This is a genomic window from Rhizobium leguminosarum (assembly GCF_004123835.1).
Lineage (GTDB): Bacteria > Pseudomonadota > Alphaproteobacteria > Rhizobiales > Rhizobiaceae > Rhizobium > Rhizobium leguminosarum_M.
Window position 1 is genome coordinate 114,167 of the sequence record NZ_MZMU01000011.1, and the last position, 55,668, is coordinate 169,834.

General features: G+C 62.2%; 57 protein-coding genes and 2 pseudogenes (2 of these 59 only partly in view). 34 read left to right on the plus strand and 25 right to left on the minus strand.

Going from position 1 to position 55,668, the window contains the following annotated elements; all coding sequences use genetic code 11:
• Window positions 1-99: the final stretch of a class I fructose-bisphosphate aldolase gene (locus tag B5P46_RS16285; protein ID WP_129419557.1), read on the plus strand. 927 nt of this gene lie to the left of the window's left edge; the window shows 99 of its 1,026 coding nt (coding positions 928-1,026); its start codon lies off the left edge, out of view; it ends in the stop codon at window positions 97-99.
• Between the two features lie 409 nt (window positions 100-508).
• Complete coding sequence (locus B5P46_RS16290; protein ID WP_129419558.1) at window positions 509-1,432, plus strand: PhzF family phenazine biosynthesis protein; 924 nt, start codon at window positions 509-511, stop codon at window positions 1,430-1,432.
• A 22-nt stretch (window positions 1,433-1,454) separates the two neighbouring features.
• Here B5P46_RS16290 and B5P46_RS34445 read toward each other — a convergent pair whose 3' ends face one another.
• Window positions 1,455-1,619, minus strand: coding sequence for a hypothetical protein (locus B5P46_RS34445; protein WP_164986502.1), 165 nt, complete (start codon window positions 1,617-1,619; stop codon window positions 1,455-1,457).
• 171 nt (window positions 1,620-1,790) lie between these two features.
• Here B5P46_RS34445 and B5P46_RS16295 point away from each other — a divergent pair, with 171 nt between their 5' ends.
• The 3 genes from B5P46_RS16295 (at window position 1,791) to B5P46_RS16305 (ending at window position 4,209) form a co-directional block, all read left to right on the plus strand.
• The gene (locus tag B5P46_RS16295) at window positions 1,791-3,089 is read left to right on the plus strand and encodes an MFS transporter (RefSeq protein ID WP_129419559.1); all 1,299 of its coding nucleotides are present in this window, start codon (window positions 1,791-1,793) and stop codon (window positions 3,087-3,089) included.
• Window positions 3,090-3,110: 21 nt separating this feature from the next.
• A complete protein-coding gene (locus B5P46_RS16300; protein WP_129419560.1) occupies window positions 3,111-3,302 on the plus strand; it encodes a DUF1192 domain-containing protein in 192 nt (63 codons plus the stop codon).
• 391 nt (window positions 3,303-3,693) lie between these two features.
• A complete protein-coding gene (locus B5P46_RS16305; RefSeq protein ID WP_003542804.1) occupies window positions 3,694-4,209 on the plus strand; it encodes a DUF1465 family protein in 516 nt (171 codons plus the stop codon).
• 190 nt (window positions 4,210-4,399) lie between these two features.
• Here B5P46_RS16305 and rpmE read toward each other — a convergent pair whose 3' ends face one another.
• The gene (rpmE, locus tag B5P46_RS16310; protein WP_003542805.1) at window positions 4,400-4,621 is read right to left on the minus strand and encodes a 50S ribosomal protein L31; all 222 of its coding nucleotides are present in this window, start codon (window positions 4,619-4,621) and stop codon (window positions 4,400-4,402) included.
• 192 nt (window positions 4,622-4,813) lie between these two features.
• Between rpmE and B5P46_RS16315 the strand changes: the two genes are divergently transcribed.
• From B5P46_RS16315 to B5P46_RS16340, 5 genes are all read left to right on the plus strand, one after another.
• On the plus strand, window positions 4,814-6,616 hold the full coding sequence (locus tag B5P46_RS16315) for an ABC transporter transmembrane domain-containing protein (RefSeq protein WP_129419561.1): 1,803 nt from the start codon (window positions 4,814-4,816) through the stop codon (window positions 6,614-6,616).
• 143 nt (window positions 6,617-6,759) lie between these two features.
• Window positions 6,760-7,752, plus strand: a complete 993-nt coding sequence (locus B5P46_RS16320; RefSeq protein ID WP_129419562.1) for a Bug family tripartite tricarboxylate transporter substrate binding protein — start codon at window positions 6,760-6,762, stop codon at window positions 7,750-7,752.
• A 264-nt stretch (window positions 7,753-8,016) separates the two neighbouring features.
• Window positions 8,017-8,205: a YegP family protein gene (locus B5P46_RS16330; protein ID WP_064651210.1), complete on the plus strand. Its 189-nt coding sequence runs from the start codon at window positions 8,017-8,019 to the stop codon at window positions 8,203-8,205.
• Window positions 8,206-8,470: 265 nt separating this feature from the next.
• Window positions 8,471-8,809: a YciI family protein gene (locus tag B5P46_RS16335; protein WP_129419563.1), complete on the plus strand. Its 339-nt coding sequence runs from the start codon at window positions 8,471-8,473 to the stop codon at window positions 8,807-8,809.
• 7 nt (window positions 8,810-8,816) lie between these two features.
• Window positions 8,817-10,067, plus strand: a complete 1,251-nt coding sequence (locus B5P46_RS16340) for an RNA polymerase sigma factor (protein ID WP_129419564.1) — start codon at window positions 8,817-8,819, stop codon at window positions 10,065-10,067.
• Here the strand turns inward: B5P46_RS16340 and B5P46_RS16345 are convergent, their stop codons facing one another.
• From B5P46_RS16345 to B5P46_RS16355, 3 genes are all read right to left on the minus strand, one after another.
• The gene (locus B5P46_RS16345; RefSeq protein WP_129419565.1) at window positions 10,068-11,099 is read right to left on the minus strand and encodes a peptidoglycan -binding protein; all 1,032 of its coding nucleotides are present in this window, start codon (window positions 11,097-11,099) and stop codon (window positions 10,068-10,070) included.
• A gap of 3 nt (window positions 11,100-11,102) precedes the next feature.
• Entirely contained in the window at window positions 11,103-12,206 is a 1,104-nt protein-coding gene (locus B5P46_RS16350; RefSeq protein WP_129419566.1) for a MotA/TolQ/ExbB proton channel family protein, read from the minus strand.
• Window positions 12,207-12,318: 112 nt separating this feature from the next.
• On the minus strand, window positions 12,319-13,119 hold the full coding sequence (locus tag B5P46_RS16355) for an inositol monophosphatase family protein (RefSeq protein WP_129419567.1): 801 nt from the start codon (window positions 13,117-13,119) through the stop codon (window positions 12,319-12,321).
• Between the two features lie 218 nt (window positions 13,120-13,337).
• Between B5P46_RS16355 and B5P46_RS16360 the strand changes: the two genes are divergently transcribed.
• Complete coding sequence (locus B5P46_RS16360) at window positions 13,338-13,916, plus strand: TetR/AcrR family transcriptional regulator (RefSeq protein WP_129419568.1); 579 nt, start codon at window positions 13,338-13,340, stop codon at window positions 13,914-13,916.
• 73 nt (window positions 13,917-13,989) lie between these two features.
• Window positions 13,990-14,730 (plus strand): 3-oxoacyl-ACP reductase family protein, encoded by a 741-nt coding sequence (locus B5P46_RS16365; RefSeq protein WP_129419569.1) that lies wholly within the window; start codon window positions 13,990-13,992, stop codon window positions 14,728-14,730.
• An 83-nt stretch (window positions 14,731-14,813) separates the two neighbouring features.
• Here B5P46_RS16365 and B5P46_RS16370 read toward each other — a convergent pair whose 3' ends face one another.
• The 10 genes from B5P46_RS16370 to B5P46_RS16415 all read right to left on the minus strand — a co-directional run bounded on the left by B5P46_RS16370 (window position 14,814) and on the right by B5P46_RS16415 (window position 26,217).
• Complete coding sequence (locus tag B5P46_RS16370; RefSeq protein WP_129419570.1) at window positions 14,814-15,911, minus strand: protein-glutamate methylesterase/protein-glutamine glutaminase; 1,098 nt, start codon at window positions 15,909-15,911, stop codon at window positions 14,814-14,816.
• Between the two features lie 61 nt (window positions 15,912-15,972).
• On the minus strand, window positions 15,973-16,830 hold the full coding sequence (locus B5P46_RS16375) for a CheR family methyltransferase (RefSeq protein WP_129419571.1): 858 nt from the start codon (window positions 16,828-16,830) through the stop codon (window positions 15,973-15,975).
• Between the two features lie 30 nt (window positions 16,831-16,860).
• A complete protein-coding gene (locus B5P46_RS16380) occupies window positions 16,861-17,343 on the minus strand; it encodes a chemotaxis protein CheW (RefSeq protein ID WP_018072866.1) in 483 nt (160 codons plus the stop codon).
• The gene (locus B5P46_RS16385; protein ID WP_129419572.1) at window positions 17,340-19,154 is read right to left on the minus strand and encodes a methyl-accepting chemotaxis protein; all 1,815 of its coding nucleotides are present in this window, start codon (window positions 19,152-19,154) and stop codon (window positions 17,340-17,342) included. Before B5P46_RS16385 ends, B5P46_RS16380 begins: the two co-directional genes overlap by 4 nt.
• Before the next feature lie 170 nt (window positions 19,155-19,324).
• Window positions 19,325-20,956, minus strand: a complete 1,632-nt coding sequence (locus B5P46_RS16390) for a methyl-accepting chemotaxis protein (protein WP_129419573.1) — start codon at window positions 20,954-20,956, stop codon at window positions 19,325-19,327.
• A gap of 265 nt (window positions 20,957-21,221) precedes the next feature.
• The gene (locus tag B5P46_RS16395; protein WP_129419574.1) at window positions 21,222-22,931 is read right to left on the minus strand and encodes a methyl-accepting chemotaxis protein; all 1,710 of its coding nucleotides are present in this window, start codon (window positions 22,929-22,931) and stop codon (window positions 21,222-21,224) included.
• A 31-nt stretch (window positions 22,932-22,962) separates the two neighbouring features.
• On the minus strand, window positions 22,963-23,472 hold the full coding sequence (locus tag B5P46_RS16400) for a chemotaxis protein CheW (protein WP_129419575.1): 510 nt from the start codon (window positions 23,470-23,472) through the stop codon (window positions 22,963-22,965).
• A complete protein-coding gene (locus B5P46_RS16405; protein ID WP_129419576.1) occupies window positions 23,469-25,526 on the minus strand; it encodes a chemotaxis protein CheA in 2,058 nt (685 codons plus the stop codon). The genes B5P46_RS16400 and B5P46_RS16405 overlap by 4 nt, the downstream gene beginning before the upstream one ends.
• A complete protein-coding gene (locus B5P46_RS16410) occupies window positions 25,523-25,891 on the minus strand; it encodes a response regulator (protein WP_129419577.1) in 369 nt (122 codons plus the stop codon). Before B5P46_RS16410 ends, B5P46_RS16405 begins: the two co-directional genes overlap by 4 nt.
• Window positions 25,888-26,217: an STAS domain-containing protein gene (locus tag B5P46_RS16415; RefSeq protein ID WP_129419578.1), complete on the minus strand. Its 330-nt coding sequence runs from the start codon at window positions 26,215-26,217 to the stop codon at window positions 25,888-25,890. Before B5P46_RS16415 ends, B5P46_RS16410 begins: the two co-directional genes overlap by 4 nt.
• Before the next feature lie 340 nt (window positions 26,218-26,557).
• Between B5P46_RS16415 and B5P46_RS16420 the strand changes: the two genes are divergently transcribed.
• On the plus strand, window positions 26,558-28,300 hold the full coding sequence (locus B5P46_RS16420) for a chemotaxis protein (protein ID WP_129419579.1): 1,743 nt from the start codon (window positions 26,558-26,560) through the stop codon (window positions 28,298-28,300).
• Between the two features lie 135 nt (window positions 28,301-28,435).
• On the opposite strand, the gene B5P46_RS16425 is transcribed toward B5P46_RS16420, so the two are convergent.
• Window positions 28,436-29,518 (minus strand): tetratricopeptide repeat protein, encoded by a 1,083-nt coding sequence (locus tag B5P46_RS16425; protein WP_129419580.1) that lies wholly within the window; start codon window positions 29,516-29,518, stop codon window positions 28,436-28,438.
• Between the two features lie 10 nt (window positions 29,519-29,528).
• Window positions 29,529-30,182 (minus strand): thiamine phosphate synthase, encoded by a 654-nt coding sequence (locus B5P46_RS16430; RefSeq protein WP_129419581.1) that lies wholly within the window; start codon window positions 30,180-30,182, stop codon window positions 29,529-29,531.
• A 107-nt stretch (window positions 30,183-30,289) separates the two neighbouring features.
• On the opposite strand from B5P46_RS16430, the gene B5P46_RS16435 reads away from it, so the two are divergent.
• Window positions 30,290-31,054, plus strand: a complete 765-nt coding sequence (locus B5P46_RS16435) for a sulfite exporter TauE/SafE family protein (RefSeq protein WP_129419582.1) — start codon at window positions 30,290-30,292, stop codon at window positions 31,052-31,054.
• Window positions 31,055-31,132: 78 nt separating this feature from the next.
• Window positions 31,133-31,393, plus strand: coding sequence for an ArsR/SmtB family transcription factor (locus B5P46_RS16440; protein ID WP_003542830.1), 261 nt, complete (start codon window positions 31,133-31,135; stop codon window positions 31,391-31,393).
• Window positions 31,394-31,598: 205 nt separating this feature from the next.
• Here the strand turns inward: B5P46_RS16440 and B5P46_RS16445 are convergent, their stop codons facing one another.
• On the minus strand, window positions 31,599-31,772 hold the full coding sequence (locus B5P46_RS16445) for a YdcH family protein (protein WP_003542831.1): 174 nt from the start codon (window positions 31,770-31,772) through the stop codon (window positions 31,599-31,601).
• A gap of 228 nt (window positions 31,773-32,000) precedes the next feature.
• Here B5P46_RS16445 and B5P46_RS16450 point away from each other — a divergent pair, with 228 nt between their 5' ends.
• The 8 genes from B5P46_RS16450 (at window position 32,001) to B5P46_RS16485 (ending at window position 38,988) form a co-directional block, all read left to right on the plus strand.
• Window positions 32,001-32,204: a YdcH family protein gene (locus tag B5P46_RS16450; RefSeq protein WP_003542832.1), complete on the plus strand. Its 204-nt coding sequence runs from the start codon at window positions 32,001-32,003 to the stop codon at window positions 32,202-32,204.
• An 18-nt stretch (window positions 32,205-32,222) separates the two neighbouring features.
• The gene (gene purE, locus B5P46_RS16455) at window positions 32,223-32,717 is read left to right on the plus strand and encodes a 5-(carboxyamino)imidazole ribonucleotide mutase (RefSeq protein ID WP_017968169.1); all 495 of its coding nucleotides are present in this window, start codon (window positions 32,223-32,225) and stop codon (window positions 32,715-32,717) included.
• The gene (locus B5P46_RS16460) at window positions 32,714-33,790 is read left to right on the plus strand and encodes a 5-(carboxyamino)imidazole ribonucleotide synthase (RefSeq protein ID WP_129419583.1); all 1,077 of its coding nucleotides are present in this window, start codon (window positions 32,714-32,716) and stop codon (window positions 33,788-33,790) included. Before purE ends, B5P46_RS16460 begins: the two co-directional genes overlap by 4 nt.
• Before the next feature lie 164 nt (window positions 33,791-33,954).
• Window positions 33,955-34,080 carry a type B 50S ribosomal protein L36 gene (gene ykgO, locus B5P46_RS16465; RefSeq protein WP_003542835.1) on the plus strand — a complete coding sequence of 42 codons (126 nt, stop codon included), beginning with the start codon at window positions 33,955-33,957 and terminating at the stop codon, window positions 34,078-34,080.
• 112 nt (window positions 34,081-34,192) lie between these two features.
• On the plus strand, window positions 34,193-34,831 hold the full coding sequence (locus B5P46_RS16470) for a tetratricopeptide repeat protein (protein ID WP_129419584.1): 639 nt from the start codon (window positions 34,193-34,195) through the stop codon (window positions 34,829-34,831).
• A gap of 114 nt (window positions 34,832-34,945) precedes the next feature.
• The gene (locus B5P46_RS16475; protein ID WP_129419622.1) at window positions 34,946-36,001 is read left to right on the plus strand and encodes an alpha/beta fold hydrolase; all 1,056 of its coding nucleotides are present in this window, start codon (window positions 34,946-34,948) and stop codon (window positions 35,999-36,001) included.
• Window positions 36,002-36,141: 140 nt separating this feature from the next.
• A complete protein-coding gene (ggt, locus tag B5P46_RS16480) occupies window positions 36,142-37,878 on the plus strand; it encodes a gamma-glutamyltransferase (RefSeq protein WP_129419585.1) in 1,737 nt (578 codons plus the stop codon).
• 135 nt (window positions 37,879-38,013) lie between these two features.
• Entirely contained in the window at window positions 38,014-38,988 is a 975-nt protein-coding gene (locus tag B5P46_RS16485) for a threonine ammonia-lyase (protein ID WP_129419586.1), read from the plus strand.
• Between the two features lie 62 nt (window positions 38,989-39,050).
• Here B5P46_RS16485 and B5P46_RS16490 read toward each other — a convergent pair whose 3' ends face one another.
• Together B5P46_RS16490 and B5P46_RS16495 are read right to left on the minus strand one after the other, a co-directional pair.
• Complete coding sequence (locus B5P46_RS16490) at window positions 39,051-39,863, minus strand: phytanoyl-CoA dioxygenase family protein (protein WP_129419587.1); 813 nt, start codon at window positions 39,861-39,863, stop codon at window positions 39,051-39,053.
• Window positions 39,864-40,095: 232 nt separating this feature from the next.
• Window positions 40,096-40,992: a LysR substrate-binding domain-containing protein gene (locus B5P46_RS16495; protein ID WP_129419588.1), complete on the minus strand. Its 897-nt coding sequence runs from the start codon at window positions 40,990-40,992 to the stop codon at window positions 40,096-40,098.
• Between the two features lie 117 nt (window positions 40,993-41,109).
• Here B5P46_RS16495 and B5P46_RS16500 point away from each other — a divergent pair, with 117 nt between their 5' ends.
• Window positions 41,110-41,529, plus strand: a complete 420-nt coding sequence (locus tag B5P46_RS16500) for a tautomerase family protein (RefSeq protein WP_129419589.1) — start codon at window positions 41,110-41,112, stop codon at window positions 41,527-41,529.
• A 31-nt stretch (window positions 41,530-41,560) separates the two neighbouring features.
• Window positions 41,561-42,119, plus strand: a pseudogene (locus B5P46_RS16505) (DUF4865 family protein).
• Window positions 42,120-42,121: 2 nt separating this feature from the next.
• On the opposite strand, the gene B5P46_RS16510 reads toward B5P46_RS16505, so the two are convergent.
• The 3 genes from B5P46_RS16510 to B5P46_RS16520 form a co-directional block, all read right to left on the minus strand.
• Complete coding sequence (locus B5P46_RS16510; protein ID WP_129419590.1) at window positions 42,122-42,757, minus strand: LysE family translocator; 636 nt, start codon at window positions 42,755-42,757, stop codon at window positions 42,122-42,124.
• Between the two features lie 123 nt (window positions 42,758-42,880).
• Window positions 42,881-44,320, minus strand: a complete 1,440-nt coding sequence (gene pyk / locus B5P46_RS16515) for a pyruvate kinase (protein WP_129419591.1) — start codon at window positions 44,318-44,320, stop codon at window positions 42,881-42,883.
• Window positions 44,320-44,805 (minus strand): DUF1036 domain-containing protein, encoded by a 486-nt coding sequence (locus B5P46_RS16520; RefSeq protein WP_129419592.1) that lies wholly within the window; start codon window positions 44,803-44,805, stop codon window positions 44,320-44,322. Before B5P46_RS16520 ends, pyk begins: the two co-directional genes overlap by 1 nt.
• A gap of 200 nt (window positions 44,806-45,005) precedes the next feature.
• On the opposite strand from B5P46_RS16520, the gene B5P46_RS16525 reads away from it, so the two are divergent.
• From B5P46_RS16525 to B5P46_RS16535, 3 genes are all read left to right on the plus strand, one after another.
• Window positions 45,006-45,794 (plus strand): N-formylglutamate amidohydrolase, encoded by a 789-nt coding sequence (locus B5P46_RS16525; RefSeq protein ID WP_129419593.1) that lies wholly within the window; start codon window positions 45,006-45,008, stop codon window positions 45,792-45,794.
• Between the two features lie 29 nt (window positions 45,795-45,823).
• A complete protein-coding gene (locus B5P46_RS16530; RefSeq protein WP_129419594.1) occupies window positions 45,824-46,129 on the plus strand; it encodes a DUF1244 domain-containing protein in 306 nt (101 codons plus the stop codon).
• Window positions 46,130-46,220: 91 nt separating this feature from the next.
• On the plus strand, window positions 46,221-46,484 hold the full coding sequence (locus B5P46_RS16535; protein WP_003542853.1) for a DUF2312 domain-containing protein: 264 nt from the start codon (window positions 46,221-46,223) through the stop codon (window positions 46,482-46,484).
• A gap of 154 nt (window positions 46,485-46,638) precedes the next feature.
• Here the strand turns inward: B5P46_RS16535 and B5P46_RS16540 are convergent, their stop codons facing one another.
• Complete coding sequence (locus tag B5P46_RS16540) at window positions 46,639-48,489, minus strand: DUF882 domain-containing protein (protein WP_129419595.1); 1,851 nt, start codon at window positions 48,487-48,489, stop codon at window positions 46,639-46,641.
• 178 nt (window positions 48,490-48,667) lie between these two features.
• A complete protein-coding gene (locus B5P46_RS16545) occupies window positions 48,668-50,212 on the minus strand; it encodes a sigma-54-dependent transcriptional regulator (protein WP_129419596.1) in 1,545 nt (514 codons plus the stop codon).
• Between the two features lie 325 nt (window positions 50,213-50,537).
• Here B5P46_RS16545 and B5P46_RS16560 point away from each other — a divergent pair, with 325 nt between their 5' ends.
• The 6 genes and pseudogenes from B5P46_RS16560 to B5P46_RS16585 all read left to right on the plus strand — a co-directional run.
• Window positions 50,538-52,394, plus strand: a complete 1,857-nt coding sequence (locus B5P46_RS16560) for a M3 family oligoendopeptidase (RefSeq protein ID WP_129419597.1) — start codon at window positions 50,538-50,540, stop codon at window positions 52,392-52,394.
• A 298-nt stretch (window positions 52,395-52,692) separates the two neighbouring features.
• Window positions 52,693-53,799, plus strand: coding sequence for an aminodeoxychorismate synthase component I (locus B5P46_RS16565; RefSeq protein ID WP_245456184.1), 1,107 nt, complete (start codon window positions 52,693-52,695; stop codon window positions 53,797-53,799).
• Window positions 53,796-54,425 (plus strand): aminotransferase class IV family protein, encoded by a 630-nt coding sequence (locus tag B5P46_RS16570; protein WP_129419599.1) that lies wholly within the window; start codon window positions 53,796-53,798, stop codon window positions 54,423-54,425. Before B5P46_RS16565 ends, B5P46_RS16570 begins: the two co-directional genes overlap by 4 nt.
• A gap of 2 nt (window positions 54,426-54,427) precedes the next feature.
• Window positions 54,428-54,712, plus strand: coding sequence for a YciI family protein (locus B5P46_RS16575; RefSeq protein ID WP_129419600.1), 285 nt, complete (start codon window positions 54,428-54,430; stop codon window positions 54,710-54,712).
• A gap of 17 nt (window positions 54,713-54,729) precedes the next feature.
• Window positions 54,730-55,093 (plus strand): annotated as a pseudogene (locus B5P46_RS34925) (DUF4440 domain-containing protein).
• A gap of 196 nt (window positions 55,094-55,289) precedes the next feature.
• On the plus strand, window positions 55,290-55,668 hold the start of the coding sequence (locus B5P46_RS16585) for a homospermidine synthase (protein ID WP_129419601.1). Its footprint extends 1,073 nt past the window's final position; the window shows 379 of its 1,452 coding nt (coding positions 1-379); the start codon lies at window positions 55,290-55,292; its stop codon lies off the right edge, out of view.

Below are 55,668 nucleotides of genomic sequence, written 5' to 3' on the forward strand. Positions count from 1 at the left end.
AACGTCGCTGCCGGCCAACGCGAATTCACCCACCGCGCCGAGATGAACAGCCTTGCCGCCAAGGGCAACTGGAAGAAAGACCTGGAAAAGGCCGCCTGAGTTTTTTGGAGCTTGGGATTCCGGGCGGAGCGGCAACCACAACGTTGCCGCTCCTGTCCGATCCCCTTCGCCTCCCCCACCTGTGCCTGTCACATTGGGGGAGAAGCGCAGCGCCGCCACATACCCCTTCCCCCAGCGGGGAGAAGATGCCGGCAGGCAGATGAGGGGGTGAGCAGCAAAGCTGCGAATGCGCTGAGCGTCAGCGAAGGGCAATAACGAATCACGCGCCGTGTGGCCCCTTATCCGACCCTTCGGGCCACCTTCTCCCCGCTGGGGAGAAGAGCGAGCAAGAAAACCAACCCAGCGCCCAATCACACACATCCCTCATCATTGTCACGGCGACAAGAAACCGCTTCGTCCCGTCAAAGTCCGTGATTATTCATAGCGGCCCGCCACAACAGGAGCCGCGATGAACACCATCTCCTACGTCACCGTCGATGTCTTCACCTCCACCCGCTTCGAGGGCAATCCGCTTGCCGTTATCTCCGATGCCCGCGGTCTGAGCGATGCGGCGATGCAAAAGATCGCCACCGAGTTCAATTATTCCGAAGTCACCTTCGTCCTGCCGCCGGAAGACGTTCAAAATTCCGCTCGCGTGCGCATCTTCACCCCGACGATGGAAATACCCTTTGCCGGCCATCCGAACGTCGGCACAGCCTATGTGCTTGGCCAGCAGGCGGAGATTTTCGGCAAGCCGGTCGGCGATACGCTGCGTTTCGAGGAAAAGGCCGGCATCGTCGAAGTCAGCCTGAAACGCAGCGGCGGAAAGGTTGCTGCTGCCGCCATCCGCGCGCCGCAGCCGCTGACGATCGGCGACACCATAGCCGCGCAAACCATCGCCGGCTGCGTCTCGCTCGACCCCAGCGTCATCGTCGACACCACCCATGCCCCGCTCTTTGCCTCGGTCGGCCTGAACTTCGCCATCGCACAGCTGAACGGGCTCGAAGCGCTGGCCGCCGCCCGCCCGAACCTTGCCGGGTTCCAGGCAGCTGCCGGCCGCCAGACGACCAGCGGCCACGACTTCTCGCTCTTCCTTTATGTGAGGACAGCCGAAAATCCGTGGAATATTCGCGCCCGCATGTTTGCGCCCCTCGATAACGTGCCCGAAGATCCGGCAACGGGCAGCGCTTCGGCGGCACTCGGCGCCTATCTCGTCTCGCTTGCGCCGGAGGCCGATATGAACGTCCGCATCACCATTGAACAGGGCGTCGAAATGGGCCGCCGCAGCGTCATCACCCTTGATGTCGTGAAATCCAACGGCATCGTCACCGATGTCGTCATCTCGGGAGGCTGCGTTTCCGTCATGCGCGGAGAAATTAGCTTGCAAGATTGACGGTCGCAGCCCGGACCGGGGGCTACATCAGGAAATCGCGCGAAAGCAGAGCCACTGCCCAGACGGCGAAAGCGATCAGCGCGAGCTTCCAGAAATCCATTCGCCGCCTGAGGCCGGGAAGCCCGAGCGGCTTGATCAGCTGTATCGCCATGGCAAGGATGAGCAGCAAGGCTATCAGCTTTGTCATGCTTTATTTTTTCCGTTTTTCGGAATGTCACAGGACGGACATTTTTCCGCGCGAACACAGGATCTCGACACGCCGTAAAGACATTCCGGGGCACAATCAATCATCTTGAGGCTGGGCTGACGCAGGTCCTGCCTTATGTCATTGCAAATCGCTAAGACCGAGTCTGGGGAAATGAAGAGAAATCTGCTGTCCGTCGCCGCGCTGCTCTTTGGCACGCTCTTCCTTTTCATGGGCAACGGCCTGCAGGGCATCCTGCTTCCCGTGCGCGGCAATCTCGAAGGCTACGCGACGACGACGCTCGGCCTGCTCGGAACCTCGTGGGCGGGAGGCTTCGTCATTGGCTGCCTGGTTGCGCCGAAGATCGTCCGTCGCGTCGGCCATGTGCGTGCCTTTTCCGGCTTTATCTCGGTCATCGCCATCATCGCGCTGGTCAGCGGTATCATCATCGATCCGGTCTGGTGGGTGGTCCTGCGCGCCGTCACCGGCTTCTCCACCGCCGGCACGTCGATGATCATTGAAAGCTGGCTGAACGAGCGCGCCAGCAACGAGAGCCGCGGCATGATCTTCTCACTCTATATCGGCATCACACTCATCGGCGTCGTCGGCGGCCAGATGATGATCCCGCTCGAGGATGTGCGCACGCCGGTGCTGTTCATGATCTGCGGCATTTTCTATTGCATCGCCATGCTGCCGACGACGCTGTCGACCGCCGCTTCGCCGCAACCGCTGAAGGCGGTGCGCCTCGATCTGCCGGCGCTCTATCGCAACTCGCCGGTCTCCTGCCTCGGCATCCTGCTCGTCGGCATCGCCAACGGTGCCTACGGCACGCTCGCCCCTGTATTCGGCGCCGGCGCCGGCCTCTCCGACGCCAGCATCGCCGTCATGATGAGCGCCACCATCTTCGCCGGGGCGGTGATGCAGCTGCCGGCCGGCCGGCTTTCCGATCGCATCGACCGGCGTTACGTGCTCGCCGCCATGTCGGGGATCGCCGCCCTTGCCGGCCTGCTGATCTTCCTGCTCCACCCGACGTCGCCCGCTTTGCTGATCGGGCTCGTCGTCCTTTACGGCGCCGTGGCGAATACGCTCTATCCGATCGCCGTCGCCCACGCGAACGACTTCGCGGCGTCGGAGGATTTCGTCAAGGTCTCGGGCGGCTTGCTGCTGCTCTATGGCATCGGTACGGTGATCGGCCCGACGCTCAGCGGTCCCGTCATGTCGGCGATCACTCCGCATGCGCTTTTCCTCGTCACCGCCATCGCCCATGTGCTGATCACCGTTTATGCCATCATCAGGAGCCGCATCCGGGCCGCGGTCCCCGCCAGCGACCGAGACGCCTACACCACGATCCCGACCGGCACCTCGGCGATCCTGACACCGCAAAGCATGTCGCTTGCCGATCGCGGCGCCGGCAAACCTCCCGAAACCGGAAAGTCTCCCGAAAGCGACGATCCTGCTGTAAAGTTTGGTTAGGCAGCGAACGGAGGACGAACCATGAGCTTCATCGATGATGACCGGCCGCAGAAGAAAGTCGCCCATGAGATCGGCACCGATCTCTCCATGCTTTCGGTCGACGAATTGAAGGCGCGGGTGGAATTGCTGAAGACGGAGATCGCCCGTCTCGAGGCCGAGGCCGCCCGCAAAGCCTCCGGGCGGCAGGCGGCGGAAAGCTTCTTCCGCTCGTGATCCGATAAAAACCCCGAAAAACAAGGCTATAGGCGGATAAAATAGCCCGCCTCAAGTCTTAATCCGGCACAATGTTAATAAAATATTAAGCTTTATAAGGTATTACTGTATTCATCCGGATTTCCTCTGGATCTCAGACAGTTTTCCAAGCGGTGAATTGGTCTGATTTTTCTCCCTGTTTTACCTTGAGAGCCGCGTTTGCGGCTCTTCTTTTTCCTATGGCCGGCGCACTTCCACGAAACTGTGGAGATTAACCCTTTCTTAAGAAACGGCTTGCGCATTTGGGCTAATGATACCATCTTAAAGTCATAAAGACCGGGCCTGGAAACTTTTCCATCGGCGCCGGCGTTACCTGAATATATGTAGCTGCGTGCGAACAGGGACTATTGCGATGTCGGAAGTTGGATTGAACACGATCAGTTTTGCAGGCCGCGCCGCTGCATCCTCGCAGTTCAAGGCACTTTATGCGGAAGGCATGTCGCTGGTCGAAGAGACGGCCGCCTATCTCGACGGTCAGGGCCGCGCCGCCTCCAAGGTTCTGCCGCGGATGGCCTCGGTTCTCTACGCTGCGGAATCGATGCGTCTCACCACCCGCCTGATGCAGATGGCCTCCTGGCTGCTGTTGCAGCGCGCCGTCAACAATGGCGAAATGTCTCGTGACCAGGTGCTGGCCGAGAAGAACAAGGTTCGCCTCGACGGCTTCAACGTCGACCGCGCCGCACCCGGCTGGGGCGACCTGCCGGAATCCTTCCGCGACCTCGTCGAACGCTCGCTGCGTTTGCAGAACCGCATTGCGCTGCTCGACCGCGAGATCTACCGCCCGTCCGAAGCGGTGATCGTTCATGATAATCAGAACAGCGTCCAGGCCCAGCTTTCCCTGCTGCAGACCGCCTTCGGCAACAACTGACCGGATCCGCAAGAATTCGAATACAAACCGGCTGCGTCTTACGCGGCCGGTTTTTTATTTGCCGCTGAACGTAGGCATCCCTACAGCGTCCTTTGCGCGTCCGAAAAGGCGCGCGGCACTGTAAGCCGTTGCGAACGCAAAAAAGCCCGGTAAAACCGGGCTCTCTTCGAATTCCGTCGAGCAGAAGCGATTAGAGGCCGAGGCCGCCGAAACGCTTGTTGAACTTGGAGACGCGGCCACCGCGGTCCATGAGCTGCTGGTTGCCGCCGGTCCAGGCCGGATGCGACTTGGAATCGATTTCGAGGTTCATGACAGCGCCTTCCGAGCCCCAGGTCGAGCGGGTTTCGTACTCAGTGCCATCGGTCATGACCACCTTGATCATGTGATATTCGGGATGGATGCCTGCCTTCATAACAATCTTCCTGCGATACCGGAGTTCAATTTGCCGCATGCAGTTGCGGCCAACGAACCGATTGAATAAATGAAGCCGCAGTCGGATGGCTACGGCTTCCCATTAGGATGCGGTGCCTATACATGAAGGACGCCGGGATAACAAGAGCCAACAGGCCGCATTGCGCGGGCCCTGCGGGCGATCGGAGACGATTTGGCAGAGCAGGCACGGGCTGAGGAAAACAAGAAGCGATCGCTGCGACCGCTCGGCAGGCTGACGCCCTATGTCATGCGTTATCGTGGCCTGGTGGCCGGTGCGCTGATGTCGCTGGCGCTTGCCGCCATTACCTCGCTGGCGCTGCCGCTCGCCGTGCGGCGCATGATCGATCACGGCTTCACCCAGTCCGACGGCCGCTTCATCAACAGCTACTTCGCCATGCTGATGGTCATGGCCATCGTGCTCGCGGTCGCCAGCGCGCTGCGCTATTATTTCGTCATCACCATCGGCGAGCGCATCGTCGCCGATCTTCGCCGCGATGTCTTTTCCCATGTGACCAGGCTGTCGCCCTCCTTCTTCGACGTCAACCAATCCGGCGAGATCGTCTCGCGGCTGACCGCCGATACGACGCAGATCAAGTCCGCCGTCGGCGCCACCGCCTCGGTGGCGCTCAGGAACTTCATCCTCTGTATCGGCGCCATGGGCATGATGATCGTCACCTCGCCAAAGCTTTCGAGCCTCGTCATCGGAGCGATCCCGCTGATCGTCTTCCCGCTCGTCGCCTTCGGCCGCTCGGTGCGCAAGCGCTCACGCGCCGCCCAGGATACGCTGGCCGATGCCTCCGCCTTCGCCAACGAGACGATCGCCGCGACGCGCACCGTCCAGGCCTTCAACGGCGAGGATGCCGCAGCGACGCGTTACGGCACCGCCGTCGAATCCGCCTATGAGGCCGCCCGCGCCGCCATCCGCTCGCGCGCGCTGCTGACGGGGATCGCCATCACGCTGATCTTCGGCAGTGTCGTTGCCGTGCTCTGGGTCGGCGCCCACAGCGTGCTTGCCGGCACGCTTTCGGCCGGCACGCTCGGCCAGTTCCTGCTCTATGCCGTCATCTCCGCCGGTTCGCTGGGCGCGCTGTCGGAGGTCTGGGGTGAACTCTCGCAGGCTGCCGGTGCCGCAGACCGGCTGACCGAGCTTCTCGACGAGGTCTCGCCGATTACCGCTCCCGCCAGCCCTGAGCCGCTTCCTTCGCCCAGCCGCGGCCGCGTCGAATTCTCAGGCGTGCATTTTGCCTATCCCTCGCGCCCCGGCAGATCGGCGCTGCATGGCTTAAGCTTCGCGATCACGCCGGGTGAGACCGTCGCCATCGTCGGCCCTTCCGGTGCCGGCAAGAGCACCGTCTTTTCGCTGCTGCTACGCTTCTACGATCCCCAGCAGGGCAGCGTGAAGATCGATGGTGTCGATGCGCAGCTGACGACGCCCGACGAGTTGCGCCAGCGCATCGCCATCGTGCCGCAGGACGTCACCATCTTTGCCGCCTCGATCCATGACAACATCGCCTTCGGCCGTCCCGGCGCCTCGCGTGACGAGGTCCGCGCCGCAGCTCTTGCCGCGCAGGCCGACGAATTCATCGCCCGGCTGGACCAGGGTTATGAGACCGAGGTCGGCGAACGCGGCATCACGCTCTCCGGCGGCCAGCGACAGCGCATCGCCATTGCCCGCGCCATCCTGAAGAACGCGCCCGTGCTGCTGCTCGATGAGGCGACCTCTGCGCTTGACGCCGAAAGCGAGACGCTGGTTCAGAAGGCGCTCGACGGCCTGGTGGACGGCCGCACGACGCTCGTCATCGCCCATCGCCTGGCAACAGTGCTGAAGGCCGACCGCATTCTCGTCATGGATCAGGGCCGGGTCGTCGAAGAGGGCACGCATCAGAGCCTGATCCGTCACGGCGGCATCTATGCGCGGCTGGCGCGGCTGCAATTCGACGCCGCCAACGAGGATGTGCTCGCCGCCGCGAAATAGCCGGCGCGCACTTCTCCCGCCAACAGCGACTAAAGTCTGAACCCGCCGCGCTTCTCTGCGGTTGTCTTTCGCGCGTCCTGCCCTAACCTCTTCATTCCCCGGGGTGGGGATATTGCTGCTGAAATCCTTGGGAGGAGATAGGAATGGCGCTTTTCGATATGACGCGACGTACGGGCCTTGCGCTCGGTTTCGGTGCGCTTGCGGCCCTTGCCGTCGGCGCGTCTGCCACTGCTGCGGATTTTCCCGATCGCGCGATCACCATGGTCGTGCCCTTCGCGGCCGGCGGCTCGACCGATGTCGTCGCCCGCATCGTCGCGCAGAAGATGTCGGAGGATCTCGGCCAGCAGGTGATCGTCCAGAACGTCGCCGGTGCCGGCGGCAATCTCGGCGCCGGTAACGTCGCCCGCGCTGAACCGGACGGCTACACCATCCTGATGGGCACGGTCGCGACCCACGCCCTCAATCCGCTGATCCTGAAATCGACGCCATATGACGCCGAAAAGGATTTCGCACCGATCTCGCTGCTCGTCGTCGTGCCGAACGTGCTCGTCGTCAATCCGGAACTGCCGGCAAAGACCGTGCAGGAGCTGGTCGCGCTGCTGAAGGCCGAGCCCGACAAATACAGCTATGCCTCGTCGGGCAACGGCACGCCGTTGCATCTTTCCGGCGAACTCTTCAAGTCCATGGCGGGCGTCAGCATGCAGCACATTCCCTATAAGGGCGCCGGTCCGGCATTGAACGACGTCATCGGCAACCAGGTGCCGATCATGTTCGACAACCTGCCCTCCTCGTCGAGCCACATCAAGGCTGGCACTCTGCGGGCGCTGGCGGTGACCACGGCCGAGCGCGCGCCCTCCTTCCCCGACGTCCCGACCGTCGCCGAGTCAGGCATTCCAGGTTACGAGACCTACACCTGGAACGCCCTTTTCGCCCCGGCCAAGACGCCGAGCGAGGTGGTGATGCGCCTTAACGCCTCGGCCAAGAAAGCGCTCGCCGACCCTGCCGTGGCGGAACGGATGAAGGAATTCAGCGCCACCATCGTCGGCTCGACGCCGGAGGAACTCGCCGCCCATGTGAAGGCCGAACTCGCCAAATGGGGACCGGTCGTCAAGGGCGCAAACATCCAGATGGAGTGATGCCGAAAAGTGTGAGCGGATTCCGGATGACATCATGCTCTATTCTCTAATTGAGAACAGGATTCAGATGTTGGGCCGACCCGGCCTAAAATCATCCTGTTCTCGGGGCATAGCCGCCGGCGCCCTCATTCGCTTGCGTCCAATGGAAACGGTGACAATTGGACGCTAAGCAACCCAATCCTGATTAAGGCAGTGGAAAAGCTCGCCATTTTGATCTAGCCTCCCGATGCTGATGATTGCAATCCAGCGTTTCGGGAGACATCCATGTATAAATTCGAAGTTTATAAGGATAAGGCCGGCGAGTTCCGCTTCCGCTTCAAGGCATCGAACGGGGAAACCATGTTCCTGTCCGAAGGCTACAAGGCAAAGGCGTCCGCCGTGAGTGCCATCGAATCCATCAAGAAGAACACGCCAAGCGCCGAGGTCGTCGACCAGACGAAGGCCGAGTCTTGAGCAGACCGGCAGCGGCGGCGTGATTGCCGCCCTGCCCTTTCGCGCCCCTGAGCAGCGCCGGCGCCCTTGAGCCCGGCCCGCGTGCGATTTCGGCGCCATTTTTCTTTTTCGCATATTTTTTTTAAAACCATGTCGAAACGACCGGTGGCCGCGCCTCATTGTTTCGGAACGGCCGCGCCGCTCCGCCGGGCTTTACGGTTTTCGGGATCTCGATCCCCGCTATCGGCATGCCCGGATCAACGCAACAACGAGATCAGGAGTTTCCATGCAATATGCTCTCATCATTCGCGAAGCCGCCGAGGATTTCGCTCGCCGCAGCGATCCCGCCTATCGCGACGGCTGGGTCGCCTACAGCCAGGCGCTCGCCCAAGCAGGGATCATGACCGGTGGCGCCGGGCTGACCGGCCCGGAGACCGGCACGATCGTGCGCCGCAAAGGCGAGGAACACGATGTTCAGGACGGCCCCTATCCGGACGGCAAGGAACAGCTCGGCGGCTTCTATCTGATCGACGTCCCCGACATCGACACCGCGCTCGAATGGGCCACCCGCGTTCCGATCTCCGACAAGGGTTCGGTCGAGGTGCGCCCGCGCCTGCAGATGTGAGGCGGTCATGCCGCCCGATGCCGGACGCGCTGCCGAAAAGGTGGCGCGTCAGTCCTACGGCAAGCTGATCGCCTTCCTCGCTGCCCGCTCGCGCGACGTTCCGGCGGCAGAGGATGCATTGTCGGAAGCGCTGGCTTCGGCCCTTCGCGTCTGGCCGGAGCGCGGCATTCCCGGCAATCCGGAAGCCTGGCTGCTGGTGGCCGCCCGCCGCAACCTCATGCAGGCGGCCCGCCACCGCACCGTCGAGGTCAATGCGCAAACGACGATATCGGTCGCCTTCGAGGAGGCGGAGGAACGCATGAACGAGGCCGGCAGCGCCGTCTTTCCCGATGAGCGGCTCAAGCTGCTCTTCGCCTGCACCCATCCCGCCATCGACAGCTCCGTGCATACGGCGCTGATGCTGCAGACCGTTCTCGGCATCGAGGCAAAGACCATCGCCCGATCGTTCGTCGTCTCACCGGAGGCGATGAGCCAGCGGCTGGTGCGAGCCAAGGTGAAGATCCGCGATGCCGGCATTCCCTTCGCCGTTCCGCCTCGCACCGCCTTGCCCGGGCGGCTCGCGGCGGTGCTTTCGGCGATCTACGCGGCTTACGGTCTTGGCTGGGACGGTCTCGACGGCGAGGAAGAGCGCCATTCACTCGCCGGCGAGGCGATCTGGCTCGGCCGTGCGCTTCTGGCGGTGCTGCCGGACGAGCCGGAAGCGATCGGCCTGCTCTCGCTGATGCTCCACTGCGAAGCCCGCCGCAGCGCCCGGCGCGACGATAGCGGCCGATATGTGCCGCTGGACGAGCAGGACGCGGCCGCGTGGAACGCGATCATGATTGCCGAGGCGGATGCACTGCTGCGCAAAGCCGGCGGCTTCGACCGTTTCGGCCCCTTCCAGTGCCAGGCGGCGATCCAGTCGGTGCATGCGGCGCGCCGGCTGTCGGGAACGACCGACTGGCAGGCGCTGACGACACTCTACGCGGCGCTGGTGATGATGAAGCCGACGCTGGGTGCGCATGTCAGCCAGGCTGCGGTGATCGGCAGGGCCTTGAGCGCCGCTGCCGGCCTTGAGCGGCTCGACAAGCTCGATCCGCGCGACATCGCAAGCTACCAGCCCTACTGGGCGGTGCGTGCTTTTCTCCTGACCCAGACCGGCGATGATACCGCAGCAGCCGATGCCTATATGACAGCGATCGGCCTCAGCGACAGCCCCGCCGTGCGCGATTTTCTTGCCGGCCGACTAAAGGAAGCGCGGCAGGCGATATCAAGTTAATCACTTCTCGGTCAGCTTCAGCTCGATGCGGCGGTTGGTGGAGCGCGCATCCGGCGTGTCGCCCGGGGCGATTGGCTGGAACTCGCCGAAGCCGGCCGCAACCAGCCGGTCGGCCGGCACGCCCTGTGCGATCAGGAACTTGACGACCGAAATCGCACGCGCCGAGGAGAGTTCCCAATTGTCGCGATAGCGGCCCGTTCCGCCAAGCGGCACATTGTCGGTATGGCCGTCGACGCGCAGCACCCAATTGATCTCGGGTGGGATTTCCTTGGCGAGATCGAGAAGGGCGGCGGCGAGCTTCGCCATCTCGGTCTGCCCCTCCGGGTTGAGATCGGCGCCGCCCGAGGGAAACAGCACTTCCGACTGAAAGACGAACCGGTCGCCGACGATGCGGATATTCTCGCGGTCCGAAAGGATCTCGCGCAACCGGCCGAAGAAGTCGGACCGGTAGCGGTTCAGCTCCTGCACGCGCGCGGCGAGCGCCACGTTGAGGCGGCTGCCGAGATCGGCGATCTTGGTCTGCGAGACCCGGTCTTTCTGCTCCGACGCCTGAAGGGCTGCTTCGACGGCGGCGATCTGGCTGCGAAGCGCTGCTATCTGCTGGTTCAGCAGTTCGACCTGGCTGAGCGCCCGTTCGCTCACCTGCTTCTGCTCGTCGAGCTCCTGCGTCATCGAGCCGATCCGCTTCTGCGCCGCATCCTGACCGCCCGAACCGGCATTCAGCAGCGCCTGCAGCCGCGAACGGTCGCCTTCGGCACTGGCAAGCGAGGCCTGCAGATTGGCGACAGAATCCTGGAGATCCTGGTTGCTGCCCTTTTCGAGCGCCAGAAGCTGCGTCAGCTCGTTGATCTGGCTGTTGAGGCGATTGAGCACCTCATCGCGTCCGGTGATCTCGCGGCTGAGGATGAACTGCCCGACGACGAAGACCGTCAGCAGGAACATGACGGAGATGAGCAGCGTCGACAGCGCGTCGACGAAGCCTGGCCAATAATCCACCGTGCGTTCGCGGCGCCGGTTGCGGGCAAGAGCCATGGCTTACTTGCCCTCACTCTTTTCCGACTGGCTGGCGCGGTCGCGTAAACGCTCGCCCCTCTCGCCTGCACGCTCCTGCACGCCGATGCGTTCGGCAAGCCGGTCGAGCGTGCGGCGCATCGCCTTGGCCTCGTCCTGCTGTGCCTCGATCCAGTCGCGCAGCATCTGCTGCTCGTTGCGCATGTTCTTGACGAGACCCTGAATACCTTCGGCAAGGCTCGCCATGGCGGCGACGGAGCGCTGGCTGCCGGCACCACCCTCTTCGGAGACCTTGCGCAGATAATCGGAGAGCGCGCGCATGTCGTCCGAGGAAGCGCCGGAAACGGCCTCGAGAGCCGGGGCAAGATCGGAGCCGACATCCGTGACCGAGGACAGCCAGTTTTCCAGCTCCATGTAGAAGCGGTTCTGCGCGCGGCCCGCCTGCAGGTCGAGGAAACCGAGAATGAGCGAACCGGAAAGGCCGAGCAGCGAGGAGGAGAAGGCCTGGCCCATGCCCGAAAGCGGCGTGGAAAGCCCTTCCTTCAGCGCCGAGAGCACGTCTCCGGTGCCGTTCGAGCCGGCATCGAGCGACTGGATGACGATGCTGATCGAACTGATGGTGCCGATGAGGCCCCAGAAGGTGCCGAGCAGGCCGAGGAAGACCAGGAGGCCGATCAGGTAGCGGGAAACGTCGCGCGATTCGTCGAGGCGGGTGGCGATCGAATCGAGGATCGAGCGCAGCGCCGTCGTCGACAGCGCCACTGAGGACTTGCGGCTGCCGAGCAGCGCCCGCATTGGCGCAAGCAGCCGCGGATTGCGGTTGACCTTGTCGGCGCTGCCGGCGGCGCGGAACGAATTGAACCAGCGCACTTCGGGGCGAAGCGCCAGTACATGGTTGAAAACAAGGATGATTCCGACTGCGAGAACGCCGACAATCAGGCCGTTGAGGCCCGGATTATGCATGAAGGCGGTCTGCGTCTGGCGGAAGAGGATGGCGGCGATAAAACCGACGATGACGAGGAAGAGCAGCATCGTCCAGAGGAAGGGCATGGGGCTCGAAAGCCTGTTGGCATAAGTGCCCGCCGTCTTTTCGGTGGAGCCGATCTCCGCCACATTCACATTTTCCATAGGTTACGCAGCCTCCGGATTCCCTGCTGGCGGAGACTAGAACAACATTGTGCCGAATTGAAGTATGCCGGGGCGAAAACCGTGACTTTACAACAGCCAGATTTTCCTTCGGTCACTTGGCGGGAACCGGCCGCTTGACGACTTCGATCAGCGCCTTGTGGATGATCTCGTTGCCGGCGACGATTGTGCCGCTCTCCAGCATCGTTGCGCCACCGTCCCAGTCGGTGGCGAAACCGCCGGCTTCGCGGATGAGCAGGATGCCAGCCGCCATGTCCCAGGGCGCAAGCTCCGCTTCCCAGAAACCGTCGAAACGCCCGGCCGCGACATAGGCAAGATCAAGCGTCGGCGAGCCCAGCCGCCGGATGCCCGCCACTTCGCCCATCACGTGGCGAAGCTCGACCAGGAACTTGCCGTGATTGCGCTTGCCGAGCGCCGGCACGCCACAGCCGATGACGCAATCCGACAGCGCCCGGCGCGCGGCGACGCGCAGGCGTCGGTCGTTGAGGAAGGCGCCGCCGCCGCGCTCGGCGGTATAAAGCTCGTCGGTCGCCGGATTGAAGACGACGGCGGCAACGATCTCGCCATTGCGTTCGAGCGCGATCGAGACAGCGAAGGCCGGGATGCCGTGCAAAAAGTTCGTCGTGCCGTCGAGCGGGTCGACGATCCAGCGATGCGCGCCGTCGGTGCCCTTGATTTCCTCGCTTTCCTCGCCGAGGAAGCCATAGGTCGGACGCGCCTTGAGCAGCTCTTCCCTGACGATCTTTTCGGCCTTGCGGTCGGCGGTGGAAACGAAATCGCCCGGTCCCTTCACGGAAACCTGCAGGTTCTGCACTTCGCCGAAATCACGTCCCAGCGACTTTCCTGCCTTGAGGGCAGCCTGAACCATGACATTGAGAAGAGCTGAACGGGCCATCGGCGCATTTTTCCTTGGGACTGATACGGGGCGCGCGCGCTGCCAGGGGCGGGAAGTGTCCCTGAACATGCATGACAGGCAGCGCTGCGAAGATTGGCGGCCTCAAGACCACAAAATCAGGGAAATTTCAAGGGGAGGCACGCATGGCTGCCCTGCGGCGCCAGAAACCATTAATTTGATTATGGACAGATCAGTCCAATAAGAGTAGAAGCCTCGCCATGGCACGACACAAGGAATTCGATCGCGACACCGCCCTTCATGCCGCCATCGGCGTATTTTCCGAGCACGGCTATGAAGGCACGTCGACCGAGGAATTGCTGACGGCGATGAAGATCAGCCGGCAAAGCATGTACGACACCTTCGGCGACAAGCGCGGTCTCTATCTGGAATCGCTGAAGCGTTACAATGTGGAGAGCATCGACAAGATCATCGCCGATCTTCGCCGCGAAGGCCGGCCGATCGAGGCGCTGGAAGGTGCTCTCGTCGCCTTCGCCTCGCGTCCCGCTGCGGAGGCACGGCGCGGCTGCCTCGGTGTCAGCGCCATCTGTGAATTCGGCCGCACCGATGCCGAGGTCGCAGCTCTTACCGACAGCGCCGGCCACGCGCTTCACGCGGCGATCGAGAGCCTTCTCGGTGAGGCTCGCAGGACCGGAGATCTCGCAACAGATATCGATATCGCCGACGCCATTCCGTTTCTCGGCGTTGCCCTGTCGGGCATGAAAGTCAGTGCCCGAAACGGTGCCCCACCCGCGACGCTTCGCGGTATCGCACGTATGGCAATCAGAAGTCTCCGCTGACGAGAAAAACTCCGAGCTGACTTCTCCACGAGTAATTCTAGACTGATCGATCCAAAAATAGAAGGAAATCTGCATGTCTCAACCTCTTTCCACCAAGATCGCCCTCATTACCGGCGGCGCGCGCGGCATCGGTGCCGCTATCGTCCGAAGGCTCGCCGCTGATGGCGCCGCCGTCGCCTTCACCTATGCCAGCTCAGAGCACAAGGCGAAGGCAATCGTCGCCGAGCTGGAGGCTGCCGGCGGCAGGGCGCTGGCGATCCGGGCCGACAGTGCCGATACGAAAGCCGTACAGGATGCCGTCGCGCTGACAGCCGAGACCTTTGGCGGTCTCGACATTCTCGTCAGCAATGCCGGCATTCTTATCCTCAACCCGCTCGACGACTATTCGCTCGAGGATTTCGATCGCATGTTCGCCGTTAATGTCCGCGCTGCATTCGTCGGCATCCAGGCAGCGGCACGACACATGAAGGAGGGCGGCCGCGTCATCACCATCGGCAGCGTCACCGCCGATCGCAGCGGCTTTCCGACCTCCGCGGTCTACAGCATGACGAAGGGCGCGATCGCCTCGATGACCCGCGGCCTCGCCCGCGATCTCGGCCCACGCGGTATCACCGTCAACAACATCCAGCCCGGCCCGACGGCGACCGACATGAACCCCAATGAGGACGATCATGAGCGCCTCAAGCCGCTGATGGCGCTTGGCCGCCTGGGTGAGGACCGCGAGATCGCCGGCCTCGCCGCCTATCTCGCCAGTGCCGAGGCCGCCTTCGTTACCGGCGCCAGCCTGACGATCGATGGCGGTTATCTCGCCTGAATGCAGAACCTAGAGGGCTACAATAAAAGCCGGCGGCATCCTGCGATACCGCCGGCTTCAATCCGGTCCAGTTCAAACAGGTCCTAAAACTTCTGCTGCGTGATCAGCACTTCGCGGGCGATCTGGTCGAGCGGCAGGACACGGTCGACGCCGCCCTTGGCGATCGCCTCCTTCGGCATGCCGAAAACAACCGAACTCGCCTCGTCCTGCGCCACCGTGTAGGCGCCGGCCTGACGCATTTCCAGCATGCCGCGCGCGCCGTCGTCGCCCATGCCGGTCATGATGATCCCCATCGCGTTCGCGCCGGCCGAGCGCGCCGCCGAGCGGAAGAGCACGTCGACGGAGGGCCGGTGTCGCGACACCAGCGGCCCGGTCTTGACGCTGACATAGTAGCGCGCACCCTGGCGTTCGAGCAGCATGTGCCTGTCGCCTGGCGCGATCAGCACATGGCCGCGCAACACCGGATCGCCATCGACGGCTTCCTTGACCTCGACCTCGCAGAGCCCGTTCAGCCGCTTGGCGAAGGCGGCGGTGAATTTCTCCGGCATATGCTGGACGATCACCATGCCAGGCGCATTGGCCGGCAACTCCTCGAGGAACTCACGCAGCGCTTCGGTGCCGCCGGTGGAAGCGCCGACGCAGACGACCATCTCCGTCGTCTTCGCCATGGCCCGCCCCGTCGGTGGCGGCAGCATCACATCCGCCGTCAGCTTCTTGGCCGGCCCCTCCACTGAGGCGGAGCGAATGGTTCCGGCGGCGCGGCGCACGTTGGAAAGCCGTGCATGCGAGGCGCTCTTGACGACTTCGCGAATGCGCATCGCATCGTCGGAAAGGCTGTCGGCGGCGCCGATCTTCGATTTCAAAATGACGTCGACGGCGCCGGCCTCCAGCGCCTGGAGCAGCGTTTCCGAACCCGCTTCCGTCAACGACGAACACATCACGACAGGGATCGGCCGCTGCGACATCAGCTTGCGCAGGAAGGTGATGCCATCCATGCGCGGCATCTCGACGTCGAGCGTGATGACATCGGGGATCTCCTCCTGCAGCTTCCGCGCCGCCATGAAGGGGTCGGATGCGACCGCCATGATCTCGATATCGGGATCCTGCTCCAGCACATGGGTCAGCGTCTGGCGGATGCTGGCGGAATCGTCGATGATGAGAACGCGGATTTTCTTAGCCATGAGTGCCCCTAATGCATGCCGTCCAGAAGTGCGCAGCGGTTTTGGGATGACGCGATGCGCTTTAGATACGCTGAAACACCGTATTCGAGACCTGCTTCAACGGCAGATCGAAGCCGGTGATCGATTCGGAATGGCCGATAAACATGTAGCCGCCCTTCGCCAGGCAATCACAGAGGCGGTTGAGAACACCGGCCTGAGTCTGCTTGTCGAAGTAGATTAGCACGTTGCGGCAGAAGATGACGTGCATCGGCTCGCCGATCGCGTATTTCTCGTCCATCAGGTTCATACGGGCAAAACCGATCTTGCTGCGCAGTTTCGGCGTGATGCGCACCTCCCGCCGACCCGGCTGCTTGGCCGTCAGCACGTATTTGCGCTGCAGGTCGCGCGGCACGGGTGCGATCAAGTCTTCCGGATAGATGCCGCGGCGCGCCGTCTGCAGCACGTCGGTGGAAAGATCGGTCGCCAGCACGGTGTAGGAGACGTCGTTGCGGCCTTCGGCGAATTCCGCCAGCACCATCGCCATCGTGTAGGGTTCCGCCCCCGTCGAGCAGGCCGAACTCCAGGTGCGGATGGTCCGCACGCCGCTGTTGGCGATCGCCGGCAACGCCACGCTCTGCAGATAGTCGAAATGCTTGGCTTCGCGGAAGAAGTCGGTCTTATTCGTCGTCACCACATCGATCAGGTAGACGGTTTCCTGGTCGAGGCCGTCGTGATTGAACAGGAAGTCGCAATAATCGTCGAATGTCGCGTGGTTGGTTGCGCGAAGGCGGCGCCTCAGCCGCCCTTCGAGCATCGTCAGCTTGGTCGGCGGCATCTTGATGCCGCTATAATCGTAGATGAACCGGGCAAGCTTGTCGAAGTTGCGCTTGCTGATCCGGTCTCCCGGCAATTGGGTTTCCACCGCTGCTGCCATACTCATAGAATGCAGTACTCCGAGTTGATGCGCGGGTCAGGCCGCCGATTGCAGTGCCGAGGCGTCCTCGCGCGACAGCAACCGTGCAAGATCGATGATGACGACGAAACCGTTTTCGCGACGAACGACGCCGGCGATATAGTCCGAACGCCAACGCACGCCGATATCAGGCGCCGCCTCGATCTGCTCGCGCCGAAACGGCGTGACCTCGAAGACGCGGTCGGCAACGAGGCCAAGCGTCAGCAGCCGGCTTTCCATCGGCACGTCGAGGACGAGCACGCGCGTGTGCGGCGTCGGCACGGTCTTCGTCATGCCGAGCTTCAGGCGAAGATCTATCGTCGGCACGCCCTGCCCGCGCACATCGCGCAGGCCGAGCAGATAGTCAGGACCATTCGGAATCTTGAAAGCTTCCGCATAGTCGAGGATTTCCCTTACGACCTCAACCGGCACGGCGAAAATCTCCTCGCCGAGGCTGAAGGTCACGAATTGCGCTTCCAGAGATGTCGTGGCCATGATCATGCGCTTTCCTTGAACTCGGCGTCCCCACTATCGGGACCACCCATCGAGAGATCGAGAGCGAAGCCTTTCGCCCGCGCCTGCTGGCCGGCAACGCTGTTGGCAGCCGGCTTCTTGGACATAGGCTTACGGCCGGCGGGAGCCGCGCTGCGGACCGTGACCTTGGCGGCCGGCACGCGATGCTGGCGATTGCTTGCCGTATCGACCTTGAAGAAGGCAATCGAGGCTTGCAGTTCTTCCGCTTGGGTCGCGAGCTCTTCCGAGGTCGCAGACATCTGCTCGGAAGCGCCGGCATTCTGTTGCGTCACCTTGTCGAGCTGTTGGATCGCTTCGTTGATCTGCGAAGCGCCGACATCCTGTTCGCGGCAGGCCGCGCTGATCTCGGAAACCAGTTCCGCCGTCTTGCGGATATCGGGCACCAGCCGCCCGAGCATGTCGCCGGCTTCCTGAGCCGCTTTGACCGTATCGCCCGACATCGAGCTGATTTCGGCAGCCGCCGACTGGCTGCGTTCGGCAAGCTTGCGCACTTCCGAGGCGACGACCGCAAAACCCTTGCCGTGCTCGCCCGCACGAGCGGCTTCGACGGCGGCGTTGAGGGCCAGCAGATCGGTCTGGCGGGCGATCTCCTGGACGATGCCAATCTTCTCGGCGATGGTCCGCATCGCCTGTACGGCGCGTGTCACCGCGTCACCGCTGGCTTCCGCATCCTTGGCCGACTGCCGGGCGATCTTTTCCGTCTGGGCAGCGTTATCGGCGTTCTGCTTGATGTTGGCGGCCATCTCTTCCATCGAAGCGGAAGCCTCTTCGGCCGACGCAGCCTGTTCGGTGGCGCCTTGCGACACTTGCTCGGAGCTCGAGGACAGTTCCTGGCTGCCGGCCGAAACATTTTCTGCGGCTGCGACCGCGTCGGAGACGACGCCACGCAGACGCTCGACCATCTGTTCGAGCGCAATGCCGAGCATGTCCTTCTCCGAAAGCGGCTTCGGAGAAACCGTCAGATCGCCGTTCGAGATCTCGTTGGCGATCGTCGCAGTGCTGCGTAGGTTGGCCGTCATCCGGCTCATCGAATGGACGAGATCGCGGATTTCGTCGTTGCTCTTGTGCTCGATGTTCTGTTCGAGGTCGCCGATGCTAACGGCATCGGCAAGATTGACGGCGCGCTTCAGGCCGCGCGAGATATTGAGCAGGATCCAGATCGCGGCCGCCGACGAGACGATGATCAGGCCGATCGTCATCATGACCAGCAGATTGCGCGAGTGCGCATACTGGTCGTTGGTGGCGGCGTCGGTTTCGGCGACGTTGCCGGTCACCGTGTCGTTCAGTTTGGTGAGAATCCCGAGCAGTTGGGTCGTCACCTGCTGACCTTCGCCCATCGAAATGACGCCGGCCTGGGCGTTGGATTCGGTGGTGTTCTGCTTGGCGAGATCGGCGACACGATCCTGCAGCGCCGTCCATTTGCCGTAGAGTTCGCCGAATTGTGCCATGCCGGACTTGATCTCCGGATCGTCCGAGGCGGCAAGGCGACCCTGGAGCGTCTTGATGAGCTCTCGCTGCTGCGAGATCTCTTCGACATAGCCGGTGATCTTGTCGGTGTCGGTATTGATGATCGCATCCTTTTCAGCGCGAATGGAACGCATCACGGCATCGGAAAGATCGCTGGAATCACGCAAGTTGGCGACCGGACCGGCGACCATGATCGAGATCTCGTTGTTCAGCGACGAGAGATTATAGATCGAAAGACCGGCCATCGCACAGGTCAGGAGAACGATGAAACCGAACACTAGGCTCAGTTTGAATTTGATTGTGAAGCGCATTTCAAACCCCCGTTAGTAGCGCGGCGGATATTCCGCCAGATCGCACATCGTGCCGTCGTAAAAACGCTTCATGCGTCACCAGCGGAGCCGGCATGACCAAGTGCGTCCATGCACCGGTTCAATCAAGGGCCGCTGCCCACAGCGGCCCCCGCTGCTGCACCGGAAAAGCCCTATGCGCTTTCACGGAACTCGTCATCGGTCGTATCGGGACCGCCCATCGACATATCGAGGGCAAAGCCCTTTACGCGAGCCTGCTGGCCGACGACCGTATTGGCCGGCGCCTTGCTGACCGGTTTGCGCGGTGCGGCCTGAACCCGGCTGCGGGCGGTGAGTTTTGTAGCCGGTGCGCGCTCGCGGCGCCCGCCGGCCATATCTACCTTGAAGAAGGCGATCGATGTCTGCAGTTCTTCCGCCTGGGAGGCCAGTTCCTCGGAGGTTGCCGACATCTGCTCGGAAGCACCGGCATTCTGTTGCGTCACCTTGTCGAGCTGCTGGATCGCTTCATTGATCTGCGCAGCCCCGATATCCTGCTCGCGGCAGGCGGCACTGATCTCGGAAACCAGCTCCGCTGTCTTGCGGATGTCGGGCACCAGCCGGCCGAGCATGTCGCCCGCCTCCTGGGCGGCCGTCACGGTATCGCTCGACATAGAGCTGATTTCGGCAGCCGCCGACTGGCTGCGCTCGGCAAGCTTGCGCACCTCCGAGGCGACCACCGCGAAACCCTTGCCGTGTTCACCGGCGCGTGCTGCTTCCACAGCCGCATTGAGAGCCAAGAGATCGGTCTGGCGAGCGATTTCCTGGACGATGCCGATCTTCTGGGCGATCGTCCGCATGGCGTCGACCGCACGGGAGACGGCTTCGCCGCTGGCTTCCGCATCCTTGGCCGACTGCCGGGCGATCTTTTCCGTCTGAGCGGCATTATCGGCGTTCTGCTTGATGTTGGAAGCCATCTCTTCCATCGAGGCCGAGGCCTCTTCGGCGGAAGCCGCCTGTTCCGTGGCGCCCTGCGACACCTGCTCCGAGCTTGCCGAAAGTTCCTGGCTGCCGGAAGAGACGTTCTCGGCGGCGGAGATCGCATCGGCGACGACGCCACGCAGGCGCTCGACCTTCTGGTTGAGGTCGCCGATTGCGACGGCGTTTGCGACGGTCGTAATCTTCCGCAGACCGTTGTTGATGCCGAGCGTGATCCACAGTGCAGCGCCGAGAGCCACGAGCACGGCGATGCCGGAAGCGGTGCCGAGGATCAGCTTCGTCGAGTTGTAAAGATCCGTGTTCGCCTGATCGGTCGCCTTCATGCCCTTGCGCTGGATCTCGATGAGTGCGGCAATCGCATCACCCATGTCGTTGGTCATCGTGCGCAGGTCACCGAGCGACAGCGCCAGTGCACCGGCTTGATCTCCCCTGGCGTCAAGCTGCTGCAGTTCGGCGGATCTGTCGCGAAATTTCGCACCGATCGTCTGCAGCTTTTCCCAATAGGGCTTGCCTTCAGGCGAAGCAATGGCGTGGCCGGCGTCGACGGCATCGAACATCGCCTGCAAGTTCTGGTCGGCTTCCTTGTAGAAACCGGCAGCCGCGTCGGGTTCCGTGGAAAGCAGAGCGTTCTTCTGAGCGCGGATGGCGTTGACTTCGGCAATATTGGCGTTCAGCGCCAGTTCCAGGCGGCGCATCGGGCCGTCGATCATATTGCCGCTTGCCTCGTTCAAGGTGCCGAGGCTGAGGCTTCCATAAACCGCGATGCCGATCAGCAGCAGCGTCATGATGCCGAAGGCAAGACCCAGTTTGAGTTTAATGGTGAAACGCATGTGATACCCCCGATTTGCAGTCAAAACGAATGGAGAGAGACATGTCCCCTTGGCGGGACGTCGAGCTTGGAAGTGATGTGTTGAAACGGGGAAAAGCGACTACATTCACTTCCCGGCAGCCGGACATCTATCCATCGCAGCGCCAACGCCTACATGCGTTGGGGGTATTCCCTCCTCGGGCCGCCGGAGCAGCCCGAGGGATCACATTGAGGCGAAGCGCTCGGGCGCTTTCCCTGGGAGAGCTTGGTCTCTCCCAGGGGAGAGTTTATGCGCTCTCCCTAAAGTCGTCGTCGCTGGCGTCTGGACCGCCCATCGACATATCGAGAGCAAAGCCTTTGAGACGTTGCTGCTGAGCCGAAACCGTCTGGCCACGGCCTTGGCCGCTGGCCTGCGGGGCGGGCTTGCGGACAGCGGCCTGGGCCTTGATTACTTTGGCCGAAGCTTTTGGCTGCGCCTTGTGGGCAGCGGACCGCGCGCTGCCTGCCGTATCGACCTTGAAGAAGGCGATCGACGTCTGCAGCTCTTCGGCCTGGGAGGCGAGCTCCTCGGAGGTTGCCGACATCTGCTCGGAGGCGCCGGCATTCTGCTGCGTCACCTTGTCGAGCTGCTGGATCGCTTCGTTGATCTGCGAGGCGCCGACATCCTGTTCGCGGCAGGCAGCACTGATCTCGGAAACCAGTTCCGCCGTCTTGCGGATGTCGGGCACCAGCCGGCCGAGCATGTCGCCGGCATCGGCGGCAGCCTTGACCGTATCGCTCGACATCGAGCTGATTTCGGCAGCGGCCGACTGGCTGCGTTCGGCAAGCTTGCGCACCTCGGAGGCAACGACCGCAAAACCCTTGCCATGTTCACCGGCACGAGCGGCTTCAACGGCAGCGTTCAGAGCCAGCAGATCGGTCTGGCGGGCGATTTCCTGGACGATGCCGATCTTCTGGGCAATCGTGCGCATGGCGTCGACAGCACGCGTCACCGCTTCACCACTCATCTCCGCGTCCTTGGCCGATTGGCGGGCGATCTTTTCGGTCTGGGCGGCGTTATCGGCGTTCTGCTTGATGTTGGCGGCCATCTGTTCCATCGAGGCGGAAGCCTCTTCGGCCGACGCGGCCTGTTCGGTTGCGCCCTGCGATACCTGTTCCGAACTCGCCGAAAGTTCCTGGCTGCCGGAAGAGACGTTGTCGGCGGCCGACAGTGCGTCGGCAACGACGCCGCGCAGGCGTTCGATCATAGTATTGACGTTGCCCAGAAGTTCGCCGATTTCGTCATGGCTGGTGATGTCGGCCATCTTCGTCAGATCGCCGTCCGACACTTCGCGCACCACCATATTGGCACGGCCGAGGCCCTTGCTGATCGTACTGGCGATCCAGAACGCGGTGACGGCAGCAATCAGCAGGGCGACGGCGGCGACCGCAACCATCGTTGTGCGCGTCGCCGTGTACTGCGCTTCGGCGCCGTCGTTGGCAGCCTTCATACGCTGCTTTTCAAGTGCCAGGATTTCGCTGAGCGTCGAGTCGATGTCGTTGGCAGCGACCCGCGCCGTCGTGACGGAAACGGCATTCGCGCCTTCGGCATTGCCGGCCTTCATATATTCCCGGATCTGATCGTCGGCTGCCGTGAAGGTCTTGGAAAGTTCGGCGATGCGCGCCCAGCGCGCCTTGCCTTCTTCCGTGGCCAGCTCCAACACCTGGTTGAAGGCGTCGGTGAAGTCCTTGCGGGCCTGATTGCCCTTCGCGATTGCGCCGGCCGTCTCCTCGGCGGTGCGGGCGGTGAGCAGATTCTTCTGCTGGCGGATCTCCTCAAGCTGGGCAATGTTGATCTGCTGCGCCAGATCGAGGCGGGCTGCCGGGCCGGCGAGAAGCTTATCGATCGTGTCGTTCAGCGATCCAAGGCTGAAGATACCGTAAGCGGCGGTGCCTACGAGCATCAGAATGATGAAGGTGAACGCGGTCACCAGTTTCGTCTTTATTGTCAGTCGCATTGTCCAAACCCCTCGTTGAATTCATCCAGCGTCAATTGACGGCTCCCGCCGCATCGTGCCTCGATGAAAAGATCGCCTGCAGATTGGGGAGAATGATGAATTCTCCGCCCCTCTTCACCAGGCAGTTGATGTAGTCGGCGCGCCAGCGCATGCCGACGCTCGGTGGCGCCTCGCTGGCGGACTTTGCAAGCGTCGTCACCTCGTTCACCTTGTCGGTCCTGAGGCCGACGAGCGTTTGCTCGCCCTGCAGATCGATCTCGATGACGATGAAGCGGCTGTCGATCGTCGCCTCTGCTGCTTCCATCCCGAAGGCGAGACGCAGATCGGCGAGCGGAATGACCTTGCCGCGAAAGTTGATGACGCTGGCGACGAAGGGCTGGCTGCCCGGCACCGCGGTCTCGGGAAGCAGGTCCAGGATTTCCTGGACGATGACCGCTTCCAGCGCGAAGGTTTCGCCGTTGAGATCGAAGGTCAGGACCTCGACTTCCTCGGCATAGTTCCAGTGATTGTCAAATCGTTCGGCTGCTGCTGTTGCACTCATCCTGCTACACGCAATTGCGCCTCCTGTTGCTGACCCGCGGCAACCAGGTGCCCGACGTCGAGAATGAGAGCGACGCTGCCGTCGCCGAGAATGGTGGCGCCCGAGAAGGTCGCGACGTTATTGTGCAGTTTCGACATCGACTTGATGACCGTCTGGTGGTCGCCGATGATCTGGTCGACGACGAGGCCGACGCGCTCCGTGCCGGTCGAGATGACGACGACCTTCTGATGCACATCGGGCTTGGTGCCGGTGCGGAAGAGGTCGCGCAGGCGCAGGAACGGCACCAGGCTGTCGCGCAGCGAGATGAAGCTGCGGCCCCGCGAGCGAAGATCTTCCTCGAGCGACAGTTCGAGGCATTCCTCGACCGCCGAGAGCGGGATGACGTAGCGGCCGGAACCGACGCGTACCAGCAGACCGTCGATGATGGCCAGCGTCAGAGGGATGCGCAGCGACACTTCCGAACCCTGTCCCGGCACGCTGACGATGTCGATCGCGCCGCGGAGCGCCTCGACCGTCTTCTTGACCACGTCCATGCCGACCCCGCGGCCGGACAGATTGGTGATCGCGGCTGCCGTCGAGAAGCCGGGGGCAAAGATCAGCTGCAGCAGCTCGGAGTCGGAAAGCGGCTGGCCGGGCTGGATAAGGCCGGAGGACTCCGCTTTGGCGCGAACCCGTTCACGATTGATGCCGCGGCCGTCGTCCTTGATCGAGATGATCACCTCGCCGCCGGCCTGACGGGCCGAAAGCGTCACCGTGCCGGCTTCTGTCTTGCCGGAGGCAAGGCGGTCGGCGGGCGTTTCGAGCCCGTGATCGATCGAGTTGCGCACCAGATGCACCAGCGGATCGGCCAGACGCTCGATGACGGTTTTGTCGACTTCGGTGCTCTCGCCCTCCGTCACCAGTTCGATCACTTTGCCGGTCTCGCGGGCGAGATCGTGAACGAGGCGGCGGAAGCGGGAGAAAAGGGTGGCGACCGGCACCATGCGCAGCACCATCATCGTGTCGCGCAATTCGCCGGAGAGACGTTCGATCTCTTCCGAGACGGAGCGCAGAGCGATATCGGTGCTGGCGCTGGCGAGCTGGCTGAGGCGCGATTGCGCGATGACGAGCTCTCCGACGCGGTCCATCAGCTCATCGAGACGTTCGGCCGGAACGCGGACATTCTCGGCCGCCTTTGCCTGGCTGACGGCGGCGGGCACCTCGCGCTTGGCCGGAACCGCCTCGACAGGACGGAACTCCGGGACGGTGGTCGGTGAAACGGTGGCCGCCGATGCCACGACGACAGGGGCAGGTGAAACCTTTTCCTCGACCGGAGCGGCGGTTGCCGCTGCCTGCCCACTGATCTCCTCGACGCTAAGTTCCATATCGTCGAGCACGAAGATGAAGACGTCGTCGATCGCCGAACGGTCCTGCTCGCTGGTCAGCGTCACGTCCCAGGAAATGTGGAGCTCCGTCGGAGCCAGTTCGTCGAGGGGCGGAATGGCCGAGGTGTTGGCGCGCACGGTGCATTCGCCGAGATCGCGCAACTCGTCCAGCAGGCCGAGCGGATTGGTGCCGTTGGCCATCGAATTGGCAGGCAGGCTGAAGCGGATGCGCCAGCTGTTCTTCTTCTTTGCCGGTGCCTCGCGCACGGCCGCGGTCGTAGGAACAGCGGCGGGCGCTGCTGCAGCCGCCGCTTGCTTGCCGCCGACGGCAGCCTGCAGCTGCGCCAGAAGCTTATGCCCGGTATCGCCGTGATCGGCGTCCGGCTGATCGACGAGGGCACGCATATGGTCCTGGGCGGCGAGAACGGCGGCGACGAGTTCACTGGTCGCCGCAACCTCGCCCTTGCGGACGCGGTCGAAGGCTGTTTCGCAATGATGGGTGAAGGCGGCGAGCGCCTCGAAACCGAACATCGCGCCGGAGCCCTTGAGCGTGTGGAGGCCGCGGAACACGGCGTCGACGAGATCCTTATTGTCGAGCTGGTGGGTCAGGTCGAGAAGACCGGCCTCGATCGCTTCGAGGCATTCGGCGGCTTCGGTGCGGAATACGGCAACCGGATCGAGCGTACTCATCGTCCGAGAACCTTCTTCACGATCTTCACCAGACTGTCCGGGTCGAATGGCTTGGTCAGCCAGCCCGTCGCGCCGGCGGCCTTGGCGCGCGCCTTGAGATCGGCGTCCGATTCCGTGGTCAGGAAGATAATCGGAACGCCGGCCTGCGCCGGCAGCTTGCGCAGTTCCTCGATCATCGTCAGACCGTCCATGACAGGCATGTTGAGATCGGTCACGATCAGATCGAAGCTGCTGCCCTTGGCCGTCGCCAGGCCCTCTGCCCCGTTGACCGCCTCGGTGACGCTATAGCCGGCATTGGTCAGCGTGACCTTGGTGGTCAGACGAATGCTGGCGGAATCGTCGACAGTCAGGATATTTGCACTCATAACGTCACCTCTTTATGCAACCAGAAATTTTCGTCTTCTTGATCGAAGGATTCGATGAAACCTGCGCGCTCAAGTACCTTCAAGACCGATCCATTGGCTGGCAAAGAAAGCTTGAACGTCTTTCCTTTAGCTTTTGCTTGTCGGCGCGAGGATTCGATAAGTTGAACGAAACTCAGATCCGCTTCCGCACCTTCTGGAATGCTGACGATGATTGTATCACGGCTATGAAATTCATAATTAAACTTGGAATATAGTTCGGTCACGTTACGGATGCTGAGCACGTCCGGCAAATTTATAGATTCGTAATATTGTTTCTGAGTATCCAATGCAGCCTCCTGGGCCAGAAAATACTTGACGACCCTAAAAGGACTCTCACGGCAGCGTTAATGCGGGGTAAACAGCGGTTGTAGGAAACTGCCGTATAGCGCGTTCCGCGACTCCCAATTCTCATCCGGGATAAGTTGTATTTTTTTCTCAAAATTTAGAAATAAGTAAAATAAAAACAATATGTTGAATCATCAAGGCGAGCGTTAGGCTTTCACCGACACGCCATCAACATCTTTCGTTAATCACAACGCTGGCGAGTCCCGGCGCGTTTACCGGACGTTTCCATCCTGCCCGTAAAAATAGAGTCGAATTGCCTGCATTTTAAGAAAAGGTATAAAAGTGGCACACGCTCTGGTATCGTCGAACGCTGTAGCCTACACGTCCGGGAGGGACATCAGCCAGACCCTGGAATCTGCTCGCAGCCAGGTCGAGGAGCGTTTCCTCGAAGGCGGCACCGTGCTGCTCTCAGTGATGGAGGTCCTCAACCGTCTGTTGAACTCGCTCGAGAGTGTCACCACGACGCTCGACAACAAGGAGGCGAGCGACACCAGCGCCGATCTCCGCGCCACGGTGGAGAGCCTGATGGCGCTGCCCGTCACCGAGGAAAACCGGCAGCAGGCGCTCGTCTCGCTGGCGCATACCGGCAGGGAGCTGCGCAAGCACGTCTCCGACATGCAGGAGACGATGCGTTATCTCAGAACCTTCGCGGTGACCGTGAAGATTACCGGTGCCGGCCTTGCCGAATTCGCCGGCTTCGCCCAGGAGATCCTGGAGCGCATCTATTCCGGCACCGATGAGGTCAATCGTTTCGCCATGCACCTCGACAGTCTCGACAAGGAGGTCAAGATCGCCGCCTCCTTTGGCGCCGGTGTTTCCAAGGGCTATGCCGATACTGTTCCGGCCGTCGCGGCAGCGCTCCGCGATGATGCCGCCAAGATCGCCGGACATCGCAAAGATCTCGGCGCCATCGCCCGCGAGGTCGGCGCAATTGCCCGCGCCGTCCAGAGCAAGGTCGCCTCGACCCTGTCTGCCCTGCAGATCGGCGATATCACCCGCCAGCGCATCGAGCATGTGCAGGCCACCTTTTCGCTGCTTGAAGATTTCTTTGCCGGCGAGGATGGCGCGAGGCTCGACGTCGGCGCGCGCCAGCGCCTCCAGAATGTCATTCATCATCTGACAGCGGCGCAGATGAGCGACATGTGCGCAAATTTCCAGCGGGATTCCGAAAACGTCGTCAAGACGATCGCGAGTTTCGACCACGACATGCGGGAGATTCTCAAGCTGCGCGATCAGATGAGCGGTGAGAGTGGCGAGGCCGGCGGCAACTTCATGCGCGCGCTGGAATCCAGCGTTTCGGCCGCTCATGAAATCGTCAAGCAGGTCGATACGGCAAGCCGCCAGGCCGACCAGGTGAGCCAGTCGACGATCGGTACGGCCGCCAAGCTCTCCGAAGCGATCGGCAACATCCGCGCCGTCAAGACCGACATTCACTATATGGCTTTGAATACCAACCTGCGCTGCAGCCGGCTCGGCGAGGAAGGCAAGTCGATCAACGTCGTCACCGCCGAGCTGCGCATCTTCGCCGGCAAGCTCGACGATTCCGCCGACGCCATCGTCAACGGCCTGCCGGCGCTCGAAGCCGCGGCCGGGCGCGTCGCCCCCGCCACGGATGCCGGAGCCGGCAATCTCGGAGAAAGCCTGACCTCGGCCGTCGGCAACATCCGCTCTGCAGCCAACGTGATGGAAAACGAGCTAAAGGTGCTCGCCGAGAACGGTCGCGAGGTCGCCACCAAGATCAGCCTGCTGATCGGCAAGCTCGATTTCCAGCATAATCTGGGCGAAGTCCTTGCCGGCTGCGCCGATATGCTCGAAGGCGTCGCCGGCACCGATGTCGCCGATATCTCCGATCTCGCTGAGACGATCGCGCCGCTCGACCGCAAGATCTTCAAGCACTATACGATGGTCCAGGAGCGCAGCATTCATCGCGGCATCATTCCGGCGAGCGAGGACAGCACCTCCGCTCCCGCCGAAACCGCCAAAGCCGAAAACGATGAAGACCTCTTCGCCGATGCGCTTTTTTAGGTTGGAACGCTACAGCGCCGCACGTCTTTTCAGACGCGCAAAGGATGCTGTAGCCGCATAATGCCTAAATCGATTCAGATTTAAGGGACTATGCAATAGCCCGTCCGCCTCGTCGGCCGGGTCGCCAAGCGGCCGCTATCGCCGCCGGAACTTGTTGGCGGCGTCGATCGCCGCCTTCTGCTGGGTGTCCTCGATGCCGAGATAGAAATCCTCGAGCGCCGGATCGGCGAGCCCGGCCCGGCGTGACAGCACGTACCACTTCGCCGCCTCGATCGGATTGGGCGCCGTGCCGATCGCGTTGATATAGAGATGGGCGAGCTTGTTCTGCGCGGCGACATTGCCGCCATTGGCGGCAAGTTTCAGCCATTCGAAGCCCTTGACGTAATCCTTCGGCCCGCCGACGCCGTTGACGAGCCAGATGCCGAGATCGAGCTGGGCCGTATCGAAGCCGGCCCGCGCCGCGCGTACCATCCATTCGCGGGCGAGCTTCTTCTTTTCCTCCGGCAGGTCCTTCAGCGTCGCATAGATCTGCGCCACGGCATATTGCGAATCGGCAATGCCCTGCTCGGCCGATTTCTCGTAGAATGGCAGCGCGAGCCTCAGTCCCTTCTCTCCGGGATTGTCGGCGATGAGAAGCTGCGCCCAGTTGAATTCCGCCGAGGGATTGCCCGCCTCGGCCGCCTTGCGCATGTAGTCGTCGGCCTTGACCTTGTCACGCGGCACGCCCTCGCCTTCCATCAGGATCAGCGCATATTTGAACATCGCCGCCGCATCGCCGCCTTCGGCCGCCTTCCCGTACCAGAAGGCAGCGTTCTTCACGTCCTTCTTGACGCCGAGGCCCTGCGAGAGGATTTCGCCGATCAGCGTCTGCGCCGCCGGATCGCCGAGCTGGGCGCGCGGTAGCGCCTTGTCCATTGCCGTCAGGTAATAACCGCGCTGGAAGGCGCCGTATGCCTCGTCGATCGGCCCCTTGTAATCCTTCTCCGGCGGCAGGTCCGGCAGCTTCGCGCCCATGCGGTCGAATACGCCGACACCGTCGGAGGGTTGCACGCCCGGGCTGGAAGGCCGGTCGGTGCGGAAGGTCGAAGCCGGGCCTGTGCCCGGCTGGCTGATGACGCTGTCCGGCGCCTGCGCCAAGGCAATATTCGGCCCGGCCGCAACGAGAGCGGCCATGCCGGCGAGGAGATATTTCAAATGACGGGCGGGCGGGATCGGCATGAGCGCGATTTCAATCCTCAAACCGTGGCGCTTTTTCGTCAAGCAACGCATTGATCTCGGCAACGACGGACGGCGCCCGGGCGGGCTCGCCGAAAACCGCCAGCCGCATCGCCACGAACTCCGCTCCGGTCTCGGCGACGGCGAGCGCCGAGGCTGGATCGGTGCCACCCATGACGACGCAGGGGATCTCGATCATCGAGGCCCACCATTCGCCGAGCGCCAGGTTCTTCGGATGCGCCTCCGGCTTGATGTCGCCGTCGAGCTTGCCGAAGAAGATATAGTCCGGCCTGACTTCGCCGATCTCCAGCGCATGATGCCGGTCGGCCGCGTTGCCGCCGCCGACGATCAATTTCGGCGCATGTTTGTCGATCGCTTCCGAAAGTGCCTCCGCATTGCCGGAAAGGTGCAGGCCGTCGGCCTTCGCCCGGCCTGCGACACGGCTATCGCCTGCAATCAGCGCGGCGGCGCCAGCGCCCTGGATCAACGGCACCAGCTTTTCGGCATGTTTCTGGAAGGTGCCGTCGTCGAGCCCGTATTGCGGCACGATCACCGAAGCGACATCGCCGCCCTTGAGCGCATCGGCGACGATCTTTGCCTGTTCATCGGCATCGGCGATATCGGCTACGATGAGCACAAGGCGGCAGCGGTTTTCCGGTTCGGTCATGGGGTCTTTCCGTTTCCTGCGAATTCCCCTTCGAAATGAGGGATCCACACTCGTTTTGTGTGAGTAGTTCCGTTAGACGAGGCTGGCAAGAGGAGGACGTCGAAAGCATGCCGCAGGATTTGTCATTCTACTACGCCGCCGTGCCCGCCGTTCTGCTGGTGGGCCTCGCAAAGGGCGGCATGGGCGACGCTTTGTCGCTGATCGGCTTGCCCTTCCTCGCCCTTGTCGTCTCGCCGGTCGAGGCGGCGGCCATCCTGCTGCCGATCCTTGTTTTCATGGACATGATCTCGCTCGTCATCTGGCGCAAGCATGGCGACTGGGCGACGCTGAAGATCATGCTGCCGGGCGCCGTTTTCGGCATCGCGCTGGGCTGGGCGACCTCGGCGCTGGTTCCGGGCAACATGCTGCGCATCGTCATCGGCGCGGTGACCATCCTCTTCTGCCTGCGCTATTTCTGGAGCAATTTCGGCCCGGGCGCCGGCAAGGTGATCCCCCCGCGCGGCCAGCGGCCGGTAGCCGCCAGCCTCTGGGGGACATTTTCCGGTTACGGCAGCTTCGTCGCCCATGCCGGCGGTGCGCCCTTCCAGATCTATGCCCTGCCGCTCAAATTGCAGCCACGCGAATATACCGGCACCAGCGTGCGCTTCTTCGCAATCCTCAACGCCATCAAGCTGATCCCCTATTTCGCGCTCGGCCAGCTCGGCACCCAGAACCTTGCGACCTCCGCAACGCTTCTGCCCTTCGCCCCGCTCGCCACCATTGCCGGCGCCTGGTGCGTGCGCCGCATGAGGCCACAGATCTTCTATCCTTTCATGTATGCCATGGCGCTGATCGCCGCCTTCCTGATCGTGCGCGAGGGCCTTGGTTGGTAGAATTCCACCAGAAACCACGGCACGCTGCAATGCACAATTTCCTTGCTGGCGCGGCCGGTTTGACGTAGCGTTGCCGCCATGTCGAACACGGACCCCTTCTCTGCGATTGCCGATCCGAACCGGCGGTTTCTGCTGGAGGAATTGCGTCGCGCGCCACGGACGGTCAATGAGCTTGCCGAAGGCCTGCCGATCAGCCGTCCAGCTGTTTCACAGCACCTGAAGGCGCTTCTCGACAGCAATCTCGTCTCCGTGACCTCGGAAGGCACCAAACGCATCTATACGGTCAACAACCGCGGCTTCGACAAGCTCAATTTGTGGCTGGATCAGTTCTGGGCCTGACGCATATTCCCATAAGATCTGGGGTACGCTGCGAATCATATGAACGCAATGTGAGACGTGACAGACCCAAAAGCGCCAGCCACGATGCCGGATGCATCGGACTGGCGCAATTCTGGTGTCAAATCACCGGTTCTTGCAAATTTTTGGTGGAATGGATGGATTTACCTTGTTGCGCAAGATGATCGCCCGGCGACCCTTGGGAAGATTAATGGACGGATGACTTAAGACGCTGAATCTCGTCCTTGATGCGCAGCTTGCGGCGCTTGCATTCGGCAAGTTCCGTATCGGAAATAGAGGGAGATGTTCTGAGCGCGTGCAACTCCTCCTCGAGAGCGACATGCTTTTTCTGGAGTGACTCAAGATGAGCTTGAACAGTCATATGACCCTTCCTTCCTCTTACCCTCCCCGGCCAACATCGTCGGGGATCAAGGTGTCAACGGGCGGGACTGTGACACATTTTTGAAGGCTTGTCGAAGGCCAAAAGATGACGACTGGATGGCAATTTCATGATCAAGACTAACTAGCCGTTACCTGTATTTGATGATAGGAGCTTGCGGAAATCATCGCCAGATCGGACAAGGTCCAAGGACGATAACGGGGAATGCATATGGCCGATCAGGAACAGGCGGAAATCAGGCTCATAGTGGCGCGCCTGCGCCAGGAGCACGAAGATTTCGACGCCGCGATCAACGCCATGATCCAGACCGGATGCGACGCTCTGCGGATCCAGCGCATGAAAAAGAAGAAGCTCGTTATCAAGGACAGGCTCTCCAAGCTGGAAGATCAGATCATCCCTGACATCATCGCCTGAGAGGGAATAACAGCAACGATGACAGACAGACCACCCGTCGCCATCATCATGGGCAGCCAGTCCGACTGGGAGACCATGAAAAACGCCGCCGACACGCTGGAGGCGCTGGAAATTCCCTATGACGCGCGCATCATTTCGGCGCACCGCACAGTCGATCGGCTGGTCAATTTCGCCAAGGGCGCACGCGCGGAGGGCTTCAAGGTCATCATCGCCGGCGCCGGCGGCGCCGCTCACCTGCCGGGCATGACCGCCGCGATGACACCGCTGCCGGTTTTCGGCGTGCCGGTTCAGTCGAAAGCCCTGTCCGGCCAGGACAGCCTCCTTTCCATCGTGCAGATGCCGGCCGGTATTCCTGTGGGCACGCTTGCCATCGGCAAGGCCGGCGCAGTCAACGCCGCCCTTCTCGCCGCCGCCGTGCTTGCCCTTTCCGACGAAGAAATCGCCGACCGGCTCGACGAATGGCGCGAGCGCCAGAGTGCTGCCGTCGCCGAATACCCGATGGATAACCTATGACGGCAAGAACGATCGGCATTATCGGCGGCGGCCAGCTCGGCCGCATGCTGGCCATTGCCGCCGCCAGGTTGAATTTTCGCACCGTCATCCTCGAGCCGCAGGCGGACTGCCCGGCCGCCCAGCTCGCCAACCGGCAGATTACCGCCGCCTACGACGATCCCTCGGCACTGGCCGAACTCGCCGATATCTGCGACGTCGTCACCTACGAATTCGAGAACGTGCCCGTCGCAGCCGCCGAAACGCTGTCGGCGAGCGTGTCCGTCTATCCGCCGCCGAAGGCGCTGGAAGCAGCCCAGGACCGCCTCGTCGAAAAGCGTTTTCTCAATGACTGCGGCATATCGACCGCCCGCTTCCACGCGATCGACAGCCAGGCCGATCTCGAAACGGCACTGAAGGATTTCGGCGGCCAGGGCGTGCTGAAAACCCGCCGTCTCGGTTATGACGGCAAGGGCCAGAAGGTTTTCCGCTCGGCCGCAGACAGCCCGGATGGCGCCTATGCAGCACTTGGCGGCGTGCCGCTCATCCTCGAAAGCTTCGTCGCCTTCGAGCGCGAGGTCTCGATCATCGCCGCGCGCGCCACCGACGGGACGGTCGTCTGCTTCGATCCCGCCGAAAATGTCCACCGCAACGGTATCCTCCACACCTCGACGGTTCCCGCCGCGATCTCTGCAGCGACTGCGGACGCTGCGCGCCAATCGGCCGAAAAGATCCTTGCCGCGTTGAACTATGTCGGCGTCATCGGCATCGAATTCTTCGTGCTTGCCGATGGCGGTCTGATTGCCAACGAGATGGCGCCGCGTGTCCACAACTCCGGTCACTGGACGGAAGCCGCCTGCGTCGTCAGCCAGTTCGAGCAGCATATCCGCGCCGTCGCCGGCCTGCCGCTCGGCAATGCCGAGCGCCATTCCGACTGCGTCATGCAGAACCTGATCGGCGACGATATCCTTGCCGTTCCCGACTGGCTGCGGCGCCCCGACACGCTGGTTCATCTCTACGGCAAGACCGAGTGGCGCCCCGGCCGCAAGATGGGTCATGTCACCACCGTGACGCCGAAATCCCCGGTTTTGGCCTGAGAAAACACTCCTGCGCCTTGGGAAAAACACCTTCATGTGGTTGACACGGAAAAGGTGACGGGGTATCTGCTCCCCCACCTAAACAGCGCGCCCGATGGCGCGCTTTTGATTGTTAAAGATACGGGCGAATGTGAATTCCCCCATAGAGATCGCGGATCAGAAAAATGAAGATCAAGAATTCGCTCAAGTCGCTCAAGGCTCGTCACCGTGACAACCGTCTGGTTCGCCGCAAGGGCCGCATGTACATCATCAACAAGCTGAACCCGCGCTTCAAGGCTCGTCAGGGCTGATTTCGCGCGCCCGGATCGCCCTGCCGCGTGAGCTTGCGCCGGCAGATATATCCGGTGGGTCGCTGCGGTGATCACGTCAAATTTGTTTGATCTTCGGCGCTGGCGGGCTAATATGTCCGCCATGCGCTTTTTTGCTTTGACATCAGCGGCGTTGCCGCTCGCTCTCATTTTCCTCACCTCCTCCTTTCCGGCCGCCGCCGCCGCGGAAGAGCCGGCAGCCGCCGCGAAAAAGGACGTCATCGTCGAGCAGGCGGATGTCAACAGTTCGCCGAAGCAGCACATCGACCAGCTCTTCAGCCAGCTGAAGCGTGAACGCGATCCCGAAAAAGCCAGCGGCATCGCCAATGAAATCCGCATGGAATGGAACGATTCCGGCAGTGCCACCATCAATCTGCTGATGCAGTGGGCCGACAAGGCGATCGAGGAAAAGCGCAATCCCGCTGCCCTCGATTTCCTCGATGAGGCGATCGCGCTGAAGCCCGATTATGCCGAAAGCTGGAACCGCCGCGCCACGCTGAATTTCGTCATGGGAAATTACCGCAAGTCGATGTCCGACATCGAACGTGTGCTCGATCTCGAGCCGCGCCATTTCGGCGCGCTCTCCGGCATGGCGGCGATCCTCAGCAATTCCGGCAATGACCAGCTGACCTTGAAGGCGTGGGAGCGTTTTCTCGATATCTATCCCGCCGAACGCACCGCGCAGGAACAGGCCAACACGCTTGCGGAAAAACTTGCCGGCAACCGCACCTGATTCTCGGCCGGTGACCTTGACGTCGGATCGCGCTGCACAATTTTAGACTTTAGAGGGAACGATGTGGCGGTTGTCCCCCAGCAGGTCATCCCGCAATTATCGCTCGTTGAGATCATGCTTGCAGAAGTTTCCGCTCTTCTCGCCCCGCTCGCCGCCGCCATCGGTTACTCCACTTATAAGGCGCGGCAATTCGAACACGCCTATCCGAATATCGGCGAACTGACGGATGTCGGCGGCTACCGCATGAATGCCGTCCATATCGAGCGTCCCGAAAATGCGGATCTGCCGGCGCTCGTCTTCATTCATGGCGCCAGCGGCAATCTGCTCGACCAGGTCGTTGCCTTCCGCGCCGCACTTGAAGGCCGGGCGGAAATGCTGTTCGTCGATCGTCCCGGTCATGGCTATTCCGACCGCGGCGGCCCCGAGAACGCCGTCCCCTCCGGCCAGGCCGATGCGATCGCCAGGCTGATGGAGAAGCGCGGCATCGGGAAGGCGATCATCGTCGGCCATTCCTTCGGCGGCGCGATCACCGCCGCCTTCGGCCTGCGCCATCCTGACAAGACCGCCGGCCTGGTATTCCTCGCGCCCGCCACTCATCCCTGGCCGGGCGGTATCGACTGGTACTATCATGTGGCGACCGTGCCGATCGTCGGCTGGCTCTTCAACCATGCGATCGTCGTCCCGCTCGGGCTGAGCCGGCTGGAGCGCGGCACGCTGAATGTCTTCCGCCCCAATCCGCGCCCGGCCGACTACATCGAAAAAACCGGTCCGTCGCTGGTGCTGCGCCCCAGCGCCTTCCACAACAATGCTGCCGATTTCAAAAGACTGCTCGCCTATGTGAAGGAGCAGTCGCTGCTCTATTCGCAGATCACTGCGCCGACCGTCATCATAACGGGCGACCGCGACGAGATCGTCTGGGAACAACTGCATTCGCGCGGCCTTGCCCGCGATATATCAGGCTCCGAACTCATTACCGTCAGCGGCGTCGGCCACAAGCCGGATTACCTCGCAACCGATGTCGCCATTGCCGCCATGGAGAAGATTGCCGGCAAGCCGCGCGACCTGCAGGCAATCGCCCGCAAGGCCGAAGAGAGACTTGCTGCCGCCTCACGCGATCGGACTGTCGGAACCGTCCCGTCGTTGGGGCCAGGCGCCCTGCACGGCGCGTGACCTCTTTCGGCCCCAGAGCACGATGCCAAAATTATCAGCGTTTTTCATCATCGTGCTGTAGCTTAGAGCCAATCCTTGCATTGCCTCAGGCTCAGGCAGTCCCATATGTTTTTCCATCATTGTCCATAGGAGGGGAAATCATGGGCCGCCTGCATATCGGGACGATCTCCGTCATATCAGCATTGTCGCTGAGCCTGACTTCGGCTTTCGCCGCCTCGCCTGCGCCCGTCGAAGCCGAGCACGGCATGGTCGTCACCGCCCAGCATCTGGCGACCGATGTCGGCGTCGAGGTGCTGAAAGGCGGCGGCAACGCCGTCGATGCGGCGGTCGCCGTCGGTTATGCGCTGGCGGTGGTCTATCCCTCGGCCGGCAATCTCGGCGGTGGCGGCTTCATGACCATCCGCCTGAAGGACGGCACCAAGACCTTCCTCGATTTTCGCGAACGCGCGCCGCTCGCCGCAACGAAGACCATGTATCTCGATGCCAAGGGCGATATCGTGCCGCGCGCCAGCCTCGACGGTTATCTCGCCGTCGGCGTCCCCGGCTCCGTCATGGGTTTCGAGACTGCGCGCGAAAAATATGGCACCAAATCCCGCGAGGACCTGATCTCACCGGCGCTCCGCTTCGCCAAAGAGGGCTTTACGCTGGAACAGGGCGATGCCGCCAGTTTCGCCAGCAACGCTAAGCGCCTCGCCAAGGACGAGGCGGCGGCGAAGATCTTCCTGAAACCGGATGGCAAACCCTATGCCTCTGGCGAAAAACTCCAGCAGCCGGATCTCGCCGCGGTGCTCTCGGCCATTTCCGAAAAAGGCCCGGACGCCTTCTACAAGGCCGCACCCGCCGAGGCGATCGTCAAAGCAAGCCAGACCAACGGCGGCATCCTCGCCAGGCAAGACTTCGAGCAATATGCCGTGCGCGAACTGAAGCCGATCGAGTGCAATTACCGCGGCTACGACATTATCTCGTCGCCGCCGCCGTCTTCCGGCGGCGTCATCATCTGCGAGATCCTCAATGTTCTCGAAGGCTATCCGCTCTCCTATCTCGGCTATAACTCGGCCGAAACCGTGCACATCATGGTCGAGGCGATGCGCTATGCCTATGTCGACCGCAACGCAGCACTCGGCGATCCCGACTTCGTCGAGAACCCGGTCACAAAGCTGCTCGACAAGAAATATGCTTTGGAGATCGCCGCCAAGATCGACCCTTACAAGGCCGGCACCTCGGCGAACCTCAAACCGCTCGGCGGCAAGGAAAGCACCGAGACGACGCATTATTCGATCATCGACGACGAGGGCAATGCGGTCGCCGTAACCTATACGCTGAACGGCTCTTTCGGCGCCGGTGTCGTGGCGCCTGGCACGGGCGTCCTGCTCAACAACGAGATGGACGATTTCACCTCCAAGCCCGGCGTGCCGAACCTTTACGGGCTGGTGCAGGGCGAAGCCAATGCCATCGCCCCGAAGAAGACGCCGCTCTCCTCGATGAGCCCGACGATCGTCACCCGGGACGACAAGCCCTTCATGGTGATTGGCAGCCCCGGCGGCTCGCGCATCATCACCATCACACTGGAAGCGATCCTCAATGTCGTCGATTTCGGCATGGATATCAGTCAGGCGGTCAACGCCCCGCGTCTCCACCACCAATGGCAGCCCGACAAAGTCTTTCTCGAACCCTATGCGCTTTCGCCGGATACCGAAAAGACACTTGCCGCCATGGGCTACAGCTTCGATGGCGGCAATGACGCGCCGCAATGGGGCCAGGCCGCCGGCATCCTCGTCGGCGGCAAAAGCCTTGCCGCCATCGCAAAAGGCGGCGGCGCCCGCTACAACGGTGCCATGGATAGCCGCGCAGCGGAAGGGTCGGCAAGCGGCTACTGACCTTTCGGGAAGCGCCTGATCAAACAGTCGGCGGAAGCGGTGGCACCCATTCATGTCACCGTGACAAAGTCGCCGTTCACAATTGGCGTGCCTCGCCCTATGCATGGGCGAACCCGCAAGCAGAAAGATTCCCGAATGGCCAGCATTGAAATGATTGTCGCAGCCCGCGCCCGTCTGCGCGGTCATGTCAGGCGCACGCCGCTTCTCTCCTCCCCTTTCCTCGATGAGATTGCCGGCCGGCGCCTGTTTGTGAAGGCCGAATGCCTGCAGCATTCCGGCTCGTTCAAGTTTCGCGGCGGCTGGTCGGCCGTCTCCGGCCTCGATCCGGCGGTGCGCGCGAAAGGCGTCATCGCCTTCTCCTCGGGCAACCACGCCCAGGGTGTTGCGCTTGCGGCCAAGTTGCACAATGTGCCCTCTGTCATCATCATGCCGAGCGATGCGCCGAAGCTGAAGATTGCCAACACCCGCGCCTTCGGTGCCGAAGTGGTGCTTTACGACCGCATCAACGAGGATCGCGACGAGATCGGCGCGAGACTTTCGGCCGAGCGCGGCCTGACGCTGATCAAGCCCTTCGACGAACCACTGGTCATCGCCGGTCAGGGCACGACCGGTCTCGAAATCTCCGAACAGGCGGAAGAGGAAGGCGTGACATCAGCCGAAGTCCTCGTGCCCTGCGGCGGCGGCGGATTGACCTCCGGCATTGCGCTGGCCCTCGAAGCCAGCGCCCCCGGCTTTCGCGTCCGCCCCTGCGAGCCCAAGGATTTCGACGACACCACCCGCTCGCTCGCCTCCGGCAAGATCGAACGCAACGCGTCGGTATCAGGCTCGATCTGCGATGCGATCGTCACGCCGCAACCCGGCAACATCACCTTCCCGATCCTCACGCGCCTCGCCGGTGCCGGCATCGTCGTCACCGACGAGGAGGCGCTGCGCGCCATGGCGCTCGCCTTCACGCGGCTGAAGATCGTCGTCGAGCCCGGCGGCGCCGTGGCATTGGCCGCCGCCCTCTTCCATGGCGACGCCCTGGAAAGCGACACGATCGTCGCCGTCACCTCGGGCGGCAATGTCGATGCCGATATTTTCGCCATGGCGCTCGAACGCTTCGGCTAGACGCCACGCCGGCGCGTCTTCGCGAGGCATCCGGCCCCTCGAGCCGGATGCCAGATCAGCCGTCAGATGGAGTGATCGTGAAGCGCCCGCCGGATCGCGATCTCGACTGGCGAATAGGCGCCTTCCTTCCGTTCCAGCAGAAGAGGTTCAGAAGGTGCAAGGCCGGGCTGCGCCATGAAGCGGGGCTCCTTGCCGCGATGCATCTGCGCTGCATGGATGAGGAACGGATGGCACAGATAGACCGTGCCCGCCAGGCCCGTCGCTAACGCCAGCGGCCGCTCCTCCCCGACATGCTCCAGCCAGAGATGCGCCATTCCCGTCTCACCCGCCGGCGCCAGGAGGCGGGCGATATCCTTGTGCGAACCGACGCGGATGCGGGTCGGCGCATCCTCCTCCCCGACATCCGAGAACAGGAAGAGCATCAGCAGCGCCCGGCCGCGCGAGGTGATGTTCACCCGCCAGGCGGAAAAGTCCCGCTGCTCATCCGGATCGGAACCCTCGCCGGGAAAGCTCAGATCGACATGCCAACCGGCATCGCCGGGATCATCGGGATGGGGAAAGCGGACCGGGAAACTGCCAAGCCCACTGCGTGGCTCCCAGCGACCCTTGCCGACGAGTTGGTCGAAGGCCGAATGCAATACCGGCGTGTTGACGGCGTTCTCGAAAGGTCCGCCGCCATAACCGGCAAGCCGCACCACTGGCTGCGTCCACGTCCTTGGATCATCCGCATCGAAGGGAATATCGCGCCACATGATGGCACGAGCTTCCTTGGCCAATTCGCGGGGAAAAGCGTCGCCGATCCTGACGAAACCGTCCTCGATGAATCGCTCGATCTGCGCAGCACTCAGTGCCGGCGGGTAAACATCTGATGTCATGACATATCTCTCTATCGCCAAACCTGCCGGCTCTTTCCTTGGCCAGATGCAGGGTGGTTACAGTTCACGGCGACGCACCAGCCACGATGGCTGGTCAGCGGCCGCATCTTCTGATGCCCGAAGGCAGAGCCTCTTAGAGGCTCAAGAAGAAGACCGAAGCGATATTGAGGGTGAACGTCTTCATAGCGGTTCGAGGCTACAGGCTTGCGCCCGAGGGGTCAATGCGGAGATGTCAAGCCAACACCTCGCGCAACGCGCCCTGCACCGACTGAAGCACGAGCTCGGCAAGCCGGGCCGCAGCCGGCTGCGGTTCGGCTTCCGCCCGATGCAGGACCAGACCGAGCTTTGGCAAATCCGGCAAGCCGATGGTCTCCGGCGCCAGCGGCCGGACCTTCGCCGGCAGGCCGATCGGCGTGCGGATGGTGAGACCGAGGCCTGCCGCCGTCGCGGCCCAGAGACCGCCGAGACTGGGACTGACGAAGGCGAGCCGCCAGGAGATGCCCGCCTCATCAAGTGCCTTGGTCGCCGCGCTGCGCAGCAGGCACGGCGCCTCCAGCGAAGCGAGCGGCATCGGCTCGCCGCTTGCGGCTTGCCAGCCCGGCTGCCCCTCGGAAGGTCCGATCCAGCGCATCGGCACTTCGCCGATCCGCTCGCAATGCGCCGTCAGCGTGCCGTCGCTCCAGGCAAGCGCCAGATCGAGTTTGCCTGATGTGACACGCTCGAGCAACTCGGCATTGCGCACCACCCGCGCCTCGATGCGGACCTTCGGATGGGCACGCGCGAAGCGGCCAAGCACCTCCGGCAGCAAGGTCTCGCCGAAATCCTCCTGCAGGCCGAGCCGCACCCAGCCTTCCAGTTCGACGCTGTTGACAGCCGCAGCCGCCTCGTCGTTGAGCTCCAGCAGCCGCCTGGCATAACCGAGCATCCTCTCGCCGGCATCGGTCAGCGCCAGCCCGCGCCCCGCCTTGCGGAAGATCGGCGTGCCGGCCTGTTCCTCCAGCTTCTTCAGCTGCGCACTCACTGCCGAGGTCGAACGCCCGAGCCGCTCGGCCGCCTTGGCGAAATTGCCAAGCTCCATGCCGGTCGAAAAGGTTCGAAGCACATCGAGATCGAAGTTCGTCCGGCGCATTGTATAATCCCGTTTTTAAGGATCATTAATCCATAAAATTCTGATTTTCAGCATCATCGTGCCGTGCGATGGTTCTGCTGTCAAGGCCGACGGACGGCCTGAACCATGGAGATTCCGATGCCCTTCGTTCGCATTTCCCTTCGCAAAGGCAAGTCGCCGGACTACCTCATGGCACTGGCCGACAACATTCAGCGCGCCCTGGTCGAGACCTTCGACGTGCCCGAAAACGACCGCTTCCAGACCATCCACCAGCATGACGAGAACGAATTGATCTTCGACCGCAGCTATCTCGCCGGCCCGCGCTCCGACGATTTCGTCTATATCTCGATCACGATCGGCAGGCCCCGTACGGCCGAGACGAAGAAGGCGCTCTATCGGCGGCTCTCCGATCTCCTGGCGCAATCGCCCGGCCTCCGGCCCGAGGATGTGATGATCGTCATCAGCACCAGCGCACCGGAAGACTGGTCCTTCGGCAATGGCATTGCCCAGATGACCGACCCCGACTGGCGGCTGCGCTCGGCCGGAGGTGGGCAATGAGGAAATGGCGGCTACCCGTCGAGGCACGGTCATGATCGCCATGCAATACGGCTTCACCCTGCCCGCCGATTACGACATGTCGATCATCGACCGTCGCATCCGCGACAAGGGTCCACTGCTCGACGGCTTTCCCAATCTCGGCTTCAAAGCCTATCTCAGCGCCCGCAAGGGGGAGTTCGGCAGCCACGACAATCTCTATGCGCCCCTTCTATCTCTGGCAGAGGCCGGAAGGAGCAAGCGACTTCCTCTGCGGCCCAGGTTTCGAGGCTCTCACCAGCGCCTTCGGCTGGCCACAGGTGAGAACCTGGATCGTCTTGCAGGCAGAAATCTCATCCGACATCGCAGCAGCCAGTTTCGCCACACGCGATATTCTGCAAACGGAGGCTTACGCGCCGCTTGCCGATATCCGACGTGCCGAAAGCGCAGAGGCTACAGCCGACATTGCGACAGGCGCGGCACTCGCCTCCGTCTCCGGCTTCGAACCGACGAGCTGGACGCGGGTGCGCTTCAGGCTCTGGCGAGAGATTCCCGAGATCGGTGAGCACACGCAAGCCTATCGCGTCGGCCACTTATCCCTGCCTCAACCCTGACCTCAAACGGTTGCCCGGCGATAGAAGGCCAGCGAGCCGGCAAGCGCCAGCAGCGCGCCACCGCAGGCCCGCTCCAGCCACATTGCGCCTGAGGTTTTCAGGAAACGCACCGCCTGCGAGCCGAAGAAGGCGTAGCCGAACATGATGAGGAAATCGAGCGTGGCAAAGACCAGCGCCAGCAGCATATATTGTGTTGCCTGAGGCAGAGTAGGGTCGATGAACTGCGGCAGGAAGGCCGAGAAGAACAGGTAGCCCTTCGGATTGGTCGCCGCGACCATGAAGCTCTTCAGTCCGATCGAGAAGGACGAAGTCGCGCCCGCAGGCGCTCCGGACGTCAACGCCGCATCGATCGTGCCCTTCGAACGCAGCAGCATGATACCGAGAAAAGCGAGATAGGCGGCACCCGCCCATTTCAGCATCGAGAACCAGAATTCCGATGCCGCCAGCAGCGCACCGAGCCCGATCGCCACGGCGCCGATCAGCACGAAATCGGACAGCACCGCGCCGATCATGCCGGCAACTGCCCGGCGCAGACCATGCTGAGAGCCGTTGGTCAGCGCCAGCAGCACTGTCGGCCCCGGCGTCGCGATACCAACGAAGGAAACGGCCGCAAAAGCCAGAAGCGTGACGATGTCCATGATGCTCCTCCGAACCCAGGGAATCGAAACTTGCACGCACCGCAGCCCTTGGCAATACCGCCCCATCAACGAAAAAACCCGCCGCCTCTTCAGGCAGCGGGCCTTCAAAGGGATGCGATCGGATCAGACGCCGCTCTGGCCGTCGGAGCCGATATAGGCAATGCGGATCATGTTGGTGGCGCCGGGCGTGCCGAGCGGCACGCCGGCCGAGATGATGATGCGGTCGCCCGGCTTGCCGAAGCCTTCGTCAGCGACGATGCGGCAGGCGCGGTTGACCATGTCGTCGAGATCGGTCGCGTCATGGGTGACGACGCAATGCAGGCCCCAGACGACGGCAAGACGGCGCGCCGTCTTGATGATCGGCGACAGCGCCAGGATCGGCACCTGCGGACGCTCGCGCGAGGCGCGAAGGCCTGTCGTACCCGACGAGGTGTAACAGACGATCGCCGACAACTTCAGCGTCTCGGCGATCTGACGGGCGGCAAGCGAGATCGCATCGGCGCCGGTCGCTTCTGGCTGGGCACGCTGGGCATAGATGATGCCGGGATAATGCGGCTCGCGCTCGATGGCGGTGGCAATCGACGCCATCGTCGAGACGGCTTCGACGGGATAGTCGCCCGAGGCCGACTCGGCCGAGAGCATGACGGCATCCGCACCTTCGAAGACGGCGGTCGCGACGTCGGAAACTTCGGCACGTGTCGGCACCGGCGCTGAGATCATCGATTCCAGCATCTGCGTGGCAACGACCACCGGCTTGCCCGAACGGCGGCAGGCACGGATCAGCTGCTTCTGGATGCCGGGAACCGATTCGAGCGGCATTTCGACACCGAGATCGCCGCGGGCGACCATCAATGCGTCGGAAAGCTCGATGATTTCCTCGATGCGCTCGAGAGCCTGCGGCTTTTCGATCTTCGACATCAGGCCGACGCGGCCACGGGCGATCTTGCGCACTTCGGCAAGGTCGTCGGGACGCTGGACGAAGGAAAGCGCCACCCAGTCGACATCGTCGGTGGCAAGCACCGCGTCGAGATCGGCGCGGTCTTTGTCCGTCAGCGCGCCGACGCCGAGCAGCGTGTCGGGAAGGCTGACGCCCTTGCGGTCGGAGATGCGCGTGCCCGAAATAACAGTCGTGACGATGCTCTTGCCGTCGCATTTTTCTGCGCGCAGGGCAAGCTTGCCGTCATCGATCAGCAGACGGTGGCCGGGCTGCACCGACTCCAGGATCTCGGGGTGCGGCAGATAGACGCGGTTCTGGTCGCCGAGCGCTTCATTGTTGTCGAGCGTGAAGGTCTGGCCGGGCCTCAGATCCACTTTGCCGTCGACGAACTTGCCGACACGCAGTTTCGGTCCCTGCAGGTCGGCGAGAATGCCGATTGGTCGGCCGGAGCGCGCCTCGACCGAGCGGATACGCTGGATAAGCATACGCATCATGTCGTGGCTCGCATGGCTCATATTGATGCGGAAGACATCCGCACCGGCCTGGTGGAGCTTCTCGATCATCGATTCCTCGGAGGAGGCTGGCCCGAGGGTGGCGAGGATTTTAACTTTGCGATTACGCTTCATCAATTCTGGCTTTCTTGCGTCCCTGGGGTGTCGGAGAGCTGAACCATCCAGCTACCCTGGCGGCCCGTATCATATTCCTTGAATCCCATCTTCTGGTAACCGCGGGCATAACAATCCTGCACACCCGAGATCTTGAATTCGTTTTCCGCCACGCACATCTGCACGTCACCCGTCCATCGTCCTCCTCGGGCGGCGTCCTCTGCGTAGAGGTAATAATAACGCGACTGCAATTCTCCTTCGATCAACGTGGCGCAGGTCGTTGCCGGCACCTGCCACCAGCCCTCCGTCATCCAGCCATCCTTGGCCCGATATCCGATCGCGACGCCGACGAGATTCTGCGTTCCGTTGCAGACGCGAAAATCAGCGCGTGCGGCATCTGCGATGAAAAACGGCATGGCGGCTGCAAGAGCGAACAGAGCGAGACGGACCAGCGGTCCGGACCGCGTGAGGAAACTTGGCGCGGCTTGGATCAACACGGCTCCCAAATAGCTCCACGGTTATTCGTATCCGTGTCTTCTTGCGCCGCCGTCAAGCGAAAGTCAACGCAATGCTAATCGATTATATTTCCTTTCACAAACCACCGGTCGAGGGTCCGGCTCAACCTCTCCCCACCTGCCGCGCTTGAACCCGCCGCAGGTGCATGCGATCACTGCGCCCGACGGTGCAATGACGAACGGCAATCTTGATGGACGACTTCCAATCCTTCGAAATCCTATCTGGCAAACATGACAAAGGCATGGTGATCCTCGCAGATCACGCGATGAACCGCCTTCCCGCACGATATGGCCGGCTTGGACTGCCCGATGCGGCCTTCGCCCGCCACATCGCCTATGACATCGGCATCGAGGGCCTGACGCGGCAGCTTTCTGCGAAGCTCGGCGTTCCTGCCGTGCTCGGCGGCTTTTCGCGTCTGCTGATCGATCCGAATCGCGGCGAAGACGATCCGACGCTGATCATGAAGATCTCCGACGGCGCCGTCATATCAGGCAATCATCCGATCACGCCGCAGGAATGGGACTACCGCATCGAAACCTTCCATCGCCCCTATCACGACGCTGTCGCCGCAACGATCGACAGCGTGGCGAATGCCACCGGCAGGGCACCGCTGGTGCTGTCGCTGCACTCCTTCACGCCGGCCTGGAAAGGCATTCCCCGTCCCTGGCACGCCGCCGTGCTCTGGGATAGCGACCATCGCGCCGTCGGCCCGCTGCTCGACATGCTGCGCGCCGACCCCGATCTCGCCGTCGGCGACAACGAACCCTATGACGGCGCACTGAAGGGCGATACGATGTACCGCCATTGCATGATCACAGGCATTCCGCATGCGCTGCTCGAGGTGCGGCAGGACCTGATCGCAGACGAGACCGGCATATCAGCATGGGCCGAACGCCTGGCGCCGATCTTTGCGGCGATGAATGCCGATCCCGCCTTGCACGGATACGACGTTCATCTGTCGCGCACCGGCCCCTATTGAACGACAGGCCCTTAATGAAAGGAAGCGAGATGACAGCGCCCAGCAAGGAACAACAGACCGAATTCGAGGCTGCCGCCTTCCGCCGCCTCGTCGCACATCTTCGCGAACGCAGCGACGTTCAGAACATCGATCTGATGAATCTGGCCGGCTTCTGCCGCAACTGCCTGTCGAACTGGTATCGCGAAGCCGCCGAGGCCGAAGGTGTCCCGGTTACCAGGGACGAATCGCGCGAAATGGTCTATGGCATGTCCTATGAGGACTGGAAGAATCTTCACCAGAACGAGGCCTCGCCTGTGCAAAAGGCTGCTTTTGAACTGAACAACCCACACAAATAGCTTGGCTGGCCGCGAACAGGCTTGACCGTGACGCCGCTTCGCGGCAGTCACTGGCATCCAAAATTGATCACCGAAAAATCAGGAGAACACGATGTCTGATGCTCATGGCGTCGCCCGCGATCAGCTTCGCGCTTTCATCGAGCGCATTGAACGGCTGGAAGAAGAAAAGAAGACCATCGCCGACGACATCAAGGACGTCTATGGCGAAGCCAAGGGAATGGGCTTCGATACCAAGATCCTGAAGAAGGTCGTGGCGCTGCGCAAGAAGGACGAGCAGGAACGCATGGAAGAGGAAGCAATCCTCGACACCTACCTGCTCGCGCTCGGCATGATCGAGTCGCCGCCGGAGGGCTGATCCGCCCACATCGCCGATATCGACAAGCCGCTGGGGCCTTCCGGCGGCTTTTCTTTTGCGCGCAATGCGGAACGGCCATCTCGCTCCATCGAAACAGCAAAAAGAAAACCGCCGGATCGCTCCGGCGGTTTTCGATATTCCGTAATCGGCAGGCTCAGTTCGTGTTGAACTTGCGCACTTCCATGAAGTTCACAGCCGTGCCGCTGAAGCGGGCCGGGTCGACCGAAGCGGTCTTGACGTTGAAGCCCTCGGCATAGACGGCGGTCGGCTGGGCGCGCATCGTCTGGCTGACGAACCGCGGCGCCTTGACCTGCTTGGAGGCCATTTCCAGGCGGGCATTGGTGAGCGCCCACTGCGAGATCATCTTTTCCGTCAGCTTCGGCTCGGTGCGCACCGTCGTGCGGCTTGCATCCGCTGCGGCGGCTTCCTTATGCGTCGGGCGACCACCCTTGGCAGGAAGCCCCTGCGCCACGGCGCTTTCGACAGCCGGTTCGTCGAAGCCGTCGCCAAAGCTTGCCGATTTGGTCATCGGCGCCAAGGCGGCGAGTTCGAGCGGCGGCTTTGCGGCAGGCGCCTTTTGAGTCATCGCGGCGTTGATCGCCTGCTCAACCGTCTGCGGCGGCGCCTTCGACGCGATCTGGTTTTCCGCATCCTCGTTTCGCTGCTGGTCGAGTGCATCGGCAACGGCAGGAGACAGCGCGTCCTGATCGGCTTCGTCGGCGTCTGCCTCCGGATCGGCATCGGCCGCGGCAAGAAGGTTCTCGGCAATGGAAGGCCGTTCGATCGGCGTCGGAACCGGCAGCGCATTCGCGCCCGTCAGCACGGGATCGGTCGATGCAACCTCGGCGTCGCCAGGCGCGCGGCGCTGGCCGAGAAGCGAGGGAACCGGAATGCTGTAGGCGCTGAGATCGGCGAACTGCTGCGGCTGGGCCTGATCGGCCGGAAGGGCCGCCGCAAGAGCCTGCTGTGCCGCATTACCCGAAGGCGGCGCGACGAGTGCATTCGCCACTTCGCTGGCCGCCGGCTGGTTGCTGAATGCCGGGCGAACCTGCGGCACCGGCGCGTTCAGATCGGCGACTTCGGTCTGCCGCGGCTCGGCAGGGGCGGGCTCGGCCTTCGGCGGCGTCGCCTTGGCGACGGCGACAGGCGTGGAATCGTCCGACTCGTCTTCCTGCTCGTCCGCTCCGCCGCCAAAGAGCGCGGCAAACAGCGTCTTATGCTTCGGCGCCGCCGATTCGGAAGCGCTGGCGATCTGGATCTGCGGGCCGCTGCCGCGGCGCTTATACTCGGCCATTGCCTGCTGGTAGCCCGGCAGCGGCTTGCCGTCGGCCGGAATATGGATGGTGTTGCCGTTCGGGAAGAGCCGGACCAGTTCGTCGCGGCTCATGCGCGGCCAGGCGCGAACACCGCCGACATCCATGTGCACGAAGGGTGAGCCAGACTTCGGATAGAAGCCGACGCCGCCGACCTGCATCTTCATGCCGATGGCGCGCACAGTCGCGAGTTTGACGTCGGGAATGAAGAAATCCATCGCCTTGCCGAGCATATGCTGGCTCTTTTCGGCGACGCCGGATTTGCGCGAGCGGCCGCGCAGCATCTCGTTGGTCCCCGGCGAGCGGAAGCCGCAGACGACGTTGATGTAATCCCTCGAACCGCTCTGGCGATAGACTTCCCAGATCAGGTCGAACAGGCGCGGGTCCATCTTCGTCGGCTGGTTCTTGCGCCAGTCGCGCAGGAAGCGGTTCAGCTGCTCCAGACCCTTGGGGTCGAACTTGCCGTTACGCTTGTAGGTGATGACGGCTTTTTCGCCGGTATGAATGAAATAGAGCTTGAGGCTGCGAGTGTCGCCCGCTGCCTGCGAAGGCGTACCAACGAATACCGGTGAGGAAACCGCGAGCGCAAGAAGGGCGGCCGCTACCGTCCTTATTGCCTTTCCGCAAATGTCGGCGCACAACAAACGCCAGCTCAAGCGCGAAGGCTTGGAATTCCCATTCAGATTCGGCAACTCGATCCCCGTCAGACAGACAATGTCCCGTACTGTCTCAGATGACTGTCAAATGCGGTCACACGATGGCAAAAATGCCACACATGATCAACCTTTTCTTTACATAGTAAACGCGCCACTAACAAGTGGTTTATGACTAGTAACAAAACGTGGTTGCCTTAATCTTAACGAAAAGCGCTTAAGCCGCATCTTTCTGGGGATTATCAGGGTCTATGCCGTAGTCCTTGAGCTTGCGATAAAGTGTGGATCGGCCGATGCCGAGCTTGCGCGCTACTTGACTCATCTGCCCGCGATAGAATTTGAGCGCGAATCGGATGAGTTCCTCCTCGACATCGGCAAGCCTGCGCACGTCTCCGGCAGGATTGACGCTGGCGATCGCGTTTTCCGAGGTCTCGGACAGGCGGTGGTGCACCTCTCCCGACATCGACGCCCTGAAGTCCTCGCCATAGCCATCGTCGGGATTGAGACCGGTATTGTCGGCAACGAGTGCCAGGTGATCTATCACTTCATATTCCGGAAGCTGGGCGGCGATCTGCGGGAAATCCGCCTCGGTCAGCTCCGGCCCTTCGGCCAGGACGACCGCGCGGAAGATCGCGTTTTCGAGCTGGCGGATATTGCCCGGCCAGTCATAGGCGGTCAGCAAAGCCAGCGTGCCGGCATTCACCGTCATACGGCGGCCGTTCTTCTGCTCGCTGGAGAAGCGGTCGGCAAAGACGCGCACCAGATGCGGAATGTCTTCCTTGCGCTTGCGCAGCGCCGGAATGGTAATCGGGAAGACATTGAGGCGATAGTAGAGATCCTCGCGGAAATGGCCGTTCTTGACCTCCTCGATCAGATCCTTGTTGGTCGCCGAGATCAGCCGGACATTGACCTTGTGCGCGGTGCGCGCGCCGACGGTCTCGATCTCGCCCTGCTGCACGGCACGCAGAAGCTTCACCTGCACCTCGAGCGGCAGATCGCCGATCTCGTCGAGGAAGATGGTGCCGCCATCGGCTTCCATGAATTTGCCGATATGACGCTCGGTCGCGCCGGTAAACGCACCCTTCTCGTGACCGAAGAGAATGCTCTCGACCAGATTATGCGGGATCGCCCCGCAATTGACGGTGACGAAGGGCTTGTTCGAGCGGTCGCCGCCGGACTGGATGGCGCGCGCCACCAGTTCCTTGCCGACGCCGGATTCGCCTTCGAGCACGACGGGAATGTTGGACTGAGCCGCCCGCTGGGCGAGATCGATGACGCGGAGCATCGCCGGGCTTGCCGAGACGATATCGTCGAAGCCGACCGAGCCTGAACGCGACCGGCGTCCGGCCCGTGCCTTAACCTCGCGCTGGTCGAGCTTCATCGCGTTCGAGATCGAAGTGGCGATGCGTTCAGGCGAGACCGGCTTGACGACGAAATCGAAGGCGCCGGCGCGCATCGCCTGCACCACCGTCTCGATGCCGCCCTGCCCCGTCTGCACGATGACGGGGATCTGCGTGCCGAATTCATGAAGCGCGTCGAGGAATTCGAGGCCGGTCATCTCCGGCATCATCAAGTCGAGCACGATGACGTTGAAAAGGCCGCTGTCGCGTTTGACCATTTCCAGGCCGATGCGGCCATTTTCCGCCTGGTGCACGACATGGCCGTGACGCTCGATTGCGTTCTTGAGCAGGCGGCGCTGCACGGGGTCGTCCTCGACCACGAGGATTTGCCCTGCTCCCTTGAGCTCATTGTAACCGGTCATTGTCGCCTCACTTCATGCGAAACCATGAAGCGCACTCTGACAGCAAGGCTTGAACATCCAGTTTTGAGAAACAATTGCATTTTAACGATTGCAACGGGTCGTTTTCGTGCCGAAGCGAGGCCTTTCATGCGCCGAAAGCCCCTTAATGCCGGGCCTTGGCACGCTTACAGCGCTGCGCGTCTTCTCAGACGCGCAAAGGTCGCTGTAACACTTTCAATCGACGCATCGTGCTTTCCGAAAATCGATTCCGATTTTCGGGCCGATGCGGTAGACAAGCTGACCTGTTACGGCAGACCTGTTATAAAAGTGGAGAGGAATTGCGCTCATGAAAAACAAGCTCCCGCACGCCGGCCTTCTTCTATCGGCGGCAGCGCCAGCTGGGGCCGCCGATGCGGCGCTCGGCGATCTGCCGGTCTGGAAGCTGCAGGATCTTTATCCCTCCGCCACCTCCACCGCCTTCGTCGCCGACATGGAAAAGGCCGGCAAGGCCGCGATCGCCTTTGAAGAAAAGTGGAAGGGCACACTCACTGAGGCGGCGACGAAGACCGGCGCTGAGGGCATCGGCGCGGCGCTGAAGGAATATGAGGCGCTGGATGACATCATCGGCCGTCTCGGCTCCTTTGCCGGCCTCACCTATTTCTCCGACACCACCAACCCGGCAAACGGCAAGCTCTACGGCGACGTACAGGCCAAGATCACCGAATTTTCCGGCCATCTCCTGTTCTTCGCGCTGGAACTGAACCGCATCGACGACGCGGTGATCGACGCCTGCATGGCGAATGATCCCGCCGCCGGACATTATCGCCCATGGCTGCTCGACCTCAGGAAGGACAAGCCCTACCAGCTCGACGACAGACTGGAACAGCTCTTCCTCGAAAAGTCGATGACATCGGCCGCAGCCTTCAACCGCCTCTTCGACGAAACCATGGCGGAACTTCGCTACGATATCGATGGCGAGAAAGTGCCGCTCGAAGTGGCGCTGAACAAGCTGCAGGAAAAGGATCCGGAAGTGCGCCGCAAGGCGGCCATGGCGCTCGCCGAAACCTTCAAGGCGAATATCCGCACTTTCACGCTGATCACCAACACGCTTGCCAAGGACAAGGAGATCGCCGACCGCTGGCGCGGCTTCGAGGACATCGCCGACAGCCGACACCTGGCAAATCGCGTCGAGCGCGAGGTCGTCGATGCGCTGGCCGCAGCCGTCCGCGAGGCCTATCCCCGCCTGTCGCATCGCTATTACAAGATGAAGGCGAAATGGCTCGGCATGGAGCAGATGAATTTCTGGGACCGCAATGCGCCCCTTCCGGAAACCTCCAGCGCCATCATCTCCTGGCCGGAGGCGAAGGACACGGTGCTTTCGGCTTATGGCAGTTTTTCCCCCGAAATGGCTGATATCGCCAGGCGGTTCTTCGACGAACAGTGGATCGATGCGCCGGTCCGTGCCGGCAAGGCGCCCGGCGCCTTCGCCCATCCGACAGTTCCCTCGGCCCACCCCTATGTGCTCGTCAATTACATGGGCAAGCCGCGCGATGTGATGACGCTCGCCCATGAACTCGGGCACGGCGTGCACCAGGTTCTCGCCGGTGCGCAGGGGGCACTGATGTGCCAGACGCCGCTGACACTTGCCGAAACCGCTTCCGTCTTCGGCGAAATGCTGACCTTCCGCGCCCTTCTGCAAAAGACCACCGATACGCGCGAGCGCAAGGCGATGCTTGCCCAGAAGGTCGAGGACATGATCAACACGGTCGTGCGCCAGATCGCCTTCTACGAATTCGAGCGCAAGCTGCACACCGCCCGCAAGGCTGGCGAACTCACAGCCGACGACATCGGCGAACTCTGGCTCTCCGTCCAGTCGGAAAGCCTTGGGCCGGCGATCAACATTTCCGAGGGATACGAGACCTACTGGGCCTATATCCCCCACTTCATCCACTCGCCCTTCTATGTCTACGCCTATGCCTTCGGCGATTGCCTGGTGAATTCGCTCTATGCCGTCTACCAGAAGGCCGAGAAGGGCTTTCAGGAGAAGTATTTCGAACTGCTGAGAGCCGGCGGCACCAAGCATCACTCGGAACTGCTGAAGCCTTTCGGCCTCGATGCCACCAATCCGTCGTTCTGGAGCCAGGGCCTGTCGATGATCGAAGGGCTGATCGACGAACTGGAAGCGTTGGATAGGTCGGCCTGAAATTCCCTTCGCCAAGAGCGGAAGGGCCGCAACGGGTCTCTTCTCCCCTCGGGGAGAAGGTGCCGGCAGGCGGATGAGGGGGCGACACGGCAGAACCTGTCCTTCGCATATGCTCAGGACGTCGCTTCGCTCCGCCCCCTCATCTGCCCTTCGGGCATCTTCTCCCCGAGGGGAGAAGAGGGAAAATATCTCACGCTCCCAATCGCATCTTGAGCAATGAGGAGCCGAACAAAACTGAAAGCGGTGCGTGGCTGATCAACCCACTATTCTCTTTCGCGACGACACGACCGGACAGGTGATGCTTTTTGCCGAGCCGGCAGAGATCATCGTTGCCAGGACGCGCGCCGAATTCTTTGCAGGCCTTGCCCGGATGCAGCAGGCCAAGGCCGCAGGCAAATGGCTTGCCGGCTACATGGCCTATGAGGCCGGATACCTCTTCGAGGAAAAACTTGCTCCCTTCGCCGGGGAACATCGCGAGACCCCGCTCATCTGTTTCGGCGTGTTCGACGGTCCGCAGGCCGATACGCATCCGCTTGCCCAGCCAAAACAGCGCCTCGAAAACGAGGAATTCCTCACCGCTCCGAAAGCTGCCTGGGATTTCCCTATATATAAAGAGCGCTTCGACCGTCTCCACCAGCACCTGCGGCTCGGCGACGCCTATCAGGCGAACCTCACCATGCCGGTCGAGGCTCGCTGGAACGGCGATCCTCGGGCCGCCTTCTGGTCGCTGATCGAACGCCAGCCGGTCAAATACGGCGCGCTGGTCGATCTCGGCGGCCCGATCATCCTTTCGCGGTCGCCCGAACTTTTCTTCCGCACCGATGAAGAGGGCTGGATCGAGACCCATCCGATGAAGGGCACGGCGAAACGCGGCGCTACGACCGCCGAGGATGCCGAAATCATCGAGGCCATGCGCCGCGATATCAAGACGCAGGCGGAAAACCGCATGATTGTCGATCTCCTGCGCAACGATATCTCCCGCATCACCGAGGTCGGCACGCTCGACGTCCCGAAGCTCTTCGACATCGAGACCTATCCGACCGTCCACCAGATGGTGAGCCATGTCCAGGCAAGGCTCCGCCCCGACCTTTCGATCCGCGACATCTTCTCCGCGCTCTTCCCCTGCGGTTCGATCACCGGCGCGCCGAAGATGCGGGCAATGGAAATCCTCCATGCGCTCGAGGATGTCCCGCGCGACGCCTATTGCGGGGCGATCGGCATGATCTCGCCCACCGGCGCCATGCGTTTTTCCGTCGCCATCCGCACCATCACGCTTTTTGAGGGCGGCAGGGCCGTCTTCAATGTCGGCGGCGGCATCGTCTTCGATTCGACCGCCGAGGCCGAATATGAGGAATGCCTGCTCAAGGCCCGCTTCGCCATCGGCGACCAATGGATTGCGCGATGATCGACTTTTCGCTGATCGAGACACTGCGCTGGCAGCCCGGCGAAGGCTTCATCCGCCTGCGGCTGCATCTCGCCCGGCTTTCCCGCTCCGCCCGTCGCCTTGGCTTCCCGCAACCGATCGAGGCGGCGGCCAAGCTCGACGAAGCCGTTGCAGGTGCTGCCGGGCCGCTGCGCATCCGCCTGACCTTCGACGCGCAAGGCCGGATCGACGTGACGAGCGCCGCTTTCGTGCCGCTGGCGCCCGATGCCATCTGGACCGCCCGTCTCGCCGAGACCCGCCTGAATTCCGCCGACAGGCTGCTGCGCATCAAGACCACGCGCCGTGCCGTCTACGAGGCCGCGCGGGCCGAATACAGGCCTGATGAGGCCGATGAAGTCATGCTTTTGAACGAGCGCGGCGAAGTGTGCGAGGGCACCATCACCTCGATCTTCCTGGACGACGGAACCGGCATCCTGCGCACCCCGCCGATCTCCTGCGGCCTGCTCGCCGGCGTGCTGCGCACCGAGCTCATCTGCGGGCGCCAGGCCCGCGTCGGCCGTATCACGCTTGCCGATCTCGATGCCGGCACGCTTTATATCGGCAATTCGCTGCGCGGTCTCATCCGCGCAAACCTCGTCAGGAGCTGACCATGTTCATTCTCTCGCTCACCTATGTGAAACCCAACGATGAAGCCGACAGGCACATGGAGCCGCACATGGCCTGGGTGAAGGAGGGTTATGCCAAGGGCTGGTTCCTCGCTTCCGGCCGCAAGGTGCCGCGCACCGGCGGCGTCATCCTCGCAATCGGCGATCGCACCGCAATCGAGGCCTATGTCGCCGCCGATCCCTTCACCATTCACGGCGTCGCCGAATACGACATCACCGAGCTTGCCGTAACGACGGCGGTCGAAGGACTGGAAATCCTGAAGCGCTGAATTTGCAGGAGCCGATCATGGATGATCTCGCAGCCCATCTGAAAGAGCTCGAAGAAAACTCTTCGACCCGTCCGTTCGCACCTCGCGGGAGATGCTGACTACGCTGCTCTCGCGCGATTTCCGTGAAATCGGCAGTTCCGGACGGCTCTATACCTTCGACGTGATCGTGCCCAGTTTTTTGGCCGAGCAACGGACGGGAACGTCCCGCGCGAGCATTTCGAAACCCAAAAACTTGCGGAGCACATCGCGCTCGTCACCTATCGCGCCATTTACGCAGACACCGACGGAAGCGAAAGGCGGACGCTGCGCAGTTCCAGCTGGCGGCTGGAAGAGGACGGGCACTGGCGCATGCTCTTCCACCAGGGCACCGTCATCGGTTAAGCCAATCCATGCGGTCTGCCGATCCCCAGGACGGTTTCGCCGGCCCTATCGCCGCTCGATATTTGGCCTTTCCCCGTCAACGCTCTTTATTGTGACGTCATTTTATGATTAGAGCCGGTCACCTCGCACTCTCTGCGGCAATTTCAAAATAATTCTTCGGGCTGAACGCCTTCGTCCCCTTCCACAGGAGAAAAGAATGACGGAACAGAACTATCCGGTATATGCCGAAATTACCGGTCCGATCGTGATGATCGGCTTTGGCTCCATCGGCCGCGGCACCCTGCCCCTGATCGAGCGCCATTTCAAATTCGACAAGAGCCGGATGGTCGTCATCGACCCGCGCGAAGAGCCCTCCGACATGGAGATCCTGAAGAAGCACGGCGTTCGCCACATCAAGGAATATGTCACCAAGGACAATTACAAGGAACTGCTGAAGCCGCTGCTGACGGAAGGCGAAGGTCAGGGTTTCTGCGTCAACCTCTCGGTCGACACCTCCTCGCTCGACATCATCAAGCTCTGCCGCAAACTCGACGTTCCCTATATCGACACCGTCGTCGAGCCCTGGCTCGGCTTCT

Coding starts and splice junctions, on each gene's coding strand:
- B5P46_RS16290 (WP_129419558.1), top strand. CDS start 509: ATGAACACCATCTCCTACGTCACCGTCGATGTCTTCACCTCCACCCGC.
- B5P46_RS34445 (WP_164986502.1), bottom strand. CDS start 1,619: ATGACAAAGCTGATAGCCTTGCTGCTCATCCTTGCCATGGCGATACAG.
- B5P46_RS16295 (WP_129419559.1), top strand. CDS start 1,791: ATGAAGAGAAATCTGCTGTCCGTCGCCGCGCTGCTCTTTGGCACGCTC.
- B5P46_RS16300 (WP_129419560.1), top strand. CDS start 3,111: ATGAGCTTCATCGATGATGACCGGCCGCAGAAGAAAGTCGCCCATGAG.
- B5P46_RS16305 (WP_003542804.1), top strand. CDS start 3,694: ATGTCGGAAGTTGGATTGAACACGATCAGTTTTGCAGGCCGCGCCGCT.
- rpmE (WP_003542805.1), bottom strand. CDS start 4,621: ATGAAGGCAGGCATCCATCCCGAATATCACATGATCAAGGTGGTCATG.
- B5P46_RS16320 (WP_129419562.1), top strand. CDS start 6,760: ATGGCGCTTTTCGATATGACGCGACGTACGGGCCTTGCGCTCGGTTTC.
- B5P46_RS16330 (WP_064651210.1), top strand. CDS start 8,017: ATGTATAAATTCGAAGTTTATAAGGATAAGGCCGGCGAGTTCCGCTTC.
- B5P46_RS16335 (WP_129419563.1), top strand. CDS start 8,471: ATGCAATATGCTCTCATCATTCGCGAAGCCGCCGAGGATTTCGCTCGC.
- B5P46_RS16340 (WP_129419564.1), top strand. CDS start 8,817: ATGCCGCCCGATGCCGGACGCGCTGCCGAAAAGGTGGCGCGTCAGTCC.
- B5P46_RS16345 (WP_129419565.1), bottom strand. CDS start 11,099: ATGGCTCTTGCCCGCAACCGGCGCCGCGAACGCACGGTGGATTATTGG.
- B5P46_RS16350 (WP_129419566.1), bottom strand. CDS start 12,206: ATGGAAAATGTGAATGTGGCGGAGATCGGCTCCACCGAAAAGACGGCG.
- B5P46_RS16355 (WP_129419567.1), bottom strand. CDS start 13,119: ATGGCCCGTTCAGCTCTTCTCAATGTCATGGTTCAGGCTGCCCTCAAG.
- B5P46_RS16360 (WP_129419568.1), top strand. CDS start 13,338: ATGGCACGACACAAGGAATTCGATCGCGACACCGCCCTTCATGCCGCC.
- B5P46_RS16365 (WP_129419569.1), top strand. CDS start 13,990: ATGTCTCAACCTCTTTCCACCAAGATCGCCCTCATTACCGGCGGCGCG.
- B5P46_RS16370 (WP_129419570.1), bottom strand. CDS start 15,911: ATGGCTAAGAAAATCCGCGTTCTCATCATCGACGATTCCGCCAGCATC.
- B5P46_RS16375 (WP_129419571.1), bottom strand. CDS start 16,830: ATGAGTATGGCAGCAGCGGTGGAAACCCAATTGCCGGGAGACCGGATC.
- B5P46_RS16380 (WP_018072866.1), bottom strand. CDS start 17,343: ATGATCATGGCCACGACATCTCTGGAAGCGCAATTCGTGACCTTCAGC.
- B5P46_RS16385 (WP_129419572.1), bottom strand. CDS start 19,154: ATGCGCTTCACAATCAAATTCAAACTGAGCCTAGTGTTCGGTTTCATC.
- B5P46_RS16390 (WP_129419573.1), bottom strand. CDS start 20,956: ATGCGTTTCACCATTAAACTCAAACTGGGTCTTGCCTTCGGCATCATG.
- B5P46_RS16395 (WP_129419574.1), bottom strand. CDS start 22,931: ATGCGACTGACAATAAAGACGAAACTGGTGACCGCGTTCACCTTCATC.
- B5P46_RS16400 (WP_129419575.1), bottom strand. CDS start 23,472: ATGAGTGCAACAGCAGCAGCCGAACGATTTGACAATCACTGGAACTAT.
- B5P46_RS16405 (WP_129419576.1), bottom strand. CDS start 25,526: ATGAGTACGCTCGATCCGGTTGCCGTATTCCGCACCGAAGCCGCCGAA.
- B5P46_RS16410 (WP_129419577.1), bottom strand. CDS start 25,891: ATGAGTGCAAATATCCTGACTGTCGACGATTCCGCCAGCATTCGTCTG.
- B5P46_RS16425 (WP_129419580.1), bottom strand. CDS start 29,518: ATGCCGATCCCGCCCGCCCGTCATTTGAAATATCTCCTCGCCGGCATG.
- B5P46_RS16430 (WP_129419581.1), bottom strand. CDS start 30,182: ATGACCGAACCGGAAAACCGCTGCCGCCTTGTGCTCATCGTAGCCGAT.
- B5P46_RS16435 (WP_129419582.1), top strand. CDS start 30,290: ATGCCGCAGGATTTGTCATTCTACTACGCCGCCGTGCCCGCCGTTCTG.
- B5P46_RS16440 (WP_003542830.1), top strand. CDS start 31,133: ATGTCGAACACGGACCCCTTCTCTGCGATTGCCGATCCGAACCGGCGG.
- B5P46_RS16445 (WP_003542831.1), bottom strand. CDS start 31,772: ATGACTGTTCAAGCTCATCTTGAGTCACTCCAGAAAAAGCATGTCGCT.
- B5P46_RS16450 (WP_003542832.1), top strand. CDS start 32,001: ATGGCCGATCAGGAACAGGCGGAAATCAGGCTCATAGTGGCGCGCCTG.
- purE (WP_017968169.1), top strand. CDS start 32,223: ATGACAGACAGACCACCCGTCGCCATCATCATGGGCAGCCAGTCCGAC.
- B5P46_RS16460 (WP_129419583.1), top strand. CDS start 32,714: ATGACGGCAAGAACGATCGGCATTATCGGCGGCGGCCAGCTCGGCCGC.
- ykgO (WP_003542835.1), top strand. CDS start 33,955: ATGAAGATCAAGAATTCGCTCAAGTCGCTCAAGGCTCGTCACCGTGAC.
- B5P46_RS16470 (WP_129419584.1), top strand. CDS start 34,193: ATGTCCGCCATGCGCTTTTTTGCTTTGACATCAGCGGCGTTGCCGCTC.
- B5P46_RS16475 (WP_129419622.1), top strand. CDS start 34,946: ATGCTTGCAGAAGTTTCCGCTCTTCTCGCCCCGCTCGCCGCCGCCATC.
- ggt (WP_129419585.1), top strand. CDS start 36,142: ATGGGCCGCCTGCATATCGGGACGATCTCCGTCATATCAGCATTGTCG.
- B5P46_RS16485 (WP_129419586.1), top strand. CDS start 38,014: ATGGCCAGCATTGAAATGATTGTCGCAGCCCGCGCCCGTCTGCGCGGT.
- B5P46_RS16490 (WP_129419587.1), bottom strand. CDS start 39,863: ATGACATCAGATGTTTACCCGCCGGCACTGAGTGCTGCGCAGATCGAG.
- B5P46_RS16495 (WP_129419588.1), bottom strand. CDS start 40,992: ATGCGCCGGACGAACTTCGATCTCGATGTGCTTCGAACCTTTTCGACC.
- B5P46_RS16500 (WP_129419589.1), top strand. CDS start 41,110: ATGCCCTTCGTTCGCATTTCCCTTCGCAAAGGCAAGTCGCCGGACTAC.
- B5P46_RS16510 (WP_129419590.1), bottom strand. CDS start 42,757: ATGGACATCGTCACGCTTCTGGCTTTTGCGGCCGTTTCCTTCGTTGGT.
- pyk (WP_129419591.1), bottom strand. CDS start 44,320: ATGAAGCGTAATCGCAAAGTTAAAATCCTCGCCACCCTCGGGCCAGCC.
- B5P46_RS16525 (WP_129419593.1), top strand. CDS start 45,006: ATGGACGACTTCCAATCCTTCGAAATCCTATCTGGCAAACATGACAAA.
- B5P46_RS16530 (WP_129419594.1), top strand. CDS start 45,824: ATGACAGCGCCCAGCAAGGAACAACAGACCGAATTCGAGGCTGCCGCC.
- B5P46_RS16535 (WP_003542853.1), top strand. CDS start 46,221: ATGTCTGATGCTCATGGCGTCGCCCGCGATCAGCTTCGCGCTTTCATC.
- B5P46_RS16545 (WP_129419596.1), bottom strand. CDS start 50,212: ATGACCGGTTACAATGAGCTCAAGGGAGCAGGGCAAATCCTCGTGGTC.
- B5P46_RS16560 (WP_129419597.1), top strand. CDS start 50,538: ATGAAAAACAAGCTCCCGCACGCCGGCCTTCTTCTATCGGCGGCAGCG.
- B5P46_RS16565 (WP_245456184.1), top strand. CDS start 52,693: ATGCTTTTTGCCGAGCCGGCAGAGATCATCGTTGCCAGGACGCGCGCC.
- B5P46_RS16570 (WP_129419599.1), top strand. CDS start 53,796: ATGATCGACTTTTCGCTGATCGAGACACTGCGCTGGCAGCCCGGCGAA.
- B5P46_RS16575 (WP_129419600.1), top strand. CDS start 54,428: ATGTTCATTCTCTCGCTCACCTATGTGAAACCCAACGATGAAGCCGAC.